General features: G+C 68.1%; 57 protein-coding genes (1 of these 57 cut by a window edge). 15 read left to right on the top strand and 42 right to left on the bottom strand.

Annotation, left to right across the window (positions count from 1 at the left end; all coding sequences use genetic code 11):
• Positions 1-986: the final stretch of a PTS fructose transporter subunit IIABC gene (locus tag GOAMI_RS10465; protein WP_006436466.1), read on the top strand. Its footprint begins 1,078 nt before the window's first position; only the last 986 of its 2,064 coding nucleotides appear in the window; its start codon lies beyond the left edge, outside the window; its stop codon occupies positions 984-986.
• Positions 987-1,057: 71 nt separating this feature from the next.
• On the top strand, positions 1,058-1,318 hold the full coding sequence (locus GOAMI_RS10460; RefSeq protein WP_006436465.1) for an HPr family phosphocarrier protein: 261 nt from the start codon (positions 1,058-1,060) through the stop codon (positions 1,316-1,318).
• A gap of 21 nt (positions 1,319-1,339) precedes the next feature.
• On the opposite strand, the gene hflX is transcribed toward GOAMI_RS10460, so the two are convergent.
• The 4 genes from hflX to GOAMI_RS10440 are packed head-to-tail and all read right to left on the bottom strand — an operon-like array spanning position 1,340 to position 5,451.
• Positions 1,340-2,794, bottom strand: coding sequence for a GTPase HflX (gene hflX / locus GOAMI_RS10455; RefSeq protein WP_006436464.1), 1,455 nt, complete (start codon positions 2,792-2,794; stop codon positions 1,340-1,342).
• A 51-nt stretch (positions 2,795-2,845) separates the two neighbouring features.
• On the bottom strand, positions 2,846-3,748 hold the full coding sequence (dapF, locus tag GOAMI_RS10450; protein ID WP_006436463.1) for a diaminopimelate epimerase: 903 nt from the start codon (positions 3,746-3,748) through the stop codon (positions 2,846-2,848).
• Positions 3,749-3,787: 39 nt separating this feature from the next.
• Positions 3,788-4,705, bottom strand: coding sequence for a tRNA (adenosine(37)-N6)-dimethylallyltransferase MiaA (miaA, locus tag GOAMI_RS10445; protein WP_006436462.1), 918 nt, complete (start codon positions 4,703-4,705; stop codon positions 3,788-3,790).
• Entirely contained in the window at positions 4,702-5,451 is a 750-nt protein-coding gene (locus tag GOAMI_RS10440; protein ID WP_006436461.1) for a class III extradiol ring-cleavage dioxygenase family protein, read from the bottom strand. The genes miaA and GOAMI_RS10440 overlap by 4 nt, the downstream gene beginning before the upstream one ends.
• Before the next feature lie 214 nt (positions 5,452-5,665).
• On the opposite strand from GOAMI_RS10440, the gene GOAMI_RS10435 reads away from it, so the two are divergent.
• Entirely contained in the window at positions 5,666-7,030 is a 1,365-nt protein-coding gene (locus GOAMI_RS10435; protein WP_174324726.1) for a DUF349 domain-containing protein, read from the top strand.
• 55 nt (positions 7,031-7,085) lie between these two features.
• On the opposite strand, the gene GOAMI_RS10430 is transcribed toward GOAMI_RS10435, so the two are convergent.
• Together GOAMI_RS10430 and miaB are read right to left on the bottom strand one after the other, a co-directional pair.
• On the bottom strand, positions 7,086-7,676 hold the full coding sequence (locus tag GOAMI_RS10430) for an Rv2732c family membrane protein (protein WP_006436459.1): 591 nt from the start codon (positions 7,674-7,676) through the stop codon (positions 7,086-7,088).
• A gap of 36 nt (positions 7,677-7,712) precedes the next feature.
• A complete protein-coding gene (gene miaB / locus GOAMI_RS10425) occupies positions 7,713-9,263 on the bottom strand; it encodes a tRNA (N6-isopentenyl adenosine(37)-C2)-methylthiotransferase MiaB (RefSeq protein ID WP_006436458.1) in 1,551 nt (516 codons plus the stop codon).
• A 143-nt stretch (positions 9,264-9,406) separates the two neighbouring features.
• Here miaB and gluA point away from each other — a divergent pair, with 143 nt between their 5' ends.
• Genes gluA through GOAMI_RS10405 form a run of 4 tightly spaced genes read left to right on the top strand, consistent with a single transcriptional unit; the run spans position 9,407 to position 12,753 of the window.
• Positions 9,407-10,135, top strand: a complete 729-nt coding sequence (gluA, locus tag GOAMI_RS10420; protein WP_024498485.1) for a glutamate ABC transporter ATP-binding protein GluA — start codon at positions 9,407-9,409, stop codon at positions 10,133-10,135.
• Between the two features lie 42 nt (positions 10,136-10,177).
• Entirely contained in the window at positions 10,178-11,185 is a 1,008-nt protein-coding gene (locus tag GOAMI_RS10415; RefSeq protein WP_006436456.1) for a glutamate ABC transporter substrate-binding protein, read from the top strand.
• A gap of 12 nt (positions 11,186-11,197) precedes the next feature.
• Positions 11,198-11,875, top strand: coding sequence for an amino acid ABC transporter permease (locus tag GOAMI_RS10410; RefSeq protein WP_006436455.1), 678 nt, complete (start codon positions 11,198-11,200; stop codon positions 11,873-11,875).
• Positions 11,872-12,753, top strand: coding sequence for an amino acid ABC transporter permease (locus GOAMI_RS10405; RefSeq protein ID WP_006436454.1), 882 nt, complete (start codon positions 11,872-11,874; stop codon positions 12,751-12,753). The genes GOAMI_RS10410 and GOAMI_RS10405 overlap by 4 nt, the downstream gene beginning before the upstream one ends.
• 28 nt (positions 12,754-12,781) lie before the next feature.
• On the opposite strand, the gene GOAMI_RS10400 is transcribed toward GOAMI_RS10405, so the two are convergent.
• The 7 genes from GOAMI_RS10400 to pgsA form a co-directional block, all read right to left on the bottom strand.
• Complete coding sequence (locus GOAMI_RS10400) at positions 12,782-13,345, bottom strand: regulatory protein RecX (RefSeq protein ID WP_006436453.1); 564 nt, start codon at positions 13,343-13,345, stop codon at positions 12,782-12,784.
• Between the two features lie 20 nt (positions 13,346-13,365).
• Positions 13,366-14,409, bottom strand: a complete 1,044-nt coding sequence (recA, locus tag GOAMI_RS10395) for a recombinase RecA (protein ID WP_006436452.1) — start codon at positions 14,407-14,409, stop codon at positions 13,366-13,368.
• Between the two features lie 228 nt (positions 14,410-14,637).
• A complete protein-coding gene (locus GOAMI_RS10390) occupies positions 14,638-14,832 on the bottom strand; it encodes a DUF3046 domain-containing protein (protein WP_006436451.1) in 195 nt (64 codons plus the stop codon).
• Positions 14,823-16,037, bottom strand: coding sequence for a glycosyltransferase (locus GOAMI_RS10385; RefSeq protein WP_006436450.1), 1,215 nt, complete (start codon positions 16,035-16,037; stop codon positions 14,823-14,825). Before GOAMI_RS10385 ends, GOAMI_RS10390 begins: the two co-directional genes overlap by 10 nt.
• 10 nt (positions 16,038-16,047) lie before the next feature.
• Positions 16,048-16,869 (bottom strand): phage shock protein PspA, encoded by an 822-nt coding sequence (gene pspA, locus GOAMI_RS10380; RefSeq protein ID WP_006436449.1) that lies wholly within the window; start codon positions 16,867-16,869, stop codon positions 16,048-16,050.
• A gap of 109 nt (positions 16,870-16,978) precedes the next feature.
• Complete coding sequence (locus GOAMI_RS10375) at positions 16,979-17,317, bottom strand: helix-turn-helix domain-containing protein (protein WP_006436448.1); 339 nt, start codon at positions 17,315-17,317, stop codon at positions 16,979-16,981.
• A gap of 88 nt (positions 17,318-17,405) precedes the next feature.
• Complete coding sequence (pgsA, locus tag GOAMI_RS10370) at positions 17,406-18,119, bottom strand: CDP-diacylglycerol--glycerol-3-phosphate 3-phosphatidyltransferase (protein ID WP_040004755.1); 714 nt, start codon at positions 18,117-18,119, stop codon at positions 17,406-17,408.
• A gap of 161 nt (positions 18,120-18,280) precedes the next feature.
• Between pgsA and GOAMI_RS10360 the strand changes: the two genes are divergently transcribed.
• Both GOAMI_RS10360 and GOAMI_RS10355 read left to right on the top strand, forming a co-directional pair.
• On the top strand, positions 18,281-18,856 hold the full coding sequence (locus GOAMI_RS10360) for an amino-acid N-acetyltransferase (RefSeq protein ID WP_006436445.1): 576 nt from the start codon (positions 18,281-18,283) through the stop codon (positions 18,854-18,856).
• 4 nt (positions 18,857-18,860) lie between these two features.
• Positions 18,861-19,139, top strand: a complete 279-nt coding sequence (locus GOAMI_RS10355; protein WP_006436444.1) for a YciI family protein — start codon at positions 18,861-18,863, stop codon at positions 19,137-19,139.
• A 9-nt stretch (positions 19,140-19,148) separates the two neighbouring features.
• On the opposite strand, the gene GOAMI_RS10350 is transcribed toward GOAMI_RS10355, so the two are convergent.
• The 6 genes from GOAMI_RS10350 to thyX form a co-directional block, all read right to left on the bottom strand.
• Complete coding sequence (locus GOAMI_RS10350; protein ID WP_006436443.1) at positions 19,149-20,132, bottom strand: TerC family protein; 984 nt, start codon at positions 20,130-20,132, stop codon at positions 19,149-19,151.
• Between the two features lie 220 nt (positions 20,133-20,352).
• Positions 20,353-23,340 (bottom strand): DNA translocase FtsK, encoded by a 2,988-nt coding sequence (locus GOAMI_RS10345; protein WP_040004746.1) that lies wholly within the window; start codon positions 23,338-23,340, stop codon positions 20,353-20,355.
• A 97-nt stretch (positions 23,341-23,437) separates the two neighbouring features.
• On the bottom strand, positions 23,438-24,070 hold the full coding sequence (locus GOAMI_RS10340; RefSeq protein WP_040004753.1) for a TIGR03085 family metal-binding protein: 633 nt from the start codon (positions 24,068-24,070) through the stop codon (positions 23,438-23,440).
• Positions 24,071-24,111: 41 nt separating this feature from the next.
• Entirely contained in the window at positions 24,112-26,139 is a 2,028-nt protein-coding gene (locus GOAMI_RS10335) for a ribonuclease J (protein WP_006436439.1), read from the bottom strand.
• Positions 26,139-27,044, bottom strand: coding sequence for a 4-hydroxy-tetrahydrodipicolinate synthase (dapA, locus tag GOAMI_RS10330; protein ID WP_040004745.1), 906 nt, complete (start codon positions 27,042-27,044; stop codon positions 26,139-26,141). Before dapA ends, GOAMI_RS10335 begins: the two co-directional genes overlap by 1 nt.
• A gap of 38 nt (positions 27,045-27,082) precedes the next feature.
• On the bottom strand, positions 27,083-27,835 hold the full coding sequence (gene thyX, locus GOAMI_RS10325) for an FAD-dependent thymidylate synthase (protein WP_006436437.1): 753 nt from the start codon (positions 27,833-27,835) through the stop codon (positions 27,083-27,085).
• A gap of 104 nt (positions 27,836-27,939) precedes the next feature.
• Here thyX and GOAMI_RS10320 point away from each other — a divergent pair, with 104 nt between their 5' ends.
• Positions 27,940-29,604 (top strand): alkaline phosphatase D family protein, encoded by a 1,665-nt coding sequence (locus GOAMI_RS10320; protein ID WP_006436436.1) that lies wholly within the window; start codon positions 27,940-27,942, stop codon positions 29,602-29,604.
• A gap of 1 nt (position 29,605) precedes the next feature.
• Here GOAMI_RS10320 and GOAMI_RS10315 read toward each other — a convergent pair whose 3' ends face one another.
• From GOAMI_RS10315 to GOAMI_RS10300, 4 genes are read right to left on the bottom strand one after another with little or no spacing between them, the layout of a single operon-like run.
• On the bottom strand, positions 29,606-30,376 hold the full coding sequence (locus GOAMI_RS10315) for an HAD-IIB family hydrolase (RefSeq protein ID WP_006436435.1): 771 nt from the start codon (positions 30,374-30,376) through the stop codon (positions 29,606-29,608).
• A 54-nt stretch (positions 30,377-30,430) separates the two neighbouring features.
• Entirely contained in the window at positions 30,431-31,657 is a 1,227-nt protein-coding gene (locus tag GOAMI_RS10310) for a winged helix-turn-helix domain-containing protein (RefSeq protein WP_006436434.1), read from the bottom strand.
• A 12-nt stretch (positions 31,658-31,669) separates the two neighbouring features.
• Positions 31,670-32,188, bottom strand: a complete 519-nt coding sequence (locus GOAMI_RS10305) for a dihydrofolate reductase (protein ID WP_006436433.1) — start codon at positions 32,186-32,188, stop codon at positions 31,670-31,672.
• Positions 32,185-33,018 carry a thymidylate synthase gene (locus GOAMI_RS10300; RefSeq protein WP_040004744.1) on the bottom strand — a complete coding sequence of 278 codons (834 nt, stop codon included), beginning with the start codon at positions 33,016-33,018 and terminating at the stop codon, positions 32,185-32,187. The genes GOAMI_RS10305 and GOAMI_RS10300 overlap by 4 nt, the downstream gene beginning before the upstream one ends.
• Before the next feature lie 108 nt (positions 33,019-33,126).
• Between GOAMI_RS10300 and GOAMI_RS10295 the strand changes: the two genes are divergently transcribed.
• Positions 33,127-33,477: an HNH endonuclease gene (locus GOAMI_RS10295; RefSeq protein WP_006436431.1), complete on the top strand. Its 351-nt coding sequence runs from the start codon at positions 33,127-33,129 to the stop codon at positions 33,475-33,477.
• A gap of 91 nt (positions 33,478-33,568) precedes the next feature.
• Positions 33,569-34,018 carry a nitroreductase/quinone reductase family protein gene (locus GOAMI_RS10290; RefSeq protein ID WP_006436430.1) on the top strand — a complete coding sequence of 150 codons (450 nt, stop codon included), beginning with the start codon at positions 33,569-33,571 and terminating at the stop codon, positions 34,016-34,018.
• An 80-nt stretch (positions 34,019-34,098) separates the two neighbouring features.
• On the opposite strand, the gene GOAMI_RS10285 is transcribed toward GOAMI_RS10290, so the two are convergent.
• From GOAMI_RS10285 to GOAMI_RS10260, 6 genes are all read right to left on the bottom strand, one after another.
• Positions 34,099-35,484, bottom strand: a complete 1,386-nt coding sequence (locus tag GOAMI_RS10285; protein WP_006436429.1) for an HNH endonuclease — start codon at positions 35,482-35,484, stop codon at positions 34,099-34,101.
• A gap of 228 nt (positions 35,485-35,712) precedes the next feature.
• Positions 35,713-36,171 carry a flavodoxin family protein gene (locus tag GOAMI_RS10280; RefSeq protein ID WP_006436428.1) on the bottom strand — a complete coding sequence of 153 codons (459 nt, stop codon included), beginning with the start codon at positions 36,169-36,171 and terminating at the stop codon, positions 35,713-35,715.
• Positions 36,171-36,746, bottom strand: coding sequence for a maleylpyruvate isomerase N-terminal domain-containing protein (locus tag GOAMI_RS10275; RefSeq protein WP_006436427.1), 576 nt, complete (start codon positions 36,744-36,746; stop codon positions 36,171-36,173). Before GOAMI_RS10275 ends, GOAMI_RS10280 begins: the two co-directional genes overlap by 1 nt.
• A 31-nt stretch (positions 36,747-36,777) precedes the next feature.
• Positions 36,778-37,317: a hypothetical protein gene (locus GOAMI_RS10270; RefSeq protein ID WP_006436426.1), complete on the bottom strand. Its 540-nt coding sequence runs from the start codon at positions 37,315-37,317 to the stop codon at positions 36,778-36,780.
• A 5-nt stretch (positions 37,318-37,322) separates the two neighbouring features.
• Positions 37,323-38,072, bottom strand: a complete 750-nt coding sequence (gene dapB / locus GOAMI_RS10265) for a 4-hydroxy-tetrahydrodipicolinate reductase (protein ID WP_006436425.1) — start codon at positions 38,070-38,072, stop codon at positions 37,323-37,325.
• 57 nt (positions 38,073-38,129) lie between these two features.
• Entirely contained in the window at positions 38,130-38,612 is a 483-nt protein-coding gene (locus GOAMI_RS10260; protein WP_006436424.1) for an Lrp/AsnC family transcriptional regulator, read from the bottom strand.
• Between the two features lie 137 nt (positions 38,613-38,749).
• Here GOAMI_RS10260 and ald point away from each other — a divergent pair, with 137 nt between their 5' ends.
• Positions 38,750-39,865 (top strand): alanine dehydrogenase, encoded by a 1,116-nt coding sequence (gene ald, locus GOAMI_RS10255; protein ID WP_006436423.1) that lies wholly within the window; start codon positions 38,750-38,752, stop codon positions 39,863-39,865.
• A 19-nt stretch (positions 39,866-39,884) separates the two neighbouring features.
• On the opposite strand, the gene GOAMI_RS10250 is transcribed toward ald, so the two are convergent.
• The 6 genes from GOAMI_RS10250 to GOAMI_RS10225 all read right to left on the bottom strand — a co-directional run bounded on the left by GOAMI_RS10250 (position 39,885) and on the right by GOAMI_RS10225 (position 47,031).
• A complete protein-coding gene (locus GOAMI_RS10250; RefSeq protein ID WP_006436422.1) occupies positions 39,885-40,658 on the bottom strand; it encodes an NRDE family protein in 774 nt (257 codons plus the stop codon).
• A 6-nt stretch (positions 40,659-40,664) separates the two neighbouring features.
• Positions 40,665-42,188 (bottom strand): putative nucleotidyltransferase substrate binding domain-containing protein, encoded by a 1,524-nt coding sequence (locus tag GOAMI_RS10245; protein WP_006436421.1) that lies wholly within the window; start codon positions 42,186-42,188, stop codon positions 40,665-40,667.
• A gap of 100 nt (positions 42,189-42,288) precedes the next feature.
• Positions 42,289-44,577: a polyribonucleotide nucleotidyltransferase gene (locus GOAMI_RS10240; protein ID WP_006436420.1), complete on the bottom strand. Its 2,289-nt coding sequence runs from the start codon at positions 44,575-44,577 to the stop codon at positions 42,289-42,291.
• Positions 44,578-45,043: 466 nt separating this feature from the next.
• The gene (gene rpsO / locus GOAMI_RS10235; protein ID WP_006436419.1) at positions 45,044-45,313 is read right to left on the bottom strand and encodes a 30S ribosomal protein S15; all 270 of its coding nucleotides are present in this window, start codon (positions 45,311-45,313) and stop codon (positions 45,044-45,046) included.
• A 78-nt stretch (positions 45,314-45,391) separates the two neighbouring features.
• Positions 45,392-46,063 (bottom strand): hypothetical protein, encoded by a 672-nt coding sequence (locus GOAMI_RS10230; protein ID WP_006436418.1) that lies wholly within the window; start codon positions 46,061-46,063, stop codon positions 45,392-45,394.
• Positions 46,060-47,031, bottom strand: a complete 972-nt coding sequence (locus GOAMI_RS10225; protein WP_006436417.1) for a bifunctional riboflavin kinase/FAD synthetase — start codon at positions 47,029-47,031, stop codon at positions 46,060-46,062. Before GOAMI_RS10225 ends, GOAMI_RS10230 begins: the two co-directional genes overlap by 4 nt.
• A 117-nt stretch (positions 47,032-47,148) precedes the next feature.
• On the opposite strand from GOAMI_RS10225, the gene GOAMI_RS10220 reads away from it, so the two are divergent.
• Positions 47,149-47,838: a metal-dependent transcriptional regulator gene (locus tag GOAMI_RS10220; protein WP_006436416.1), complete on the top strand. Its 690-nt coding sequence runs from the start codon at positions 47,149-47,151 to the stop codon at positions 47,836-47,838.
• On the opposite strand, the gene truB is transcribed toward GOAMI_RS10220, so the two are convergent.
• From truB to GOAMI_RS10205, 3 genes are read right to left on the bottom strand one after another with little or no spacing between them, the layout of a single operon-like run.
• On the bottom strand, positions 47,835-48,755 hold the full coding sequence (gene truB / locus GOAMI_RS10215; protein ID WP_006436415.1) for a tRNA pseudouridine(55) synthase TruB: 921 nt from the start codon (positions 48,753-48,755) through the stop codon (positions 47,835-47,837). The two genes, GOAMI_RS10220 and truB, sit on opposite strands and share 4 nt — an antisense overlap.
• The gene (locus tag GOAMI_RS10210; RefSeq protein WP_006436414.1) at positions 48,756-49,412 is read right to left on the bottom strand and encodes a 4'-phosphopantetheinyl transferase family protein; all 657 of its coding nucleotides are present in this window, start codon (positions 49,410-49,412) and stop codon (positions 48,756-48,758) included.
• The gene (locus GOAMI_RS10205; RefSeq protein WP_006436413.1) at positions 49,409-50,398 is read right to left on the bottom strand and encodes a metallophosphoesterase family protein; all 990 of its coding nucleotides are present in this window, start codon (positions 50,396-50,398) and stop codon (positions 49,409-49,411) included. The genes GOAMI_RS10210 and GOAMI_RS10205 overlap by 4 nt, the downstream gene beginning before the upstream one ends.
• A 69-nt stretch (positions 50,399-50,467) precedes the next feature.
• Between GOAMI_RS10205 and GOAMI_RS10200 the strand changes: the two genes are divergently transcribed.
• Entirely contained in the window at positions 50,468-51,286 is an 819-nt protein-coding gene (locus GOAMI_RS10200) for a hypothetical protein (protein ID WP_081598226.1), read from the top strand.
• A 17-nt stretch (positions 51,287-51,303) separates the two neighbouring features.
• On the opposite strand, the gene GOAMI_RS10195 is transcribed toward GOAMI_RS10200, so the two are convergent.
• From GOAMI_RS10195 to infB, 4 genes are all read right to left on the bottom strand, one after another.
• Positions 51,304-52,662 carry an MATE family efflux transporter gene (locus GOAMI_RS10195; protein ID WP_182156157.1) on the bottom strand — a complete coding sequence of 453 codons (1,359 nt, stop codon included), beginning with the start codon at positions 52,660-52,662 and terminating at the stop codon, positions 51,304-51,306.
• The gene (locus GOAMI_RS10185) at positions 52,644-53,600 is read right to left on the bottom strand and encodes a DHH family phosphoesterase (RefSeq protein WP_006436410.1); all 957 of its coding nucleotides are present in this window, start codon (positions 53,598-53,600) and stop codon (positions 52,644-52,646) included. The genes GOAMI_RS10195 and GOAMI_RS10185 overlap by 19 nt, the downstream gene beginning before the upstream one ends.
• A complete protein-coding gene (rbfA, locus tag GOAMI_RS10180; protein WP_006436409.1) occupies positions 53,597-54,046 on the bottom strand; it encodes a 30S ribosome-binding factor RbfA in 450 nt (149 codons plus the stop codon). Before rbfA ends, GOAMI_RS10185 begins: the two co-directional genes overlap by 4 nt.
• 107 nt (positions 54,047-54,153) lie before the next feature.
• Positions 54,154-56,248: translation initiation factor IF-2 (infB, locus tag GOAMI_RS10175; protein WP_006436408.1), on the bottom strand; the 2,095-nt coding region annotated here is incomplete at its 5' end.

The following is a 56,248-nucleotide window of genomic DNA, read 5'->3' as shown; positions in this document are numbered from 1 at the left end:
CCGTCTACATCGCGCTCAACAACAGCGTCTGGGATCTGCCGTCCGGCGGGCTCCTGCAGTACCTCGGCGCGGTGAGTTTCGCGATCGGGTCGGGGGTGATGGGACTCGCCGTCCCGGTCCTCGCCGGTTACATCTCCTTCGCCATCGCCGACCGTCCCGGCATCGCCCCCGGTTTCGTCGCGGGCATCGTGTCCCTCTCGGTCGGCGCCAGCTTCATCGGCGCACTCATCGGCGGTCTCATCGCCGGCGCGGCGTGCCTGTGGATCTCGCGGCTCCCGGTCCCGCAGTGGGCTCGCGGACTGATGCCGGTGGTCGTCATCCCACTGTTCGGCAGCATGATCGTCGGCGGACTGCTCTACATGGTGCTCGGCAAGCCGCTCGCCTGGCTGACCGAGCAGATGAACTCCGGCCTGGAGAGCATGTCCGGCGGATCAGCCGTCGTCCTCGGCGTCGTGCTGGGCCTGATGATGTGCTTCGACCTCGGCGGTCCGGTCAACAAGACCGCATACCTGTTCGCCACCGCCGGGATCGCCGACGCGGCGACCGCCGGTCCCGCACAGTTCCAGATCATGGCCGCGGTGATGTGCGCCGGCATGGTCCCGCCGCTCGCCCTGGCCCTCGCCACGGTGCTGCGTCCCGGGCTGTTCACCGAACCCGAACGCGAGAACGGCAAGGCCGCCTGGCTTCTCGGCGCATCGTTCATCTCCGAGGGTGCCATCCCGTTCGCCGCGGTCGACCCGTTCCGCGTCATCCCGTCGATGATGGCCGGCGGCGCACTGTCCGGTGCGCTCATCATGGCGTTCGGTGTGGAGCTCCGCGCCCCACACGGCGGCATCTTCGTCTTCTTCGCCATGAACAACTGGGTGCTGTTCCTCGTGGCCCTCGTCGCCGGCACCGTGCTCAGCGCGGTCGCGGTGACCGCGGCGAAGCAGTTCGGCAGGACCAGGGAGGTGGCAGCGGCCGACCTCGAGGCCGTGGCAGCCTGATCCCAGACCCACTCATACCCGACGTTTCATCCAGCACGACAACCGGATATCCCAGCAACACAGGAGGCACCATGCCCAGCACCACCGCCACCGTCGGATCGGCCGTCGGCCTGCACGCCCGGCCGGCCACGATCATCGCCGAGGCCGTCGCCGACTCCGGCAGCACCGTGACCCTCGAACTCGAGGGCGGCGACCCGGTCGACGCCGGTTCGGCACTGATGATCATGACCCTCGGCGCCGAGAAGGGCGCCAAGGTAGTGGTCACCGCCGAGGATCAGGCTGCGCTCGACAAGATCGTCACCCTCGTCGAGACCGATCTGGATGCCGACTGAACGGACCCCGGCTGAGCAGGTCTACACCGTGAGGTCCGCGATCTCGCCCGCGAAAGCGGCCGGGACGCGGACCTTCATGGTGGTGCCCGACTCGGTGTGCTCGGAGTCGAGGATCTCGCCCTCGCTGTGGATCCGCGAGACGATGTCGCCGCGCGAGAACGGCACCTCGATGGTGAGTTCGACGTCCTCGCGGCCCACGAACTCGCGGACCCGGTCGAACAGTTCGGGCAGTCCCTCACCGGTGCGTGCCGAGACGAAGACCGCGTCGGCACCCACCGCGCCGCGCAGCTCGGTGAGCCGGTTGCCGTCGATCGCGTCGATCTTGTTGATGACCAACAGTTCCGGTGGCGCCTCGACCTTCTCCTCGGCGACGATCTCGCCGATGACCTGACGGACGGCCGAGATCTGTTCCATCGGGAACGGGTCCGACCCGTCGACCACATGCAGGAGGAGATCGGCGTCGACGACCTCTTCGAGCGTCGACCGGAACGCCTCGACGAGCTGGGTCGGCAGGTGGCGGACGAAACCGACGGTGTCGGTGAAGACCACGGCCCGGCCGTCGTCGAGGGTGGCGCGCCGGGTTGTCGGGTCGAGGGTCGCGAACAGCGCGTCCTGGACGAGGACGCCGGCGCCGGTCATGGCGTTGACGAGACTCGACTTGCCGGCGTTGGTGTAGCCGGCGACCGTGATCGACGGGATCGACGAACGATGGCGCGCCGCACGTTTGGTGGTGCGCGCCTTCTTCATGTCGCGGATCTCGCGCCGCAGCTTGGCCATCCGCTCACGGATGCGACGGCGGTCGGTCTCGATCTTGGTCTCACCGGGACCACGCAGGCCCACGCCGCCGTTGCTGCCGGCACGGCCGCCGGCCTGGCGGGACATCGACTCACCCCAACCACGCAGGCGCGGGAGCATGTACTCCATCTGCGCGAGCGAGACCTGCGCCTTGCCCTCCCGGGATGTGGCGTGCTGGGCGAAGATGTCGAGGATCAGCGCGGTACGGTCGATGACCTTGACCTTGACGACCTTCTCCAGCGCGGTGAGCTGCGCCGGGGTGAGCTCACCGTCGCAGATGACGGTGTCGGCGCCGGTCGAGAGGACGATCTCGCGGAGTTCGTCGGCCTTGCCGCTGCCGATGTAGGTGGCCGAGTCCGGTTTGGAGCGACGCTGGATCACCGCGTCGAGGACCTGCGAGCCGGCGGTCTCGGCCAGGGCCGCGAGTTCGGCCATGTTGGCCTTGGCCGAGGCGGCGCTGCCCTCGGTCCAGACACCGACGAGGACCACCTTCTCGAGACGGAGCTGCCGGTACTCGACCTCGGTGACGTCGGTGAGTTCGGTGGAGAGTCCGGCGACGCGCTGCAGTGACGCGCGCTCGGAGAGTTGGAGTTCGCCGACCGTCGGATCGTCGTCCCGGATGTCACCGGTGCGATCGTCGAGGTCCGCTGAGGAAAGGATCTGTGCTGATGATTCGGTCATACGGGATCCATGGTCTCACGTCCGACCCCTGCTCAGCACGTGATTATCGGCTCAGCGATCCCAACCGGGTCGCAGGACACCGTCGGCGACCAGCATGGAGGGCCCGCGCAGGGTGGAGCCGTCGGGCCGGATGGTCACGGTGACCTCGCCGCCCGGGATGCCGATGCGCAGTTCACCGGTGTCCTGACCGCGTGCATCGAGAGCCGCTCGCGTGGCCGCGACCAGGCCCGTTCCGCAACTGCGCGTCTCGCCGACGCCGCGTTCGAAGACCCGCATCCGTGCATACAGGCGCCCGTCGACGTCCTCGACCGGTGGGGTCAGCAACTCGACATTGGCCCCGTTCGGGAAGTCGCCCGGTTCGATGACCACTCCGGCGGTGAAGTCGACGGCCGCGAGGTCGTCGGCGGTGAGATCGGCGACCACGCACGCCAGGTGCGGGTTGCCGACGTCGACCTTGGCACCCGGGTAGACGTCGTCACCGATCCGCACCACCGAGGTGCCGTCGAGGCGCGCGACGCCCATCTCCACGGTGACCTCGGCGTGCACGTCGTCGAAGTGGTGGATGATCACCGGCCGCGCACCGGCGCGCGATCCCACGGTGAAGGCGTCGGTGGCGGTGAGTCCGGTGGCGCGGACGAAGTGGGCGAAGACCCGGACCCCGTTGCCGCACATCTCGGCGATCGAGCCGTCCCCGTTGCGGTAATCCATGAACCAGTCGTCGGCCGCGACCCCGTCGGGAAGGGCGGCGAGGACGCCGCGTTCGACGAGCGCACCCGTGCGCGCCACGCGGAGCAGTCCGTCGGCCCCGATGCCCCGCTGACGATCGCACAGCGCCGCGACCATCTCGGTGTCGAGGGTCAGTTCGGCGGCCGGGTCGGCGAGCACGACGAAATCGTTCTGGGTGCCGTGCCCCTTCACGAAGCGCAGACCGGTCTGGTGAGAACTCACGGGCACCAGACTACTTGTCCCGCAGAGCGTCAGCTGCCGGTGATCTCACACGGCGGCGGCCGCGAGGGCACGGTCGGCGAGATCGGGGGCGGCAGCGTCGAGCCAGACGGCGCGGTGATCGCGCCGGAACCACGACCGCTGCCTGCGCACGTACCGGCGGGTGCCGATGAAGGTGAGTTCCTCGGCCTGCGCCATGTCGTACTCACCGTCGAGTGCCGCGAGGACCTGTTTGTACCCGATCGCCTGCGACGCCGTCCGCCCTTCTCGCAGTCCGGCGGCGCACAGGGCCTCGACCTCGTCGGCCAGACCGGTCTCGAACATCAGCCGGGTACGCCGCGCGATCCGGTCGTCGAGTTCGACGGTCTCCCGGTCGAGCGCGAGAATCGTGGTACCCCAACGGGGTTCACCGATCGTCGGCTGCGATGCCGCGAACGGCTGCCCGGTCAGTTCGACCACCTCGAGCGCACGGACGATGCGCCGACCGTCGGTGTCGAGAATGGTGGCGGCCGCCGCCGGATCGACCGAGGCGAGCAAGCGGTGCATCTCGGCGACACCGCGCTCGGCGAGCATCTCCTCGTAGCGGCCGCGAACCTCGGGATCGGTCGCCGGGAACTGCCAGTTGTCGAGCAGTCCCTGGATGTACATCATCGATCCGCCGACGATCACCGGTATGCGCCCCGCGTGGAGGAGACGCTCCACGTCGGCGGAGGCAGCCTGCTGATACCGGGCGACGGTGGCCACCTCGGTCACGTCGAGGACGTCGATCTGGTGATGCACGATGCCGCGGCGGTTGGCGACGGGCACCTTGGCGGTCCCGATGTCCATGCCGCGGTACTGCTGCATGGCGTCGATGTTGATGATCTCCCCGTCCAGCCGCTCGGCCAGGTCGAGGGCGAGGTCGGATTTCCCGCACGCCGTCGGACCGACGACCATGATCGGCCGCGGTGCCGAGTGATCGCTCATGCCGGATCACCGGTGACGGTCCATGTCGCGACGACGTAGCCGACACCGAACGGCGCGTCGGCGTAGCCCGTCTTCGCGACGAGGGTGGAACCGGAGTTCTCGACTGCGGCCGCGACGACCTGCCACGCCACCCGGCCGCCGACCCCCTCGGTGTCACAGGGTCCGGCTTCGAGTGCGGCCAGGGTTGCCGTGTCGGCGCCGCCGATCGCGGCGACGATCGCCTTGTTGAGGGCGACCGCGGAGTCCCGTCGACCACCGCCCGGCGCCTTGGGCGTCAGCGCGGTCGAGCCGTCGCCGACCACGAGGAGTCCGACGCGCTCGGACGACTCGCCCAGCCGCGCGGCGAGATCCGCACCGATCGCGGCGCACTCACGAGGCGTCGTCTCCCGGCCGACGATGAACGCGGTCATCGGGCCCAGCGACGCCGACTCCCGCAGCCAGGCACCGATCAGCCCCGACAGGCTCATCCGGGGGCCGGTCTCGGCGTCCGGCCCGACACTGCCCAGGCTCACCCGGAGATCGACCCCGAAGCGGGCGAAACTGCCCGATTCCGCCTCGGCGACCGGCCCGGCCACCGGGTCGTCGGTCGCACCGACCACGACCCACCTGTCGATCCCGGTCGCCGCGGCGTCGGCGAGGGCATCACCGACCGCCGATCGCACGGGTTCGGTGTCGAACGCCGACGGACCGGTCAACTCGGGTACCAGCAACGGGGCACTCGGTACGAAGACGACGGCCGCAAGCACACCACGACGCTAGTCGAACCGGGCGCGGCCGCCGACGGCCGAACCCCGACACGGATGTCGGCAAGCCGGCACGCACGCCACATGCACGCGCCTGAACTGCTTGAATGGATCCGTACTGTCGGCTGTCGCCGCGGCGTTACGATGCCCGGCGAGAACCGACCCAGCGACCGGCAGCCGTGACGCGCGGCACCAATGAGCGGCAGGACTTGTGCAGATGACCCACCCGACCGATCCCTCCGCGGCCACCCAGGCACCCCAGACGGGCGCGCCGGGGCCGAAGCCCGGACCCAAACCCGGCCCCCGCCCCAAGCCGGGCCCGCGGCCGGGAGCCCACGAACCTGTCGTTCCGCACATCAGCGCCGGCGACCCGCACCGCTACGGCCGGATCGACTCCTCGGGTGTGGTCTGGCTCAAGACCGCCGACGGTGAGCGCGAGATCGGCCAGTGGCAGGCCGGCACGATCGAAGAGGGTCTCGCCCACTTCGCGCGCCGCTTCGACGATCTCGCCACCGAGGTCGAGATCCTCGAGGAACGCCTCAGCGCACGCTCGGGTGATCCGCGCAAGGCGCAGGCGGCGGCCAAGCACCTGCTCGACGATCTGCCCAACGCCCATGTCATCGGCGACGTCGCCGCGCTGCAGCGGCGGCTGGAGGCGATCGTGGGCAGCGCCGACGAGGTCGCCGAGTCGCTGCGCGCCGAGCGCGAGAAGACCCGCGCCGCCGCCATCGCCCGCAAGGAGACCCTCGCCACCGAGGCCGAACAGATCGGCGCCGAGGCCACCAACTGGAAGAGTGCCGGCGACCGGCTCCGCGAGATCCTCGACGAGTGGAAGGCGATCAAGGGCATCGATCGCAAGACCGACGACGCCCTGTGGAAGCGCTACGCGAAGGCACGCGATGCCTTCAATCGCCGCCGCGGTGCGCACTTCGCCGAACTCGACCGCGAACGAGCGGGCGCCAAGGAACGCAAAGAGGCGCTGATCGCCCGCGCCGAGGAACTGTCCTCGTCGACCGAATGGGGCCCCACCTCGGCGAAGTTCCGCGAACTCCTGGGTGAGTGGAAGGCCGCCGGCCGCGCCCCCCGCGACACCGACGAAGCCCTGTGGCAGCGATTCAAGGCCGCCCAGGACGTCTTCTTCAATGCCCGCAACGCCGCGACCTCCGAACGCGACGCCGAGTTCGCCGCCAATGCGACCGCCAAGATCGCGCTGCTCGACGCCGCCGAGCGCGCCATCAACCCGTCCGCCGACCTGGACGGCGCACGCCGTGAGTTCCGGGCGTTCCGAGACAAGTGGGATGAGATCGGCAAGGTGCCGCGCGATCAGATGCACTCGCTGGAGGCACGCGCGCGTGCTCTCGAGAAGCGCATCCGCGACGCCGAAGACGCGCAATGGCAGCGCACCGACCCCGAGGCCCAGGCCCGTGCCGCCCAGTTCGCGGATCGCGCCGCACAGTTCGAGGAGCAGGCCCGCAAGGCAGCCGAACGCGGCAAGGACCGCGATGCGGCGTCTCTGCGGGAACAGGCTGCACAGTGGCGCGAGTGGGCCGTGGCCGCCCAGAGCGCCGTGACCGACCGCTGACGCCCTCCGCAGGCTCCGGGCCTCCTCAGGGAGCGGAGCTTACGGAGCCGATCGTTCAGGACTGGTCGTCGGGGTCCTTGCGGTAGAGCGCGGAGGCGTAGGCCTCCTGCTCGGCGGCCTGCCTGCGACGCTCGGCCTCCATCGCCAGGTGGTAGGACGAACGCGCCCACACCACGCGCGACCAGTGGAAGGTGAGGACGAAGACCGCGATCCAGCCGAGGATCAGGCCGATGCCCACACCCGACGGGGGTTCGACGCCACCGACGCCGGGGGTGTTGCGCGACCACCACGCGAGCATGCCCGCCACGCAGGCGATCGCACAGCCGCACAACGCGATCCACGCCAGAACCCATCGGCGGGTCAGCAGCGCGAGCATCGACATCGCGATGCCGAAGATCGCCACCAGGTAGACGAAGATCTTCGACACGATGGTGACTCGTTCGGCCGCTGCCTCGGGTGTCAGGGACAGCACCTCGAGACCGGTCACGGAGCCCGTGTGCGGCAGGACCAGCGACACCATGGCGAGCAACACGGCGACGGCCACGACGACCGCGCGGGCTCCGGGGTCGATCTCACCGGCCACACGACGCTCCGCCTTGCGGAGATCGCTCTCATACTCCTTGAACGGGTCCTCGGACATCGTCATCGCCTCACTTTGTTTCGATCTCGAGTTCGTGCACGCTCAGCCACCGCACGCGCTGCCGCATCCGGCGTCGGCGGTCGGCGCGGGCGCGGGTGCGGGGGGACCAACAGTCGGCAGACCGAGGCCCACCCCGACGGGCGCCGTGGTCGGCGTGCGGCTCTGCTCGTAGGCGTCGCCGGCGCGCGTGCGGCGGTGCGAGAGCACCCCGGCGTCGGCGATCAGGTGGTGCGGCGCGGCCGCGGTCACGACGGTGTGGACCACGTCGCCGGGACGGATCCCGGAGGCGACGTCGCCGGGCGCGAAGTGCACCAGGCGTCCGTCACGCGCGCGACCGGTCATGCGCCGGGTCTTGGCGGACTTGCGTCCCTCGTCGGCGACGACGAGCAGCTCCACCTCGGTGCCGGTCAGGGATTCGTTCTCGGACAGGCAGATCCGCTCCTGCAGGGCGATGAGGCGCTGGTAGCGCTCGCCGACGACCTCGGCCGGCACCTGGTCGGGCATCGTCGCGGCCGGCGTCCCGGGACGCGGCGAGTACTGGAAGGTGAAAGCGCTGGAGAACCGCGCACGTTCGACGACGTCGAGGGTCGCCTGGAAGTCCTCCTCGGTCTCTCCCGGGAACCCGACGATGATGTCGGTGGTGATCGCCGCGTGCGGCATCGCCTCACGGACCTTGTCGAGGATGCCGAGGAATCTGGTCTGGCGGTAGCTGCGGCGCATGGCGCGCAGGATGCGATCGGAGCCGGACTGCAGTGGCATGTGCAGCTGCGGGCACACGTTGGGGGTCTGCGCCATCGCCTCGATCACGTCGTCGGTGAACTCGGCCGGATGCGGCGAGGTGAAGCGGACCCGTTCGAGCCCCTCGATGGTCCCGCAGGCCCGCAGCAACTCGGCGAAGGCGCCGCGGTTGCGGGGCTGGTCGGGATCGGCGAAGGACATGCCGTACGCGTTGACGTTCTGACCGAGCAGGGTCACCTCGACGACGCCCTGGTCGACGAGCGCCTGGACCTCGGCGAGTACGTCACCGGGTCGTCGGTCGACCTCCTTGCCGCGCAGCGACGGCACGATGCAGAAGGTGCACGTGTTGTTGCAGCCCACCGACACCGAGACCCAGCCGGAGTAGGCCGAGTCGCGCTTGGCGGGCAGCGTCGAAGGGAATCGTTCGAGGGAGTCGAGGATCTCGACCTGCGCTTCCGCGTTGTGACGGGCACGGTCGAGCAGCGCCGGCAGCGAGCCGATGTTGTGGGTGCCGAACACGACGTCGACCCACGGCGCCTTGGCGACGACGGTGTCCTTGTCCTTCTGCGCGAGGCATCCACCGACGGCGATCTGCATGCCCGGACGGCTGGTCTTCACCGGCGCGAGATGCGAAAGGTTGCCGTAGAGCTTGTTGTCGGCGTTCTCGCGGATCGCGCAGGTGTTGAAGACGACCAGATCGGCGTCGTCGTCCTCGGCCGCACGGACGTATCCCGCGTCCTCGAGAAGACCGGAGATGCGTTCGGAGTCGTGGACGTTCATCTGGCAGCCATAGGTCCGGACCTGATAGCTGCGGGGTGACTGGGCTGATGCAGCCTCGTCAGGCCGATCCGACAACTCGATACTCACTCCTACCAGGGTACGGGGCCGACGCAAATCGCCGATTCGGCGTCACCTGCGCGACTCGATGGCACGGATTTGGTTAGGGTTCACGAATGACCGTTTCGCCGAGCAAGTCCGCGGGCCCAGGGTCCCAGCCGATGATCGCGATGCGCGGGGTGCAGAAGCACTTCGGTTCGCTGCACGTACTCAAGGACATCGACCTCGAGGTTCCCGCCGGACAGGTGGTGGTGGTCCTCGGTCCATCCGGGTCGGGCAAGTCGACGCTGTGCCGGACCATCAACCGGCTCGAGCCGATCGATGAGGGCGAGATCCGGGTCGAGGGTCAGGTCCTGCCGGCCGAGGGCAAGGATCTCGCGCGACTGCGCGCCGATGTCGGCATGGTGTTCCAGTCCTTCAACCTGTTCTCGCACAAGACGATTCTCGAGAATGTGACCCTCGCACCGACGAAGGTGCGCAAGAAGTCCAAGGCCGACGCCGACAAGCGCGCACTCGAACTGCTCGAGCGGGTCGGCATCGCGAGCCAGAAGGACAAGTACCCGGCCCAGCTGTCCGGGGGCCAGCAGCAGCGTGTCGCCATCGCCCGCTCCCTCGCGATGGACCCGAAGATCATGCTGTTCGACGAGCCGACGTCGGCGCTCGACCCGGAGATGGTCAACGAGGTGCTCGACGTGATGGTCTCCCTTGCCAAGGAGGGCATGACGATGCTGGTCGTGACCCATGAGATGGGCTTCGCCCGCAAGGCAGCCGATCGGGTGATCTTCATGGCCGACGGCGCGATCATCGAGGACTCCGAACCCGACACCTTCTTCACCGCCCCCAAGACCGACCGAGCACGCGACTTCCTCGGCAAGATCCTGGGGCACTGAGATGCGGATGAGCCACACCACACCACACACACACATCAACACTTGTCCCGATGGCGTCGTGCCGGACTGCTTCTCGCGGTCGGGGCACTGCTGACCGGACTGCTGTCGGCCTGCGGGAGCACCGAGCCCCGCAGCCTGTTGAACTCGATCCGCGACGGTTCGGTGGTCCTGGGCGTCAAGTTCGACCAGCCGGGGCTCGGGCTCTACGAGCCGAACGGCAACGTCACCGGCTTCGACGCCTCGGTCGCCACGTATGTGGTCAATTCGATCGCCGACGACCTCGGCGTGGACCACCCGGAGATCACCTGGCGGGAGACGCCGTCGGCCCGTCGCGAGGCGATGATCGACAACGGTGAGGTCGATCTCATCGCCGCCACCTATTCGATCAACGCGAGCCGCTCCAAGAAGGTGTCGTTCGGCGGCCCCTACCTGCAGACCTACCAGGGCCTGATGGTGCGCGCCGACGACAACTCGATCAAGCAGCTGGCCGACCTAGACAACGGCAAGAAGCTCTGTTCGGTCACCGGCTCGACATCGGCGCAGAACGTGAAGGCCCAGCTGCCGACGGTCCAGCTGCAGGAGTACGACTCCTACTCGGCGTGTGTCGAGGCGCTGCGCCGCGACAAGGTCGACGCCCTGACGACCGACGAGGCGATCCTCGCCGGTTACGCCAACTTCTGGAAGGACGAGTTCAAGCTCGTCGAGATGACCTACCTCAAGGACGCGTGCGTGAAGGACGCCTTGAAAACGGCCGGCAGTCCGTTCTCGACCGAGCGCTACGGCGTCGGTGTCGCTCTCGGCGACAAAGCCGCCGTGGATGCGATCAACAAGGCCCTCGACGCCATGCTGACCCCGGCCGGGAGCTCTGATGCCGGGCTCGGGGAGTCACCATGGAACGCCGACCTGCGCGAGGCCCTCGGCAACGAGTACGTGGACGAGATCATCGCCCGCGCGGATCGCCCCGGCTCCAAGTTCCCCTACAAACCCGACCCCGGTGACCTCGAGTTCCTCGATTCACCATCCAAGCCGTGCCCGCCCGGACTCGAGTGAGAGGAACCATCGATGAATGACGCCTCTCTGTGGGAGAGCATGGGTCCTCAGCTGTGGCCCGCCTTCTGGGTGACGATCCAGCTGACCTTCTACTCGGCGATCGGTTCGCTGGTGTGGGGCACGGCCCTCGCCGCGATGCGGGTCTTCCCCGTCCCGGTGATCCGCGGTTTCGCCGGGGTCTATGTGAACGTGGTCCGCAACACCCCGCTGACGCTCGTCGTGCTGTTCTGCGCGATCGGTCTCTACCAGAATCTGGGCCTGACCTTCGCGCCGACGATCAAGTCCAACAACTTCTGGCTCGCGGTGCTCGCGTTCGTCCTCTACACGTCGACCTTCGTCTGCGAGACGCTCCGGTCCGGCTTCAACACCGTGCCCCTGGGGCAGGCCGAGGCGGCCCGGTCGCTGGGTCTGTCGTTCACCCAGGTGTTCGGGGTCATCGTGTTGCCGCAGGCGATCCGATCGGTCATCGGCCCGCTGGGCAGCGTCCTGATCGCGCTCACCAAGAACACCACGGTCGCCTCGGTCATCGGTGTCGCCGAGGCCGCGGCTCTCATGAAGACCGAGATCGAGACCTTCTCCGACCAGCTGTTCGTGATCTTCGGCGTCATCGCCGTGGGCTTCATGATCATCACCCTCACCGAGGGGGCCGTCTTCGGCTACCTCGCCAAGCGACTGGCGGTGAAACGATGAGCGCCGAATCGACTGTCCTGTACGACGCACCCGGACCACGCGCACGGGCCCGGAACCGCCTGATGGCGATCCTGTTCATCGCGGTCCTCGCGGCGATCGCGATCTACGTGATCTCCGTACTCGCCGCCAACGAGCAGTTCACCGGCGAGAAGTGGAGCCCGTTCGTCACCTGGTCCACCTGGACCGGCTACATCCTGCCCGGACTGTGGCGCACTCTGGCGGCGGCCGCCGTCTCGATCGTGTTCTCGCTGATCCTCGGCGCCGTCCTCGGCATCGGCCGGCTGTCGGATCATCGCTGGGTACGGGCCGTCTCGGGTGTGTTCGTCGAGGTCTTCCGCGCGATCCCGGTCCTGATCCTGATGGTGTTCACCTGGTTCCTGTTCGCCATCTACGGCATATTCCCGTCGTCGATGCTGGCGTTCGCCGCGGTGGTCACCGGGCTGACGCTCTACAACGGGTCGGTGATGGCCGAGATCCTGCGCTCCGGCATCAACTCGCTGCCCAAGGGCCAGACCGAGGCATCCATGTCGCTCGGTCTGCGCAAGAGCCAGATGATGCGCATCGTGCTGCTCCCCCAGGCGATCACCGCGATGATGCCGGCACTGATCTCGCAGATGGTGGTGGCACTCAAGGACAGTGCGCTGGGCTACATCATCGGCTACTCGGAGGTCGTGCGCAGCGGCCTGCTGTCGGCCTCCCGCTACGGCAACTACATCCCGGCGCTGATCGTGGTGGCGATCATCATGATCGTCATCAACTTCGGGCTCTCGAACCTCGCGACCTACGTCGAACGACGTCTGCGTCAGGGTCGACGGTCGGCCGCCGAGCCGGCCGACCCGGAGAAGACCGAACTGGCCGCGTCGGAGAACCTGCTCTGAGCCAGGCCGTCGGAGTGACGGGGAGGCCTCAGGCGTCTTCCAGTGCGCCGAGCGCCTCCCCCACCACGTCGAACGCCAGCGACTGCGAATAGCCACGCCGGACAAGGAAACCGACCAGACGACGCAGGGTCTTCTCTCGTTCGGCACGGTCGGCGACAACGCGTTCGACGACCGACGGCGTCAGCTTCCGTGCGACGAGTCCGGCCGCGATCTCGCGTTCGTCGTCGGGATCGATCTCGGCGAGGGTCTCGGCGATGATCGACTCGGAGATTCCCTTGGTCCGGAGCTCATGACGCAGCACCACGCGTCCCTTTCCGGAGTTCAGGTGGCGGGAGCGTACCCACTCGGCGGCGAAATCGGTGTCGTCGAGCAACTGGTGCTTGTCGAGTCGGGCCATCACCTCGTCGACGGTGTCCGTGTCGAACCCCTTGCGGGTCAACCGCTCCCGCATCTCGTGCCGTGAACGCGCACGGACCCCGAGCAGTCGCAGTGCAGAGTCCCATGCGCTGGGGCCTCGCCGGTCGGGATTGTCATCCCGACGCGTGCGCGTCCGTTCGGGGTCCGTCGGTTCGGGGCTTGATGCCTCGTTCATATCGGATCAGGCGGAGCCGATCAGAATTCGACCGGTGCCGGGGCGATGTCGTCGGCGTCGACGGTCGCGCCGATGCCGAGCTTCTCCTTGATCTTCTTCTCGATCTCGTCGCGGATGTCGACGTTCTCGAGCAGGAATTTGCGGGCATTCTCCTTGCCCTGGCCCAGCTGATCGCCCTCGTAGGTGAACCACGAGCCCGACTTACGGATGAAGCCCTCGGCCACACCCATGTCGATCAGTGAGCCCTCCTTGCTGATGCCCTGCCCGTAGAGGATGTCGAACTCGGCCTGCTTGAACGGCGGCGCGACCTTGTTCTTGACGACCTTCACGCGGGTACGGTTACCCACCGCATCGGTGCCGTCCTTCAGGGTCTCGATACGGCGGACATCCAGGCGAACCGACGAGTAGAACTTGAGAGCCTTACCGCCCGTCGTGGTCTCGGGGGAACCGAACATCACGCCGATCTTCTCGCGCAACTGGTTGATGAAGATCGCGGTGGTCTTCGACTGGTTCAGCGCGGAGGTCATCTTGCGCAGCGCCTGGCTCATCAGGCGGGCCTGCAGGCCGACGTGGCTGTCGCCCATCTCACCCTCGATCTCGGCCTTGGGCACGAGTGCGGCCACCGAGTCGATGACCAGGATGTCGAGCGCGCCGGAGCGGATCAGCATGTCGGCGATCTCGAGCGCCTGCTCACCGGTGTCGGGCTGCGACACGAGCAGGGCGTCGGTGTCGACGCCGAGCTTCGCGGCGTAATCGGGGTCCAGCGCATGCTCGGCGTCGATGAACGCGGCGATACCGCCCAGGGCCTGGGCGTTCGCGACGGCGTGCAGCGCGACCGTGGTCTTACCCGAGGATTCCGGACCGTAGATCTCGACGACGCGGCCGCGGGGCAGACCACCGATACCGAGGGCGACGTCGAGTGCGATCGAACCGGTCGGGATGATCTCGATCGGCTGGCGGGTCTCCTCGCCCAGGCGCATCACCGAGCCCTTGCCGAAGTTCTTGTCGATCTGGGCGAGGGCCAGATCGAGGGCCTTCTCACGGTCTTGAGGCGCAGGTGCCATGGGAGTTCTCCTCGGTTGTGAGCCGGATTTCCGGCGGGTGGTCGGTGCGGTCCGGGCGTTCATGTCTGAAAGGTATCGCGTGGGTCCGACAAGTCTCGGCGGCCCTCCCGAGCCCGATACTGCTTCCCGATCCACATACCTCAGACGCGGCGGCGGTCCGTACGGTTCCGTCTGATCACCAGGATGAACGAACAGGTGTTCGATGGCAAGTGTGACACGCGGGGCGTGTCACCAACGCCGGCGCGGTACGTCGAAGTCGCGGCAGATGGCGACCCAGACGTCGCGCGGGTCGACCCCGTCGTCGATCGCCTGCGCCCCGGTGCGTCCACCGAATTCGGTGAGCACGTGGTCGACGAGAATCGAATCCGCCCTGGACACACCGAATTCGGTGGTCATCAGTTCGTTGAACTCGGTCAGGCGCACGGCCCCACCCTACGGAACGCGGCACGGTCCAGGACGGCGTGGGCCACCGCCACCGGGTCGACGGTGTCGGCACCGCTCGCCCCGATCCGCCGTGCGCTCCGGGTGCACTCCGGGTCGTCGAGAACGGTGCAAACGGCATCGGCGACGGCCTCGACCGTGAGCGGGCGGACCACTCGGCCGGCACCCGCGCGCCGGAGACGGTTCGCCAGCTCCCACTGGTCGCCGCCGCCGGGTACTGCGACGACCGGAACCCCGGCGCTCATCGCCTTGGCCAGGATCCCGTGACCGGAGCCGCAGATCAGTACCTGCGCGTCGGCCAGCACCTCGTCCTGCCGTCCCAGCCCTGCGGTGATCGGGGCCGAGGAGTCGCCGAAGCGGGCGAGATCCGCGGTGGACGGACGATGCAGCCCGGAGACCACCACCCGGACACGACGGCCCAGAATCCGCTCGGACAGCGCCTCGAGGACCACACCGACCATGTCGGGGGCGCCGGTCTGCGCCGTCGACGGGGCGAGCACCACCAGCGGTGCATCGCCGTCGGGACGGTCGAAGAGGTCGTCGGTGGGTTCCCACAGGAGTGGACCGATGAGATGGGTGTCGGCCGGCCAGTCGGGCCGCGGCACCTCGAGCCCCGGCAGCGTCGCCACGAATCGCGCGCACGGACCACCGTCGTGCGCCGGGAGACCGATCGACAGCCGTGCCGCAGCACGCTGCCGTTCGCCTTTGCGGATGGAGGTCGCGGTCGCGGCACGCATCAGCGTGTCCCGAACGCGACCGCGGATGCCGGTTCCCGGGGCGAGCCCCGAACCGATCGGCGGCAGGCCGCGAGACGGCAGGTACAGCGGGTGCGGCGACAGCTCGATCCACGGAAGGCCCCGGAGCTGCGCGGCCCATCCCCCGCAGACCGTGATGACGTCGGAGACGACGAGGTCGGCACCGGACTCCGCCAGCAGGGGCGCGAGCAGATCGGCCATGCGTGCCGCGCGGGCGCTGAGTTTGTCCCCGGCGTCGGCGTCGTCATCGTCGTCCGTGGCCGCGAGACCCGGGAGCTCGGCGATGTCGATGCCACGGCGACGCGCGGCGGCCGACCAGTTCAGTCCGGTGTGGACAGTGGTCCGATGCCCGGCCGCGGCGAACCGCTCGGCGAGGGCGAACGCCGGAAAGGCATGTCCCGCATCGGAACCCGCGACAAGTGCAACATGCACGTGCCGCGGATCAGTTCTGCGCGGGCGGCTCGGTGGTCGGCGGGGTGGCCTGCGTCGCCGGCTGACCCTTCTGCAACGGTGGTGCGGTGGCGCCCGCGGACGGCAGGGCATCGCCGCGCATGCTGGCGCGGATCTGCTCCAGGCGCGAATGACCGGCCATCTGGATGCCCGCCTGCTCGACCTCCTGCATGCGGCCCTGGACCGAGTTCTTGGCCAGCTCGGCCGAACCGAGGGCGTTGGCGTAGCGGCGCTCGATCTTCTCGCGGACCTGGTCGAGGCTCGGGGTGTTGCCGGGCACCGACAACTCGCTCATCTGGTTGAGCGATGCGCTGACCTGCTCCTGCATCTTGGCCTGCTCGAGCTGGCTGAGCAGCTTGGAACGCTCGGCGAGTTTCTGCTGGAGGATCATCGCGTTGCGCTCGACGGCCTTCTTGGCCTGGTCGGCGGCCTGAAGCGACTGGTCGTGCAGGGACTTGAGGTCCTCGACGCTCTGCTCGGCGGTCACCAGCTGCGCCGCGAACGCCTCGGCGGCGTTCGTGTACTCGGTGGCCTTCTGGGTGTCGCCGGCGGCAGCGGCCTGATCGGCCAGCGTCAGTGCCTGGCGGGTGTTGGCCTGCAGACGCTCGATGTCCTCGAGCTGCCGGTTGAGCTTCATCTCGAGCTGTCGCTGGTTGCCGATGACCGAGGCGGCCTGCTGCGACAACGCCTGGTGCTGACGCTGGGCATCTTCGATCGCCTGCTGGATCTGGACCTTCGGGTCGGCGTGTTCGTCGATCTTCGCGTTGCCGAGTGCCGTCAGGTACCGCCACAACTTCACGAACGGGTTCGCCATGCTCTACGTCACTCCATTCAGGGGTTTGAGAGAACTGTGCAGACCAATTTAGTGGCTGCGGGTTCCCGATAGTGCCGCAGCACTCAAATGGTCATTCGGACGACGTGGATCAGGCGGCCGCGAGCGCCGTCGCGTCCCGGCGTCCGGCGGGTGCGGGGATGACCACCTTGGTCGCGGTGAGACCGGCCTCGGCGACCTCGGGGGTCATGGTCTCGGCCGGACGCATCGCGTTCCCGACGTCGAGGAGGAGGTCGGCGATCTCCACGTCGAGTGCATCGCAGATGGCCGCGAGCAGTTCGCTCGAGGCCTCTTTCTGGCCGCGCTCGACCTCGGAGAGGTAGCCCAGGCTCACGCGTGCACCGGTGGACACCTCACGCAGGGTCCGGCCTTGCTGCGTGCGGACCCGACGCAGGCTGTCGCCGAGCGCCTCACGTAAGAGCATCGCCATCGAGTCTCCTCTCCCTGTCCACTCCTCGGCCAACGCCTCACGCAGCCGGATCGTTCCCCGGCCGCGGTTCCACCGACAGTAGTCGAACTCAGCGCCCTGCGCCGGTTCCTCCCACGGCCCGTCGCGTCTGCGGTGCCGGCTCCGGATCGGGGGTGCCGGTGCGGGAACCGCCGCCGGACCTGACCTTGATCGCCTGCCAGGTGTAGTCGAGGCCGGTGTAGATGGTGACGACCACCGCGAGACCCATCACGATGCCGGCGGCGATGTCCCATCCGCCGCCGAGGGGCGCCAGGTACAGGCCGATGGCGACCGCCTGCAGCAGCGTCTTGAGTTTTCCGCCGCGACTGGCGGGGATGACCTTGTGCCGCAGCACCCAGAAGCGCAGCGCGGTGACCCACAGTTCGCGCGCGATGATGACCGCGGTGACCCACCAGGGCAGGATGCCGAGGATCGAGAGTCCGACGAGCGCACCACCGATCAGGGCCTTGTCCGCGATCGGGTCGGCCATCTTGCCGAAGTCGGTGATCAGTCCGCGCGCGCGGGCGATGCGGCCGTCGTACCGATCGGTCAGGGCCGCGACGGCGAAGACGACCGTCGCCACCGTGCGCCACAGCGTGGATTCTCCGGACTCGAGGAACAGCACCGTCAGGAACACCGGAACCAGGAGGATCCGGAAGACGGTCAGGGCGTTCGCGATGTTGACGACCGGGACCGGGTCGACGGGATCGGTGATGTGGTCCGGCCCGCGGCCCACATTTGCGATACCTTTTTCGTCGACGGCCCGCCGAATGCGATCGGTCATGAGCACACCCCCGAGCGCGGACAGGTTCCGCGATACACGGGAATTCTCGTACTCACACCCCACAGGGTATCGGTCCACGCCCCGCGGAAGGTCACCCGGGCCGCTACGCGCCCCGACATCACCGTGGGGCGCACGCCCTCACAGGACTAAGGTGAGTTCCCATGTCCCCCGTCTCCCCGGAGCCCGCCCAACCCGAGTCCGCGGCGGATCCCGTTGCGCCCGAACCGACTACTCGGGACATCGCCGTCCGGCGCGCGCGTACGTCGGACGTACCGCGCATCAAGGAACTGATCGACAAGTACGCGGGCAGGATCCTCCTGGAGAAGAACCTCGTCACCCTCTACGAGTCGGTCCAGGAGTTCTGGGTCGCCGAACTCGACGGGCTGGTCGTGGGATGTGGTGCGCTCCACGTACTGTGGGCCGATCTCGGCGAGGTTCGCACGGTCGCGGTCGATCCCGTGTTCTCCGGACGTGGCATCGGGCACAAGATCGTCGGCCGGCTGATGGAGATCGCCCGCGAACTCGAACTGGCCCGCGTCTTCGTGCTGACCTTCGAGACGAGCTTCTTCGCCAAGCACGGCTTCCGCGAGATCGAGGGCACCCCGGTCACGCGCGAGGTGTTCGAGGAGATGTGCCGTTCGTACGACACCGGTGTCGCGGAGTTCCTCGACCTGAGTTACGTCAAACCCAACACCCTGGGGAACACCAGGATGCTGGCCACCATCACCCGGGAGTGAACCGATGCCCTATTTCGCCGTCCAGTACACCTACCGTCCGGCCAAGGCCGCGCTCCGCGACCAGCACCGGCCGCTTCATCGGCAGTGGCTCGGCGAGGAGAACAAGGCGGGCAACGTGCTCATCGCGGGACCGTACCCGGACGGGTCGGGCGCGCTGATCATCATCAGCGCGGCCGACCTCGAGGCCGCCGAGGCGTTCTTCGCCAACGACCCGTTCCAGGCGCACGAGGCCGTCGACGCCGTCCGGATCGACGAGTGGACCCAGGTCTTCGGACCGTTCTGACCCCTGCCGCTAACTCTTCGACACAGCTGACCTGCTCCTGACCAGGCTTGCGACGGTGGTGATCACCAGGACACCGACGATCACCGACAACGACACCGGCGTCGAGATCTCCGGGACGCTCACATGCTCACCGCCGTTGACGAACGGCAGGGTGTTCTCGTGCAGCGCGTGCAGGACGAGCTTCGCACCGATGAACGCGAGGATGATCGACAGGCCGATCGACAGGTACACCAGCCGGTCGAGCAGCCCGCCGAGCAGGAAGTACAGCTGACGCAGGCCCATCAGCGCGAAGGCGTTGGCGGTGAACACCAGGTACGGCTCCTGGGTCAGGCCGTAGATCGCCGGGATCGAGTCGAGGGCGAAGAGCACGTCGGTGAACCCGATGACGATGAGGACCATCAGCATCGGCGTCGCGAGACGCTTGCCGTTGACGCGGGTGAACAGCTTGTCGCGGTCGTAGGAGTCGTGCGTGCGCAGGAATCGCTTGACGAACCGCTCGAGACGACTCTCCCGCTGTTCCTCGTGCTCCACGGGGTCGTCGCTCTCGCGGACGAGTTTGACGGCGGTGAAGATCAGGAACGCGCCGAACAGGTAGAACACCCAGCTGTAGGCGTTGATCGCGGCGGCGCCGACGGCGATGAAGATGCCGCGCATGCCCAGCGCCATGACGATGCCGAGCAGCAGCACCTTCTGCTGATACTCACGGGGCACCGCGAATTTCGCCATGATGATGACGAACACGAACAGGTTGTCCACCGAGAGCGCCTTCTCGGTCACGTAGCCGGCGAAGTACTCGCCGCCGAACGTCGATCCCCACTTCCACCAGACGAACAGCCCGAACACGATGGCGAGCGCGATGTACACCGCCGACCAGATGCCCGATTCCTTGAGCGACGGGGCGTGCGGCACGCGCACGTGGGAGAAGAAGTCGAACACGAACAATCCGAGGATCACCACGCAGGTGATCAGCCACACGGATACAGAGACATCCACGGTATTCCTCCAGCAGGCAGCATCAGCTGACGAGCCAGAGGTCTCTCCCGCCGAGATGGCGGCCGACGCTCCGGGCCAGGGTTGCGACGATGATCGGCATCATCGCGGGCCCTGACCGTATTGACGGAGACGCCGCGTCGGGGATACTCCCCTCATGGATCTGCCGTCACTTTAGTACAGGCGGTAGTAGTTCCGCAGAAACCTCAGGTCAGAGAGTTCTTCAGTCGCCCGATCCGTCTGTTTCGTCTCCACCGCCGGTGATCGAGGCGATCACGCCCGCGAGATCGTCGGGCTTGACGAGCACCTCACGCGCCTTGGAACCCTCGCTGGGTCCGACGACGCCGCGGGTCTCCATGAGGTCCATCAGGCGCCCCGCCTTCGCGAAGCCGACCCGCAGCTTGCGCTGCAGCATCGACGTCGACCCGAACTGGCTGGAGACGACGAGTTCGATCGCCTGCAGCAGGTCGTCGAGGTCGTTGCCGATGTCGCTGTCGATGTCCTTCTTCTCGCCGGCCTTCGCCGCGGTGACACCCTCGGTGTACTCCGGCTCGGCCTGCTCCTTGGTGAAGTCGACGACGGCCGCGATCTCCTCGTCGGAGATGTAGGCGCCCTGCATGCGGATCGGCTTGTTGGCACCCATCGGCAGGAACAGGCCGTCACCCATGCCGATGAGCTTCTCGGCGCCCGGCTGATCGAGGATGACGCGCGAGTCGGTCAGCGACGACGTGGCGAACGCCAGGCGCGACGGCACGTTGGTCTTGATCAGACCGGTGACGACGTCGACCGACGGACGCTGCGTCGCGAGGACCAGGTGGATGCCGGCGGCGCGCGCCTTCTGCGTGATGCGGACGATCGCCTCTTCCACGTCGCGCGGCGCGGTCATCATCAGGTCCGCGAGCTCGTCGACGATGGCGAGGATGTACGGGTACGGCTTGTACACCCGCTCGCTGCCGAGCGGAGTGGTGATCTCGCCGGAGCGCACCTTCGCGTTGAAGTCGTCGATGTGACGCACCCGCGACGCCTTCATGTCCTGGTAGCGCTGCTCCATCTCCTCCACCAGCCATGCGAGGGCGGCGGCCGCCTTCTTGGGCTGGGTGATGATGGGGGTGATCAGGTGCGGGATGCCCTCGTAAGGCGTGAGTTCCACCATCTTCGGGTCGATGAGGATCATCCGGACCTGCTCCGGGGTGGCGCGGCTCAGCAGCGACACCAGCATGGAGTTGACGAAGCTCGACTTACCGGAGCCGGTCGAACCGGCGACGAGCAGGTGCGGCATCTTCGCCAGGTTCGCGCTGACGAAGTCGCCCTCGATGTCCTTGCCCAGACCGATCACGAGCGGATGCTTGTCCTTGCGGGTCGACGACGCGCTGAGGACGTCGGCCAGGCGGACCATCTCACGATCGGCGTTGGGTACCTCGATACCGACCGCGGACTTGCCCGGGATCGGCGCGAGCAGGCGGACGTTGTCGGTGGCCGCGGCGTAGGCGATGTTGCGCTGGAGCGCGGTGATCTTCTCGACCTTCACGCCCGGTCCCAGCTCGACCTCGTACCGGGTGACCGTCGGTCCGCGCGTGTAGCCGGTGACCGCGGCATCGATCTTGAACTGTTCGAGGACACCGGTCATCCGGTCGATCATCTCGTCGTTGGCGCTGGTGCCGGCCTTCGGCGGGTCGCCTTCGAGCAGCAGATGCGGGGGCGGCAGCAGGTAGTCGCCCTCGGCAGCCGGGACCGCCGGTGAGAAGGCCTCCTCGTCGTCGAGGTCGGGTTCGGGCTCGGGTGCCGGTTTCGGCGCCGGTTTGGGTGCCGGACGCGCGGCGGGCGCCGTGCGGCGAGCAGCCGGACGGGCCGGGGGGTCGATCACCTCGGTCATCTGCTCGTCGGGGGCGTTGTCCCCGAACGGCTCGGTGAACGCATCGGCGAAGCTCTCGGTGACCGCGTCTTCGATCGGTTCCTCGGCGACCTTGGCCGGCTTGCGCCGCGACCGGCTCGAGGGCCGCGACGGGGTCTCGTCGGGCGGGTAGTTGTCGTACGGGTTCGACGAGTACGAGCGACGGGTCGCCCGGGAGCCGTAGGTGTCCGCGTCATCGTCGTCGGCATCGTCCGCCGCGGGATCCCCGAAATCGGGATCCTCGTAGTTCTCCGCGTCCTCGTCCCAGTCGAGGTCGCCCTCCCACGGCGCGCCGTCGGCACCGGACACCCCCAGGCCGAGGTATCCGGCGGCGGCGTCGACGACTTCGCGCACGGTCCGGCCACTGAGGATCAGCACACCGAAGGCCATGCACAGCAACAGGATCGGGACGGACACCCAGGCGGTGACCCCCGCGGTGAGCGGCGTGCCGATGGCGAAACCGACGAAGCCCGCCGCCGCCGAACGGCCCGGCAGATCCAGCGGCGCACCGGCGATCAGATGCATGATGCCGAGCAGGGGAAGCACGACGAGGGAGCCACCGCCGAGGTAGCGCCCACGGCGTTCGGGTGCGGCCGGACGCCGCATCAGCATGATCGCGACCACGACGAGCGCGACCGGCATCACGACGGCCGCGGACCCGACGATCGCGCGGATCAACGCCTCGAAGAATGCACCGACCGGCCCGGCGGCGCCGAACCACACACTGGCCGCGAACAGGAGCCCCAACCCGAGCAGGCCGAGCGCGACGCCGTCCCGGCGATGACTGTGTCCCTGACCGCGCGGACCCACCACGTCCGCGTCGACATCGTCGTACTCGGCGTCGTCACCGTCGACGGCATCCAGATCGAAATCGTCGTCGTCGAACGGACGCGACTCGGTCCGCGGTCCGCGGCCGACTCCGGAACCCACGCGGGCCGCGCTGCCGACACCACGAGCGAACAGTGACCAGCCGGCTCCGATCCCCTTCCCCACCGCGGAGGCGCCGGCGGCGGCGACCGAACGGCGGTGCAGATCGACCGATTCGGCGGAGGCCGACGTGTTCCGGCGGCGCGGCGTCGCGGTGGCGGACTGCCGTGCGCGGGACTTGCCGCTGCCGGTGGATCGGTTCGACGCGCGCGACGATCCGGCTTTGCCCGCGCCGGAGCGGGTGGAACCGGAGCGTGTCCCGGCCGACTTGCTCGCGCCCGAACGTGCCGCCGAACCCGTCGACCGTCCGGCACTTTTCGCACCCGACCGTGTGCCGGATGCCCGCGACCCAGACGCGGACGTGCGCGTACCCGTGCTTGCCTTCGAAGCCATACCGACAGACTAGTCGGCAGAGTTCACTTCAGTCACATGGGCAACACTGATAACGGCGCCGTGTCGAAGTTGTTACCCGGTCGCATCGGGACACGCCCTAGAGGCCGTGAGAACTCTCACGAACCGCGGCGATCGCGTCCGCATCGCCGTCGAAGCTCACGGCGACGGGTGCCCGTCCGAACGCGAACAGGACGAGTTCACCGATCGACCCGGTGACCACGACGTCCTTCCCGGAGCCGACGGTCAGCAGGTCCTCACCGGCGGTCGTACGGAGGGTGACGCGTGCGGGGATCTTCTTGAGCGTCATCCTGCCCATCGAGGTGGCCGGACCGCGCAGCTCGGCCTCGAGCTCGGGTGACAGCATCCGCGGCGTCCAGCGGCCCTTCGGGTCCGCTCCCCCGCGCAGCACGTCCTCGTGGTGGACGAACATCTCGGCGAGATTGGCGAACCGGTCGACGAGCTTGAACGGTGAGTAGACCGGCGGACCCGAGGCGAGTTCGTCGAGCAACTCGTCGAAGTCCCGTCGGGCGGCCTTGCTCCGCACCTTCTCGGTGTATCCGGCGAACGCCGGGATCAGGATGCCCGGCCCGGTGTCGGGGCGTCGTTCGCGAACGACGAGATGAGCCAACAGATCGCGGGTGGTCCAGCCCTCACAGAGGGTGGGCGCGTCCGGGCCCACCTTCTTCAGGGTCTCGACGAGAGCCGCTCGTTCCTCCTGTGCACCTGTCACCCCGTCCACAGTAGCGAGCGTTTCCGATACGGTCGTACCGTTCAGTCGGCTCCCACCGCGAGAACCGTCGGCACGATCATCGGGCGGCGGCGGTAGGCCTCGGAGACCCACCGGCCCACGGCGCGCCGAATCCCCTGCGCGATGCGATGCGCGTCGCTCACCCCCTCGGCGGCCAGGGAGTCGAGAACCTGGTTGACCAGGTCGGCGGCCGCCTTCAGCGCATCCGGGTCGTCGGAGAAGCCACGGCCGGAGACCTCCGGCGAGCTGACCGCGCGCCCCGTCGTCGCATCGATCGCGACGGTGATCGCGATGAAACCGCCCTCGCCGAGCACGAGACGCTCCGACAGGGTCGACTCGCCGACGTCACCGACCGACAGTCCGTCGACGTAGACGTGTCCGACCGGCACGCGACCGACGATCTCGGCCCGGCCGTCGACGAGGTCGACCACGACGCCGTCCTCGGCCAGCACGACCTGATCCTCGGACACACCGGTCGCGACCGCGAGCGCGGCGTTCGCACGCAGGTGGCGCCATTCACCGTGCACCGGCATCACATTCGACGGCCGCACCGCGTTGTACAGGTAGAGCAGCTCACCCGCCGAGGCGTGGCCGGACACGTGGACCTTGGCGCTCTGCTGGGTGATGACGGTGGCACCGCGCTTGGCCAGGCCGTTGACGACGGCGAAGACCGAGTTCTCGTTGCCCGGGATCAGCGACGAGGCCAGCACGACCAGGTCATCGGCGCGGATGTTGATCTGGCGGTGCTCGCCCCGCGCCATCCGCGACAACGCCGACAGCGGCTCACCCTGCGAACCGGTCGAGATCAGCACGATGCGATGGTCGGGAAGCGTTGCGGCGGTGTCGAGGTCGACGACCACCCCGTCCGGCACCGACAGGTAGCCGAGGTCCTGCGCGATCTGCATGTTGCGCACCATCGACCGGCCGACGAAGCAGACGCGCCGGTTGTGGGTGTGCGCGACGTCGATGATCTGCTGGATGCGGTGCACGTGGCTGGCGAAGGACGCGACGATGACGCGTTGCCTGGCCTTGCCGATGACCTGGTCGAGCACACCACCGATCTCACGTTCGGGGGTGACGAAGCCGGGGACCTCGGCATTGGTCGAGTCGACGAGGAACAGGTCGACGCCCTCGTCACCGAGACGGCTGAACCCGGCGAGGTCGGTGAGACGACCGTCGAGGGGCAGCTGGTCGAGCTTGATGTCGCCGGTGTGCAGGGCGAGACCTGCCGGCGTGCGGATCGCGAGCGCGATGGCGTCCGGGATCGAGTGGTTGACCGCGAAGTACTCGCAGTCGAACGGACCGTGGGTGGTCCGCTCCCCCTCGGTGACCTGAACGAGCTTGGGCCGCAGGCGATGTTCCCGACACTTGGCCTCGACGAGGGCGAGGGTGAACTTCGACCCGACGACGGGGATGTCGCTGCGCAGCCGCAGCAGGAACGGGATCGCGCCGATGTGGTCCTCGTGCCCGTGGGTGAGGATCACCGCGTCGACGTCGTCCATGCGGTCCTCGATGTAGCGGAAGTCCGGCAGGATCAGGTCGACGCCGGGCTGCTGGTCCTCGGGGAACAGCACGCCGCAGTCGACGATCAGGAGGCGGCCGTCGTACTCGAAGACGGTCATGTTGCGGCCGATCTCGCCGATGCCGCCGAGTGCGACGATCCGGAGTCCGCCCTTGGGCAGGCGCCGCGGGGTGCCGAGACGATCGACCGGTGCCGGGGTCGCCGGCTCGTTCCGACGACCACGCGCGTCGCCGCCGCGTTCGTGGCGACCGCGCCGGGCACCGGACGACGAACCGGACCGCTGCCGGGAGGCATGCTTCGGTGCAGACTCGGACTTTGGGGCGGACTCGGACTTCGGGGCGCGAGCCGGTGCCGGGTCGGGCGCGGTCGTGGCCGGGACGGAGTCCACCGGGACGGCTTCCACGGGGGTCGGCTCCGCGGACACCGGCGGAGTGGCGGGCGGTCCGGCCTTGCGGGAGGCGGCGCGGCGACGGGTGCGCGCCGGCCGCGCTTCGGGCCCGCCGTTGTCGCTGCCGGTGTTGTCGGTCATCAGGCGAGAACACCTGCCGCACGAAGATCCACGATCAGCTCCTCGATCTGGGGCCCGGTGGCGGGCACCTGGGGCAGACGCGGATCGCCCACCTCGAGTCCGAGAATGCGCAGCGCCGCCTTCACCATCGTGACACCTCCGAGGCGTCCCATCGCGTTGACGAGCGGAAGCATCGACGTGTTGAGCGTCCTCGCCGTCGCGAGATCACCCTTCTCGACCGCGATCTGCATCTCGCGCAAGCGATCCGGCACCAGGTGCCCGATGACGCTGACAAATCCGGTGGCGCCGATCGACAGCCACGGGAGGTTCAGTGCGTCCTCACCCGAGAGGTATTCGAGCTTGGTGGTGGCGATGAGGCCGGCGGCCGAGTGCAGGTCGCCCTTGGCGTCCTTGACGCCGCGGATGTTCGGGTGTTCGGCGAGCGCGAGCATCGTCTCGTTGGCGATGGGCACGATCGAGCGCGGCGGGATGTCGTAGAGCAGCACGGGAAGTGCGGTGGCGTCGGCGACCGTCCGGAAGTGCGCGAGGATGCCGGACTGCGGCGGCTTGGAGTAGTACGGGGTCACCACGAGCAGGCCGTGGGCACCGACCTTCTCCGACTCGATCGCGAACCGCACACTCTCGGCGGTGTCGTAGCTACCCGCCCCCTGGGTGATCCGGGCGCGGTCGCCGACGGCGTCCAGCACGACGCGCAACAGATCGAGCTTCTCGGGCACGGTGGTGGTCGGCGATTCGCCGGTGGTGCCGGACACGACGAGTCCGTCGCACCCCTTCGACACGAGGTGGTCGGCCAGGACGGCGGCCTTGTCCAGATCGAGACTTCCGTCGGGACGGAAGGGGGTCACCATCGCCACCACGTTCGTCCCGAAGGGATGCTCGTGCAGCGGTTCCTGGACTGCGTTCATGGTGCTCAAGGCTACCGCCTCCGTATCCGTGACGGGCCTCACCCTTCCAGCACGAACGGTGAGGTCGCGACCTCGGTGCCGTCGGCGAGCGTGCCGATCTCGAAATCGCCGAAGACGGTGGGAGCCACCTGCATCAATTGCCGCAGGCACTCGACCGCGAGCTGGCGGATCTCGACGTCGGCGTGCTCGGTGGCGCGCATGCCGACGAAGTGCCGCCACGCACGGTAGTTGCCGGTCACGACGATCTTGGTCTCGGTGGCGTTGGGCAGCACCGACCGTGCCGCCTGACGTGCCTGCTTGCGACGCAGGATCGCGTTGGGCACGTCGGCGAACTTCGCCTCCAGCGCGGCGAGGAGTTCGGTGTACGCCTCACGACTCGCATCGGTGGCGGCCGTGAAGAGTTCCTCGAGGTGTTCGTCGCCGACGATCGCGGGCGGCGCGACGACGTTGGAGTCGTGTTCGGGCACGAACCGCTGCGACAGCTGCGAATAGGAGAAGTGCCGGTGCCGGATCAGCTCATGGGTGCAGGAGCGCGAGATCCCGCTGATGTAGAAGGTGACCGACGCGTGTTCGAGCAGCGACAGGTGCCCCACCTCGAGGATGTGCCGGAGGTATCCGGCATTGGTGGCGGTGCGCGGGTTCGGCTTGTCCCAGCTCTGGTAGCAGGCGCGGCCGGCGAACTCGACGAGCGCCTCACCGCCCTCGGCGTCCGTGCTCCACGGCACGTCCTCCGGTGGGGTGAACTGGGTCATGGCGACCATCTGCACCTTCAGCGGCACCAATTCGGACACGCAGTCCCCTCCATTCGACGTTTGTGTGCCCCGATTGTCCCCCACCGCCCCGAAGGGCTCGGATTCGGCCTGACGTCGCGGGCCACGGTGGGTAAGGTCCCTGTGTGTCCACCCGACATGAGTCCACCCGACGGACTTTCCTGCGGACCGGTGCAGTCGTCACCGGGGCCGCACTCACCCTGCCCGCCGTCTCCGACCCCGGCCCCGCTGAGGCTGCTCCGCCGCGGGCCTTCGCCCACGGCGTGGCGTCCGGCGACCCGCTGCCCGACGCGGTCATCCTGTGGACCCGGATCACCCAGTCCGCCGCCTCGACGCCGGGTTCCGGTGTGGGACAACCATGTTCGGTGCGATGGGAGATCGCGCGCGACGCGGGCTTCGGTGCGGTCGTCGGATCGGGTGTCGTGCAGACCTCGGCCGAGCGGGACTTCACCGTCAAGGTCGACGCCACCGGGCTGAGTCCGCGGACGACGTACCACTACCGGTTCACCGTGACGTCCGGACCGGTCGCCGGGGCGACGTCGCCGATCGGTACGGCCCGCACCGCACCCGCCACCGGCGCCGACGTGGCACGAATCCGCTTCGGCGTCGTGTCCTGCGCCAACTGGGAGGCCGGGTATTTCGCCGCCTACCGGCACCTGAACAACCAGCCGGACCTCGACGCCGTGGTGCACCTGGGCGATTACTACTACGAGTACCAAACCGGCCGGTACACCGGTAAGACCGGCGCGGTCCGGATCCACGACCCGCGTCACGAGATCCGAACGCTGCGTGACTACCGGACCCGTCACGGTCAGTACAAGACCGATCCCGACCTCGCCGCGCTGCACCGGTCGACGCCGTTCATCTGCATCTGGGACGACCACGAGTCGTCGAACGACAGCTGGCGCGAGGGTGCCGAGAATCACCAGCCCGGCGAAGGGTCGTGGCAGGTTCGACGCGCCGCCGCCCTGCGCGCCTACTCCGAGTGGATGCCGATCCGCCCCGGCGTCGACCCGCAAGGCCGACATCTGTTCCGCCGCTTGCGGTTCGGGAAACTTCTCGAGCTGTCGATGCTGGATCTGCGCTCCTACCGCGACCTCCAGGTGAGCGCGGTGTCGTCACGGATCGACGCGCCGTCCCGCACGATGCTGGGTCGGGCTCAGATGTCCTGGCTGACCAACGGCCTCACATCGTCGGAGACGCGGTGGAAGATCGTCGGCAACCCGGTCATGATCTCCCCGGTACTGATCCCGCCACTCGATCCGCAGACCACCGGGGCGGTCACCGAACTGCTCGGGATACCGGAGGAGGGCATCCCCTACAACGCGGATCAATGGGACGGCTACGCCGCCGACCGTCGGCGCCTCCTCGACTCGATCAGGAACAACGGCGTCGACAACGTCGTGTTCATCACCGGGGACATCCACTCGTCGTGGGCATGCGACATCCCGGTGGACGTCGCGAACTATCCCGGTGCCGGGACCGTCGCGACGGAACTGGTCGGGACGTCGGTGACGTCGACCAACATCGACGAGATGTTCAACGTGCCGGAGAACACCGCCGGTCCGACGATCGCGGCCGCGTTCAGTGCGGCCAATCACCACATCCGCTACTGCGAGCTGGACTCGCACGGATACTCGGTGCTGACCGTCACGCCGTCCGCCACCCAGATGGACTGGTATTTCCTGAACGACAAGACCGATCCGCGGTCGGGCCAGTTCTACGCGAAGTCCTTTCGGGTGCGCAGCGGGACGCAGCGGGTCCAACCCGTCGGGCGCCCCGCCGTGTGACCTACGTGCTCTGATCCAGGATCGCCGACAGTTTGGCGTGGGTGTCGGGCCAGCCGTGGACGGCGATCGAGGTGATGCCGAGTGCCTTGACGGGGTAGTCGTTGCCGCCCTCGTCGAGACGGTCGCCGAAGAACAGGATGTCGGAGGTGGTCAGGCCGAGGATGTCCATCAGCTTCAGCGCGCCGTACGCCTTGTCGATGCCCTTCTTGGTGACGTCGACCGACGTCGAACCACCGCTGCGCACCTCGAGGTCGGGCAGCCGCTCGGCGGCATATGCCCGCAGCGACTCCTTCTTCGCGCCGTCGGGATCCCAGGCGGCCTTGGCGTCGACCGGGGCCTTCTGCCCGAGCGCGCTGAAGGTGATCTGGCTGCCGCGGTCCTCGAGGATGTCGCCCCAGGTCTCGCTCTCCCACAGTCCCAGTTCCTTGGCGCCGGTCTCGAGGACGTCGAGCGTGCGCTTCTTCTCGTCGTCGCTGAGGTACTCCGCGTAGACGGTCTCCCACTCGCCGCCGTCCCAGCGGACGTACTGGGTGCCGCAGGTGGGCATCAGGTGGAGGTTGCCCACCGAGTCGAAGCTGCCGAGGCGCGCGAGAACCTGCTTCTCGAACTGGGTGAAGTTGCCGCCGGAGATGATGCAACCGAGGCTGACCTCGAGCATCCGGTGCAGCAGGTCCACCATCTGGTCGTCGAGCGGGCTCTTCGACGCTGCGAGGGTGTCGTCGAGGTCGAACATCACCAAGCGGTAGTCGTTGCCTTCATACGACACGGTCATCGTCGCATCTCTCCTTCAGGTCGTCCCCGTCATGTTTCTTCGATCTCCCGGTGCTCAGCATCCCATCACCGCTCGCAGATCGCGCGCGAGGTCACCCTTCACGCCGACCGTCACGTCGTCCAGGTCGAGCCAGCCCGCGAATCTCCGCAGGTCGGCGGCCAATCGCTCGGCGACGACGCGGCGATCGTGGCCGGGCTCACCGAAGGCGGCGAGTACCAACAGGGTTCGGGATCTCCGGTCGGCCTTGAGGTCGACGCGTGCGGCGAGGTCGGTGCCCAACAGGTAGGGCAACACGTAGTAGCCGTGCACGCGTTTGTGTTCGGGGACGTAGATCTCGATGCGGTAGTGGAAGTCGAAGAGTCGCTGCGCACGTGGGCGGAAGAACACGAGGGGGTCGAACGGCGACAGGATCGCCGAGGTGTCGATGCGTCGCGGCATGGACGCGCCGTCGGCGAGGTAGGCGGGGTCACGCCACCCGTCGACCGTGACCTCGTGCAGCACACCCGCTTCGACGAGGTCGGCGACGGCGGGCCGGGCATCCGCCGGTTTGATGCGGTAGTAGTCGGCGAGGTCGGTGACGGTCGCGACCCCGAGCGAGCGTGCGGCTCGGGCGATGAGCTCGCGTTGCGCCTGCGCACGATCAGGTCGCACCGCGGCGACGTCGGCGCCGACGACACGGTCGGTGAGATCGTAGTGACGTACGAAGTTGCCGTTCCGCACGGCCGACAGGTCGCCGGCGGCGAACATCGCCTCGCACAGGTGCTTGACCTCGCCGCGCTGCCACCAGCTTCCGGCCGTTCCGGGTTCACGCTCGATGCCGAGTTCCGCCTCGATGGTGCGCGGCGTCGCGGCACCGATCTCTTCGATCACACCCCGTACGTCGTCGGCGAGACTCCGGTTGCGACGCATGATCTCGCGGGTGTGCCGATAGCGGCCATCGGCGAATTCGTCCATGCGCCAACGGAACAGCGGCCAGTCCTCGACCGGGATGAGCGCGGCCTCGTGCGCCCAGGACTCGACCAGACGGCGTCGGCCCCGCACCGGCTGCCAGGCAGCGCGATGCAGGAGGTCGGGGTCGTAGGGACCCAGCCGGCTGTAGATCGGCATGAAGTGCGCCCGCGCGACGATGTTGACGGAGTCCATCTGGAGCAGACCGGTCCGTCCGACAACCCTCTTGAGGTGCGCCATGGTCGGGGTGCCCGACGGTGAGCGGTCGGTGAATCCCTGTGCGGCCAGCGCGGTTCGACGCGCCTGGGCCGCGGACAACCGTTCCGTCGCCATCAGCCCCGTGCCTCAGACTCCGCCGTCGCGTGTGTAGTCGATGAAGCGGTAGCGAAGGCCGGTCGAGGACGTCTGCCACTCCCCCTTGTCGGCGACCGTCCACTCCGGTCCGATCTCCGGCGCGAATGCATCGGCACCCGGAACATCGACGTCGATCTCGGTGACGCACAGATCCGTCGCGAATGACAGTGCGGCCCGGTAGATCTCACCACCGCCGATGACCCCGACGGTGTCTCCGTCGGCCAGCATCAACGCCTCGTCGACGGATCGGGCCACCACCGCGCCGTCGGCGGACCAGTTCGGGTTCCGCGTCACCACGATGTTGGTGCGACCGGGCAGGGGCCGGAACTTCGGCGGCAGTGAATCCCAGGTCTTGCGACCCATGATGACCGGGTTGCCCAGGGTCTTCTCCTTGAAGCGCGCCATGTCCTCGGGGACGCGCCACGGGATGGTGTTGTCCCGCCCGATCGCGGCCCCGGCACCCGCGACCTCGTGCCCCTGCGCCCAGACGAGCCGGACACGGGGCCTCACACCGCCACCGGCGCCTTGATCCCCGGATGCGACTGGTAGCCGACGATCTCGATGTCCTCGTACTCGTAGTCGAAGATCGAATCACGCTTGCGCAGTTCGAGTTTCGGATACGGATAGGGCTCGCGCGAGAGCTGCAGGTTCACCTGGTCGACGTGATTGTCGTAGATGTGGCAGTCGCCACCCGTCCACACGAACTCGCCGACCTCGAGGCCAGCCTGCTGCGCCATCATGTGGGTCAGCAGCGCGTACGACGCGATGTTGAACGGCACCCCGAGGAACAGGTCGGCGGACCGCTGATAGAGCTGGCAGGAGAGCTTGCCGTCGGCGACGTAGAACTGGAAGAACGCGTGGCACGGCGGCAGCGCCATCTGCGGGATCTCGCCCACGTTCCATGCGGACACGATGTTGCGTCGCGAATCGGGATTGGTCTTGAGCGTCTCGAGGGCCGCGGAGATCTGGTCGATCTGCTCCCCCGACGGCGTCGGCCAGCTGCGCCACTGGACGCCGTAGATCGGTCCGAGGTCACCGTTCTCGTCGGCCCACTCGTCCCAGATGGTGACGCCGCGTTCCTGGAGCCAGCGGACGTTGGAGTCGCCGCGCAGGAACCAGAGCAGTTCGTAGATGATCGACTTGAGGTGGACCTTCTTGGTGGTGATCAGCGGGAACCCCTCGGCCAGGTCGTAGCGCAGCTGATGACCGAAGAGGCTCTTTGTGCCTGTGCCGGTGCGATCCGCCTTCGGGGTACCCGTCTCGAGCACGAGGCGCAGGAGGTCCTCGTACGGAGTGGGGATCGTCCCGGTCGATGAGATGTCGCGGATGGCCGTGCTCACGGGTGTCAGTGTAGGCAAAGGTGCCGACACGTCGCCGGGCGCACGACACGCGCACTCCACCTACTGTGGCTGCTGTGACGGATGTGACCTCGCGGGTATTCTCCTCCCGTGGCCACTCGCAGCACGACCCGCGCCAATCGCTATGCGAAGCGACGCCGCAAGCGTGTTGCCGCCCGCGACAACGACCTCACCGACACCCAGTGGCTCGCACTCCAGGAGGCTTGGGGCGGGTGTGCGTACTGCGGCGCGGCCGGGGTGGCTCTCCAGCGCGACTGCATGCTCGCGATCTCCCGCGGCGGGCGCTACACCGTCGCCAACGTCGTGCCGTGTTGCGGCTCGTGCAACGCGAGCAAGTGCAATTCCGAGGTCACCACCTGGATGCGCCGCAAGAAGCTCGACGAGAAGGCGTTCCTGGTCCGGCAGTATGAGGTGAGCCGGCTCCTCGCCGACGTCGAATAGCCGAAGAATCGTCACCGGCCGGACCGCGAAGTGTTCCGCGGAACACTCTGATGGCGCACACTGGGACCATCGCGGCAAAGGAGAGACGACGATGAGCTTCGAGACCTCGGTGGGTACACGCGGCGGCCGGTCGCCGAAGGGACCGTTCGTTCGCGTCGTGAACAAGATTGTCGCCCCGATGATCCGCCGGAAGGGGCAGTTCGGCGGCATGAACGCCCTCGTGCTGACGACCGTCGGCCGCAAGAGTGGACAGGAGCGGGCCAACCCGCTCGCCTGGTTCCCCGGACCCGACGGCAGCTGGCTGATCGTGGCCTCGGCGAACGGTGCCGCCAACAACCCCGGCTGGTATCACAACCTCAAGGCGCATCCCGACAAGGCGCGGATCGAGGTGGACGGCAAGACCGTCCAGGTCCGCGCCGAGCAACTCCACGGCGACGAACGCGCACAGGCCTGGAAGCAGATCAGCAAGAACGAGCGGTTCGCCGGCTATCAGGAGAAGACCGACCGGCAGCTGCCGGTCATCAAGCTGACCGCCAAATAGCCGCAGAACCACCCGTTTTCAGCAAACCCAGCACCCCCGAGGGTGGTGATTCTGCCGAAAAGTGGTGGGTCTGCCGGACGTCAGGCCGCGGCGGACACCTGGCTTGCGTTACGTTCCTTCCACTCCCACACCGCGTAGATCACCTCGGTCGCATACCCGAGGTCGAGCTTGCCGCCACCCACAGGCACCGTCGCGTCAGCCGCGATTCGCCCATCGGGCAACCACTCTCCTAGCGCACGCGTCGGTGGGCTCACCTCGATCACCGAACCACCCGGCCCGTGGAACGAAAACCGTTGCGACCCATGACCGGTGATACTGAACTCACCACGATGCAACGCACGGTGACAGCTTCCACACAACAAAATCAGGTTGTCCAACTCGGTCTCCCCACCGGCCGACCAGAACACCACATGATGCGCGTGCAGATGCCGTGTGCGTTCACACCCCGGCGTCTGACAGCACCGATCCCGCAGGAACAACGCCCTGATCAGAGCCTTGTTCGGAGTTCGCCGCTTGCGACCCAACCCCAACAACGCCAACTTCCCCGGACCACCAGGAACCCTGGCAGACAACGCCTCCCGCGTCACCGCCCCACACCGAGCCTCCTCGAGCTCGGCCTCCGACACCGCCGGACCGTCATCGAGATGCGCGTGTTCCACCCCATCACCGGCATGGATCAAGATCTCCGCACCCGGCGCAAGATCGGGCATCGCGATCCCGTCATGCACCATGTCCGCCATCGCCACCACCGCCGGCGCCAGATTCGACGGCACCTGCCGCCAAAGATCCCGACGATTCGTCGGCTTTCCCTCCGAATCTCGTTCACCGGACTCTGTCTCCAGCTCACCCGAAGTGTTCCGCGGAACACTCGGCAGGTCCGAATCTTCAGCCGTGCGGGTCCGTTCGTACTCAGCACGCACCGCCCCGGCGAGGAAACGTGCGCCGTCCAGAGGCGACAGGGTCATCGACACCGACAACGAACCGTCGAGATTCCACTTCCACCGACCCCACGACTCCGTCGGCGCCACGAGTTCCCCGTCCTCGTTGTGCCCGCGATCGATCTGACGCATCGCCCGCACCGCCTTCTCCACCTGCGACGCCGTGCACGACAACGCCAGATTCACCAACTCCTGCTCCCGCAACGGAGTCGCCACCCGCGTCAACGCCCGCACCTTCGAATACGTCAACCGCCCCTCACCGAACGCTTGCCGGACTACCGGCAACTCCCGCAACGATTTGGCCACCCGTACCTGCTCATGCGCCGTCCGCTGCGAAATCCCCGCCTTCCACGACAACCAGTGCGCCAATGAATGAATCCCCGGCCCTCGCCACGACTCCCGCTCATCCAACTCGGCTACCAGATCGAGGAACTCCGCAGTCAACGCCGTGATCTGCGCGGCGTAACCCAGCACCCGAACCTCGAGCACCCCATCCGGCAATGACGACGGATCCGCCCCATCGAACATCGACGCGACACCTTCAGAACGCAACACAGCAACAGACACCGAGACCCCCCAGCCAGTTCGAACAGATATACGAACAAGCTACCGCCGACCACCGACAATTCCGCAGGTCAACGCTTCATGAGCGTTCCGCGGAACACTGTCGCCATCGGCGCATGACCCGGCGGGAGATTTCGTAGCCCACTGACTCCGACAATGTCGCCGTGCCTGCCGCCGACCGAAGTACCACGGTCAACCCATCAACCCAGCCGCGACCGTCGCACCCAGTTCCCAGCACGCCTCGCGGTCGCCTTTGGTCGGTTTCTCCGAGACCACCACGTACTCAGCCGATTTCACCCACCCGAGCCCGGTGGTGATGGCGTCGACTGCCTTCTCGGCCCCCTCGGTCCCCTGGTTCCCGTGGAAGTACGCACCGAACGGGCGTCCCTGCGTCGAGTCGAGGATCTGGTAGTAACTGACGTCGAACGCATGTTTCAGTGCGCCGCTGATGTATCCGAGGTTGGCGGGGGTGCCGAGGATGTAGCCGTCGGCCTCGAGGAAGTCGCTCGCGGTTACCGCGAGAGCGGCTCGACGTACCACCTCGACGCCCTCGATCTCCGGGTCGGTGGCACCCGACACCACAGCCTCGAACATCTCCTGGCAGTGGGGCGACGGCGTGTGGTGAACGATCAGTAGCCTCTTGTCCGCCATCAGGACCTCCCTGCAAACGCGAGCAACCGGTCTGCGGCACTCTCCGACGCCGGCTCGATCGGCGCCTCGAACAGTCCGGCCGCACGTAGCTCCTCGATGACGGGCGCGGCGTCGGTGAGCAGGAAGCCGACGAGCCCGTCCGACGGTTCCCACTCCGCATCGATGCCGACGCACAGATCGTGGGAATGCAACGCCAGCTCCATGATCCGCATCACCAGGAGCTGACGGCCCGGTCGGCGCCCGGCGCGATGATCGACATCGACGTCGAGGTCGGCGGAGCCGACGGCGGCACGGAAGGCGTTCTCACTACGCCAGAATTCAGCGATCGGATCACCGGCCTCGAGGTAGTCGACGTCGCGCGTCGAGAGAGTGTCGGCGGTGCTCGCACCCTCGAGCAGCATCGAGTAGCGGTAGCCGCCGCCGATGAGGTGGTTGATCAGGTCCCTATTGGTCCATCCCGCGCAACCACTTGCGTCGCGCAGCCTCTCGGGTCCGGCGTTCGCCAGATGATCGGCCCACAGCCGGGCGGCCTCGTCGAGCCAGGGTCCCGGGTCGTTCATCTGGCGATCGTTCATCTGTCCTCCCACACTGTCGGATAAGACTCCGCTACTGCTCACGCCCGTGGAACTGTGCGACCGCGCGTTTCATCATCGCGCGGGCGCGGGGGCGGTCGCCGGCGTAGTCGTAGGCGCGGGCGATGCGGTAGGTGTTGCGCCAGTCGTTCGGGTCGGCTTCCCACTCGGCCTTGACCTGCGCGAACAATTCGTCGGCGGCGTCGCGTTCCATGCGGCCCGACGCGCGGTGCGGCCGGTTCGAGATGTCGAGTTCGCGGCCTTCCTCGGCCATGATCGCCGCGAGCTTCTGGTGTTCCAGACCCGCCCGCAGCGTCGCGTAGATCAGCCAGGCGCCGATGAGCGGCAGTGCGATGACACCGAGCCCCAGCCCGATTCCCGCGGCGGTCCCCGTGGCGATCAGCTGGAACCCGCGCCAGCCGAGAAGCACGAAGTAGACGACCAGCGCCACGACGAGGAAGCCGATCATCCAGACGATCGGCCGGGCGTCCTTCTTCTTCGGACCCAGCTGCGGCGCGCCACCCTCGGTGTCGCCGGTGTGGGTGCCCTCGTCGTGCGTGCCGTCATCGACCATGGGGATCAGAGGTCCATCAGTTCTTCGAGCCCGATGGTCAGACCCGGACGGTCGGCGATGCTGCGCACCCCGAGGAGCACACCGGGCGCGAACGACGACCGGTCGAGGGAGTCGTGGCGGATGGTGAGGGTCTCGCCCTCTGTGCCCAGCAGCACTTCCTGGTGGGCGACGAGGCCGGCCAGGCGCACCGAGTGGACGTGCACACCGTCGACCACCGCCCCACGCGCGCCGTCGAGTTCTTCGGTGGTGGCGTCGGGACTCGGTCCCACGCCGGCCTCGGCGCGTGCGCGGCCGATCAGTGCGGCGGTGCGGTAGGCGGTGCCCGACGGTGCGTCGGCCTTGTGCGGATGGTGGAGTTCGACGACCTCCACCGAGTCGTAGTACTTGGCGGCCTGCGCGGCGAACCGCATCGACAGCACCGCGCCGATGGCGAAGTTCGGGGCGATCAGCACGCCGACCTTCGGGTTCTCGGCGAGCCAGCCGCGGATGGTCTCGAGACGTTCCTCGGTGAAGCCGGTGGTGCCGACGACAGCATGAATCCCGTTGGCGATGAGGAACTTCAGGTTGTCCATGACGACGTCGGGGTGGGTGAAGTCGACGACCACCTCGGTGTCGGTGTTGGAGAAGAACTCCAGCGAGTCGCCCTTGTCGACGCCCACGGTGTAGGTGAGGTCGTCGGCCTTTTCGACCGCCGTGACGATCGCCTGCCCGACCTTGCCCTGGCTACCCAGGACGCCCACCTTGATACCGCTCATGTCCACCCTCTTCGATCTCGACGTGCCAACGGGCCCAGTCTAGTGGCGACCACCTGCTCAGTAGATCGGCGCATCGCCGCGACGATGCTCGAAGACCAGCGACGTGGTGGTACCCGCGACCTCGCGTCGACCGTTGAGCCGCTCGACGAACTGGCGCAGCGCCTCGGTGTCGGCGGTGGCCACGTGGAGCATGTAGTCGTCGGCACCGGCGAGGAAGAACACGTCGATCACCTCGTCGTAGGCGGCGATCTCACCGACGAATCGTCGGATCTGACCACGCGCATCGGATTGGAGACTGACCGCGACCATCGCGCGCAACGGGCGGCCGACGGCGGCCGGGTCGACGTCGGCGAAGAATCCACGGATGACACCGAGGTCGACGAGCCTGCGCATGCGGCCGTGACACGTCGACGCAGCGATCCCGACGCGTTGGGCCAGCTCACTGTTGGGCATGCGGGCGTCGGACTGCAGGAGCTTCAGCAGTTCGCGGTCGGTTGCGTCGAGGTCGCCGGGCTGAACATCCTTCGGAGTGGCGGGCATCTCAGCCTCCTGATCTGAACCATCTTCACGATTTTCGGTCCGCCGAGAATCTTCCTCGCGCACATTGTGACACGTCCGAAGTTCCTTCACCCTGAAAGCAGGTTATCAGTACAAACTTCGAGACGAGAGTGAGCATCATGCGCGTCGGCGTCCCCACCGAGATCAAGAACCACGAGTACCGCGTCGCCATCACCCCGGCCGGCGTCGCCGAACTGCACCATCGCGGGCACGACGTGATCATCCAGGCGGGCGCCGGAGAGGGTTCGGCGATCACCGACAACGATTACAAGGCCGCCGGCGCGCAGATCCTCGGTACTGCCGCCGAGGTCTGGGAGCAGGCCGACCTGCTGCTCAAGGTCAAGGAACCGATCGCCTCGGAGTTCGGCCTGCTGCGGGCGGGCCAGACGATCTTCACCTACCTCCATCTGGCAGCGGGCGAGGAGTGCACCTCGGCCCTGCTCGCCTCCGGCACCACGTCCATCGCCTACGAGATGGTCCGCACCGCCGACGGCGCACTTCCCCTTCTCGCCCCGATGAGTGAGGTCGCCGGATGTCTCGCACCACAGGTCGGTGCCTATCACCTGATGAAGTCCGAGGGCGGTCGCGGCGCCCTCATGGGCGGTGTCCCCGGCACCGAGCCCGCCGAGGTCGTCATCCTCGGCGGTGGGGTCAGCGGTGTCAATGCCGCGACCATCGCGGTGGGCATGGGCGCGCAGGTCAGCGTCTTCGACCTCGACATCGCCAAACTCCGCGCGATCGACGCCCGCTTCGGCGGCCGCGTCCACACGCGCTACAGCACCCGGCTCGCGCTCGACGAGGCGGTGAAGAACGCCGACCTCGTCATCGGCGCCGTCCTCGTCCCCGGCGCGAAGGCACCGGTCCTGGTGTCCAACAGCCTTGTCGCAGAGATGAAGCCCGGCACGGTCCTCGTCGACATCGCCATCGACCAGGGCGGCTGCTTCGAGGACTCGCACCCGACGACGCACGCCGAACCGACCTTCGCCGTGCACGACACCACCTTCTACTGCGTGGCCAACATGCCGGGCACGGTCGCGCGCACGTCGACACAGGCGCTGACCGGCGCGACCCTCCCCTACGTCTTGCGTCTGGCAGATCAGGGTTGGGAGACGGCCTGCGCGGTTGATCCAGCTCTCGCGTCCGGGTTGAGCACCCATGACGGCGAGCTGTTCACCGCCGAGGTCGGCGAGGCCCTCGGCCTACCGGTCGCGGCTATGCCGTTCGCACACAACTAGTTCAGAACCGGAGCGCAGTTCAAAACCGGAGCGTGGTGGTCCCTCGCCGCTTCCCGCGCCACCCGTAGCGGCGTTCGGTGATCTCGCCGTGGCCGTCGTAGCCGATGCGCAGCACGGTCGACGCCCTGGTGCCGTACCCCGGGATGTTGATGAACTTCGACGACAGGGCCGCCTCGAACTCGGGTCCGACACCGGTGTCGGGCAGACGCACCGGATCGGGCCGGTCCTGGTCGGCCAGCATCGCGAAGTAGTCCTCGTCGGAGGCACCGCCGGCGATCAGGTCGCGCAGCGCAGCAGTGCCGTCGACGACCTTCGGCCAGTCGTTGTCGAGCGCACCGTTGGACACGCCGTGCACACCGTCGGCGACCCGTTCGGCGTGCGGGTGCGGTCGGTTCGTCACCCACCAGAGGTCATCGGCGTCCCCGTTGGTCCCGGTGTCACCGACGAGCAGGTTCACCGGGTCGTAGTCGGCGGACTGTTCGACGACGCGGTCGGCGAACACCTTCGGGTCGTCGCCACCGCCGAGAAAGTCCACCGGCAGCTGCCCACGTGAACGGACGCCCGCGCGTTCCGGTGGACCGACCCGCACGTTCGTCACCATCGCCACACGGCCGGGCACCTCCGCGGAGACACCCAACCAGGTGCCGCCGGCCAGCGCGCGTCCGGCCATGATCGGCAGGTCATCCCATCGGGACAGCGCATACGTGCGTCGCCGGTGATACTCGTCGCGGTTGGCCGCGACGATCAGACGATGCTCGGGATGCGCATTCCACGCGAAGAGGATCAGGCACATGGCATCTCAGTTCACCTGGTAGTGGCTCATACCGGCCATTCTGCGCTGGACGCCGGCGATCTCCCGCACCGCCTGGGCCACCAGGCTCCGGTCGAGCGGAGACAGCCTCTTCATCTCAAGGACGTCGGTCGGCGTCTCACCCTGATCGAACTGCGCCACCTGGTACCGCAACCGCACCCGCTGCAGGACGTCGAACACCTCCATCAGGGTCGCCGCATCGCCGGTCGGCAACAATGCACTGCCCGCGGCGGCCTGCAGCCGTGCCCGCGTGTTCACCTCGGTGGATTCGACGCTCAGTGCCGCCCACCGGGCGATGTTGATCAGCGGAGTCAGCGCATGGGTCTTGAGGTCGAGGGTCCCGCCGCGCCGCGTCAGGACATCGCGCATCGACCGCAGCCGCGCCTTGGTCGACAACGACTCCGCCAGCAGTAGACGCATGGTGCGCGGATCGGCACGCAGTGCGCCGATCATCTCGACTCCCGGTGTCGGCGTGGGCGATTCCCGACGTGAACCGGACAGTTCCCGACGCGACGCAGACAGGGGCCGGCCGTCGAGGATCAGCGAGGTGAAGATCATCCCCTTGTTCGCCAGCGGCTCCTCGATCCAGCCGCGCGCCGCCGCCTGCCACTGGCCGCGGGTCCGCGAGAACAGCGGCTTCGATGCGACGGCCCCATTGGTGTCGACGGTCAGCCCGGCACCGCGGAGCAGGTCGTCCAGCTTCTCGAACGCCGTGCGATGGGCGTCGAGGTCGGAACTGCCGAGAGCGTCGTCGAACACCACCGCCGAGTCGACATCGGAACTCAGCACCGGTTCCCGGCGCGCGTTGCTGCCGAGCGACAACCACGTGTAGGCAGTGGGATCGACGCCGGGATGCGGATCGACGACCAATGCCAGGCCCCGCACCACGATGGCGTCGACGATGAGCGATGCGACCCGGGTGACCTCGTGTGCCGGCCGGTCCCGTCGCACGAGATCGGCGACCAGCTGCGGTAGCCGACGGGCGTGCTCCTGAAGTTCCCCGACCGTCTGCGACCGCGAGATCTGTTCGCGCAGCGGCATACTCGCGCCTGCAGGGTCGGCGACGAAGTCCCCGGCGCCGACGACACCGAGCACCGCCCCGGCGGCATCGCAGACCGGGATGACCGTGAGGTCGCGGTCGACGAGTTCGGTGAGGGCGTCGACCGGCGCCGTCCGGGAGTCGACGACGAACGCCGGACCGTCGATGACCTCACCCACCGGGGTGTCGATGCTTCGTCCGGCCCCGACGACCCGCGCCCGGATGTCGGCGTCGGTGAGCAGCCCGTGGCTCCCCGGCCCGTGTCCGCCCGGTCCTTGTCCGGCGTCGGACAACGGGATCACCACGTAATCCTGACCGCGTTCGGTCATCAGCACCGCGGCCTGCCGCACGGTCATGTCGGCCCGCCCGATCACCGGTGCGGTCCGCAGCAGATCCGCGACGGTTCGCGCGGAAGGTGTGCGCTGCGCGTCGCGGCGGTGTGCGACGGTCAACTGGTCGGACGGACCGTTCATCCCTGAAGATGATAGGCGGGTGCGGCCGAGAGTCGAAGACGACACCGGGCCCGCCGTCCGTGATGGACGACGGGCCCGGTGTGGGTTCGATCAGAACAGCTCAGGCGTCGGCGGTGGCCGCTTCGGCAGCCGCGGCCTCGGCCTTGTCGGCGTCGTCGTCGACCGGGACGAGGCTGATCTTGCCGCGCTCGTCGATGTCGGCGATCTCCACGCGGAGCTTGGAGCCCACGTTCACGACGTCCTCGACCTTGTTGACGCGCTTGCCCTTACCGAGCTTCGAGATGTGCACCAGGCCGTCGCGACCCGGCAGCAGCGACACGAACGCACCGAACGCGGTGGTCTTGACGACAGTGCCGAGGAAACGCTCGCCGACCTTGGGCAGCTGCGGGTTGGCGATCGCGTTGATGCGGTCGATCGCCGCCTGCGCCTTGACGCCATCCGAGGCGCCGACGAACACGGTGCCGTCGTCCTCGATGGAGATGTTGGCGCCGGTCTCCTCGGTGATGCCGTTGATCGTCTTGCCCTTGGGGCCGATCAGTTCGCCGATCTTGTCCATCGGGATCTTGATGGTGGTGATCCGCGGCGCGAACGGGCTCATCTCGTCGGGCTCGTCGATGGCCTCGGCCATGACGTCGAGGATGGTCAGCCGGGCGTCCTTGGCCTGGCTGAGCGCACCCGCGAGCACCGGCGAGGGGATGCCGTCGAGCTTGGTGTCGAGCTGCAGGGCGGTCACGAAGTCCTTGGTGCCCGCGACCTTGAAGTCCATGTCGCCGAAGGCGTCTTCGGCGCCGAGGATGTCGGTCAGTGCGACGTAACGGGTTTCGCCGTCGACGGTGTCGGACACGAGGCCCATCGCGATGCCGGCGACCGGGGCGCGCAGCGGCACACCGGCATTCAGCAGCGACATGGTCGAGGCGCAGACCGAACCCATCGAGGTGGAACCGTTGGAGCCCAACGCCTCCGAGACCTGACGGATCGCGTACGGGAAGTCCTCGACGCTCGGGAGCACCGGCATCAGGGCACGCTCGGCGAGCGCTCCGTGGCCGATCTCGCGACGCTTGGGCGAACCGACGCGGCCGGTCTCACCGGTCGAGTACGGCGGGAAGTTGTAGTGGTGCATGTACCGCTTGGACGTCTCGGGTCCGAGCGAGTCGACCTGCTGCGCCATCTTGACCATGTCGAGGGTGGTGACGCCCATGATCTGGGTCTCGCCACGCTCGAACAGCGCACTGCCGTGGGCGCGCGGGATCACGCCGACCTCGGCGGAGAGTGCACGGATGTCGGTGATGCCGCGACCGTCGATGCGGAAGTGGTCGGTCAGGATGCGCTGGCGCACCAGCTTCTTGGTCAGCGAACGGTAGGCGCCGCCGATCTCCTTCTCACGACCCTCGAACTGCTCGCCGAGCTGGGCGAGGATGTCGGCCTTGAGCTCGTCGGTCTTGTCGTCGCGCTCCTGCTTGCCCGCGATCGTCAGGATCTCCGCGAGGCGCTCGGTGCCGGCGGCGGCGACGGCCTCGTAGACGTCGTCCTGGTACGGCGGGTACAGCGGGAACTCGCCGGTGTCCTTGGCAGCGGCCGCGGCCAGCGACTTCTGCGCCTCGCACAGACGGGCGATGAACGGCTTGGCGGCCTCGAGGCCCTCGGCGACGATGGCCTCGGTCGGGGCCTGCGCGCCACCGGCGATCAGGTCGATGACGTTGTCGGTCGCCTCGGCCTCGACCATCATGATCGCGACGTCGGCGGTGTCGCCTTCACCGCTCACGATGCGGCCCGCGACGACCATGTCGAACACGGCGCCTTCGAGCTGCTCGACGGTCGGGAACGCGACCCACTGACCGGCCTTGTTCTCCTCGGTCGGGATGAGCGCAACGCGCACGCCACCCACCGGGCCGGAGAACGGCAGACCCGCGAGCTGGGTCGACGCCGACGCGGCGTTGATGGCCACGACGTCGTAGAGGTCGTCCGGGTTGAGCGACAGCACGGTCACGACGACCTGGATCTCGTTGCGGAGACCGTCGACGAAGGACGGGCGCAGCGGGCGGTCGATCAGGCGGCAGGTCAGGATCGCGTCGGTCGACGGACGACCCTCGCGACGGAAGAACGACCCGGGGATGCGGCCGGCGGCGTACATCCGCTCCTCGACGTCCACGGTCAGCGGGAAGAAGTCGAAGTGCTCCTTCGGGTGCTTCGACGCCGTGGTGGTCGAGAGCAGCATGTTCTCGTCGTCGAGGTAGGCGGTCACCGAACCGGCGGCCTGCAGGGCAAGACGTCCGGTCTCGAACCGGATCGTGCGGGTGCCGAAGCTCCCGTTGTCGATGATCGCGGTGGCCTCGGTGATCGCGTCGTCGTACTCGTCGGTGAAGTCTTCGGTGGTGGTCACATCTGTCATGTGGGGTGGAATCCCTTCGTAGCGGCTGCCGTAAGCGGCCGTCATGATGCGCGGCCACGCAGACATGGCCGCTTGTGCGGTTGAGGGTGGTCATCGCGAGGTGCGCAGCGTGCACCGATGCCGGTGCAGTCGTGCTGTCGAACTCATCGCACGCGCGGATCGGACCGACCCAGAACGCGCCGAGAAAACACGGCAGCGGGTGAATGGCGCGACGTGTTCGCGCCCGGTTGAGTGCTCAGACGGCCTTCGATCGAAGCGGCCGGAACCTTTGCTCCGGCGGCCACTACCGAGGACCGATCTGGCTCGTCGTCACGCACTGCCATCAGTTCACGGCAACGATCCGTCTGTCAGCCTATCACCGCGTGCTGTCAATACCTCAATATGACGAGCCCGCAGACAGACGAAACCGGCCACCTCCCCGATGGGAGGTGGCCGGTCGGCAAGTCTGTTCCGCGCGGGTCCGCGATCAGCGACGCAGGCCGAGACGCTCGATGAGCGAGCGGTAGCGGTTGATGTCGACCTTGGCGACGTACTTCAGCAGGCGACGACGACGGCCGACGAGCAGCAGCAGACCGCGGCGGCTGTGGTGGTCGTGCTTGTGCTGCTTGAGGTGCTCGGTCAGGTCGACGATACGCTTGGTCAGCAGCGCGACCTGGGCCTCGGGCGAACCGGTGTCGGTCTCGTGCAGACCGTATTCGGTGAGGATTTCCTTCTTCTGCTCGGCAGTCAATGCCATGGAGATACTCCTGTTTCTCAGTGCCGCGTCTGGAAGAACTACTGGTGTGCCACCGCGGACTGCAGCAACACCGACTGATCAGGCTACCTGTAGCCCCGGTGCGGACCCAAATCCGTGGATGCTCAGGGCCGCATCGCGGCCGAGCCACCACCACACCAGCGCGACCGCGATGACGCCGATGAGGGCGCCGACGACGATCGTGATCGCGAGGAGGCGACGGGCCACTCCGGCGGATTCGCGACCGGTGAGCGACACACCGACCAGGCCGAGGACGACCGAGGTCAGAGCGGCGGCGAGCATCAGGAACAACCCGGCGGTCGGTTCACCGACGTCGGCGGCCGCCGACGTCGCCCCGATCTGGCCCAGCGGCAGCGTCAGACCGAGAGGCCGCACGGGTACCGCACCGGCCAGGACGACGACGCCCACACCGGCCCCGGCGACCAGGGCGAAACCCGGATGAGGCGCCCCCACCCGACGCACGACGGCGAACAGGGCCAGGAGACCACCGACGATGATGAGAAGGCCGAGTGCGGTGGTGAACCACCCCAGCGTCAGCTGCGTTCCGAGTGCCTGCGCGTAGTGCCCGTTGTGAATCCCGAAACCGTTCGGGTTGAGCGGTGCGAGCCCCACCGAACCGAGGTCGACCCACTCCATGAAGGTGGCGGCCACGACCACCAGGCCCAGCACGACCGACGCGAGGGCCGCGGCGACCGCCGAGGTCTGCGCGCCACCTGTGCGCGGTGCACTCACGGCGTCTCGGCCGCCGCCAGGATCTCCCTGGTCTTCGTCACGTCGTCGCCCATGGCGGTGACGAGGTCGTCGATCCCGTCGAACTGGACCATGCCGCGGATGCGGTGCACGAAGTCCACGGCCACGTGCTGGCCGTAGAGGTCGGCGTTCTTGTCCAGGACGAAGGCCTCGACGGTGCGGGTGCGCCCGGAGAAGGTCGGGTTGGTGCCCACCGACACCGCCGCCTGGTACCGCTCCCCCGGCAGCACCTCACCGACGGCCGGTCCCACGCCCAGGATCGTGAACCACGCGGCATACACGCCGTCGGCGGGGATCGCGGCGTACATCGGCGGCGCGACATTCGCGGTCGGGTACCCGAGATCACGTCCCCGGCCGTCCCCACGCACCACGACACCCTCCACCCGGTGCGGGCGGCCGAGCGCCTCGGCGGCGCGGTCCATGTCACCGGCCGCGACGCAGGAACGGATGTAGGTCGACGAGTAGGTCACCGCTTGTTCGCCGAACAGTGAGATGGCCTGCACCTCGAAGCCGAACTTGGCACCCAGCTCGGTCAGTTTCGCGACGTCGCCGGCGGCCTTGCGCCCGAAGGTGAAGTTGTCCCCCACCACGACGTCGGCGGCATGCAGTGTCTCCACGAGGATGTCGTGGGCGAAGTCCTTGGGCGAGCGCGCGGCGAGTTCCGGCGTGAACGGCATGACGCAGAAGACGTCGATCCCCAGTTCCTCGGCCAGCTCCGCCCGTCGCGTCAGCGTGGTCAGTTGCGGCGGATGGGATCCCGGCCGCACGACCTCCGACGGATGCGGGTCGAAGGTCATCAGCACGGACGGCACCCCGTGCTCTTCGGCCGCCTTGGTGGCGGCATGGATCAGTTCGGCATGCCCACGGTGCACACCGTCGAAGACACCGATGGTGACCACGCACCGTCCCCAGTCCGCGGGGATGTCATCAAGACCTCGCCATCGCAACACGCGACCAGCCTACGGGGAGCACCAGTTCCAAACCACCACCGCCACACGCCTACGAACGGACGGGGTGTCGACGACGAGATGTCGGCGAGCAGACAAGGTGACGCTAAGCTCATACCCATGCCCAGGGGATCAGACCGTCCGGTGACCGAACTGTCACAGGTCACCCAGGACTATCTGAAGGTCATCTGGACCAGCCAGGAGTGGGAAGACGTCAAGGTCACGACCAAGCTGCTGGCCCAGTCCCTCGGAGTGTCCCCGTCGACGGCCTCGGAGGCCATCCGCAAACTCGCCGATCAGGGCCTGGTCTCCCATGAGCCCTACGGCGCGGTGACGCTGACCGACGAGGGCCGCGAGGCGGCGATCCTGATGGTGCGGCGCCACCGTCTCCTCGAGACCTTCCTCGTCCGCGAACTCGGATACCGCTGGGACGAGGTGCACGACGAGGCCGAGATCCTCGAGCACGCCGTCTCGGATCGGCTGATGGCCCGGCTCGACGCGAAACTCGGCTTCCCCGACCGGGATCCGCACGGCGACCCGATCCCCGCACTCGACGGTTCGATCCCCACGCCCGCCGCGGCACTGCTCGCCGACCTCGAGGTCGGGGCGTCGGGATGCATCGCCCGCATCTCCGACACCGACCCGGAGATGCTCCGCTACTTCGACGAGGTCGGCGTGGCCCTCGACCGTGTCGTCACCGTCGCCGAGAAGCGGCCCTTCGCCGGCACCATCTCGGTGTCCCTCGACGACGCGACGCCGATCGACCTCGGCGACATCGCCGCGCGCGCGATCTTCGTCGTCCCGCGCTAGCGCAGGGTGGCCGGACGCACCACCATCACCGAACTCGCCCGGCGGCCCTTCTCCTGGATGAGCGCGATGGCCTGCTCGTGCGGGTCGACGACGACGTAGACGCCCTTCATGCCGATCGGCTCGAGCCATCGTCCCTGGCTGATGGATTCGGCCTCGTCGTCGCTGATGTCGCGGCGGGGAAAGGACAGCTTCACCGCCTCGTCGATGTCGAGGCTGACGCGGCCGTCCTCGCGGACCTCGTCGAGCGTGCGGGCGTGTTCGAGGGTGAAGGGCCCCACGGCGGTACGGCGCAACGCGGTCAGGTGCCCACCGACGCCGAGGGCGGCACCGAGATCGCGTGCGAGCGACCGGATGTAGGTGCCCGACGAACAGTCCACCGCGACATCGAGATCCACGACGCCCGCGGTGTCGTTGTCGGTGTCCCCCGCACGCCGCGTGGCCAGGACGTCGAATCGTGACACGGTGACCGGCCGGGCCTGCAGGTCGAACTCGGCGCCGGTGCGGACGAGCGCATGCGCGCGCCGGCCGTCGACCTTGATCGCCGAGACCTTCGCCGGAACCTGCTGGATGTCGCCGGTGAGATCGGCGACGGCCGAGGCGATCTCGTCGTCGCTGACACCGGAGGCGTCCGCGGTGGTGAGGATCTCGCCCTCGCGGTCGTCCGTGGTGGTCGAGGCACCGAGGCGGATGGTCGCGGTGTAGGACTTGGTGGTCAGCGACAGCAGACCGAGAAGCTTTGTCGCCCTCTCGATCCCGACGACGAGGACGCCGGTGGCCATCGGGTCGAGGGTGCCGGCGTGGCCGACCCGGCGGGTGTCGAAGATCTTGCGGCACCGCGAGACGACGTCGTGGCTGGTGATCCCGGCCTGCTTGTCCACGATGAGCAGACCGGCCTTCTCGATGGTTGCGTCGGCCATTCAGACCATCGCGATCGTCGTGGTGATGATGCCCCGCTCGACGAGCCAACGGCCGTGGAACTCGAGCACCGGCGCGCCGCCGTCGGCCGCGGCCGGGTCGATGAGGATGCGGGAGATGAACGTCCCGGACGTCTCCGCGGTCTGTTCGAAGGTGATCAGGGCGTCCTCGAAACCCAACCACCGCTTGGTGATCGGGAACCACGCCTTGTAGGTGGCCTCCTTGGCGCAGAACAGCAGCCGGTCCCAGTGCAGGCCGGACGGACGGGTCGCCAGGACCTCACGTTCGGCGGGCAGGCTGGTGTGCTCGAGCACGCCGTCGGGCAACGCGTCGTGCGGTTCGGCGTCCATGCCGAGGGATCGCACCCCCATCGAGTGGGCGACGATCGCCGCGCGGTAGCCGTCGCAGTGCGTGAGACTGCCCACGATCCCGGCCGGCCAGATCGGAGCGCCTTTGTCCCCCTTGAGGATCGGCACCGGCTCGTAACCCAGCTCCGCCAGCGCCTGCCGCGCACAGTGACGGACGGTGGTGAACTCGCGGCGACGCTTCTCGACGGCCTTGCCGATGAGCGCCTGCTCGGCGGGCATCGGGGTCAGCCCGGGCGGATCGTCGAACGCCTCCGCCGAGGCGACCCCGGATGGAAGGAGTTGTTCGATCACCGGTCGTCCTTTCGTGCTTGCCGTTCCACCTGCCGGGTCCGGCGCTCTGCCTGCCGCTGCTCCACACGCGCCCGGAATTCCGCGGCCCGCTCGGCATAGTCGGGCGGCAGGTCGAAGCGCACCCCGTGCTCGGGCAGATCGGTCTCGCCGAGACCGTCACCGGGCACGATGTTGCGCATCAACGGATTCGGCAGGCCGCGTCGCTTCCACTCACGCGGATAGCCGACGGACACCTCCTCGAACCGGATGCCGTCATACCAGGTGGTCCGCGGGATGTGCAGGTGCCCGTACACGCAGCACGCGGCGTTGAACTCGGTGTGCCATTCGGCGGTCAGCTCGCTGCCGCACCACAGCGCGAACTCCGGGTAGATGAGCGCATCACACGGTTCGCGGCGCAACGGCCAGTGGTTGATCAGGACCGTCTTCTCCGACGGGTCGAGCGCCTGCAACCGGCGGCGGGTGATCTCGATGCGTGCCCGGCCCCATGCGTCGCGGGTCGGGAACGGCTCGGGCGAGAGCAGGAACTCGTCGGTCGCCACCACGTTGCGTTCGCGCGCCAGCGCCAGCGCGGTGAGCTTGTTGGCCGTGCCCTCCGGCCGGAACGTGTAGTCGTACAGCAGGAACATCGGGACGACGCGGACCGGGTCGCCGCCGTCACCGGGATCGAACAGCGGATAGATGTCCTCGGGGGTCACCACGCCGATGTCGCGGCACGCCTGCACCAGATAGTCGTACCGGGCGACACCGAACACCTGCAGCGGGTCCTTGGCCGTGGTGTACAGCTCGTGATTGCCCGGGACCCAGATGACGGTGTGGAAACGGGTCCGCAGGCGGCGGAGGGTGTCGACGATGTCGTCGGTGCGTTCGGCGACGTCACCGGCCACGATGAGCCAGTCCTCCGGCGATGTCGGCCGGATGTCGTCGATGATGTGCTCGTTGCCCCGATGGGCGACGTGCAGATCGCTGATCGCCCACAAAGTTGCCACGAGGATCCATCGTGCCAGAGGTCGTGATCACCCCGTGCCGGGGGCGGTCTCACGTGGGACGATCGAACGGTGATAGGCAATCGAGGACCCTGGTGGGTGCAGGCGCTGGTGAGTACCGCGATCCTCGTCGCGTTCACCGTCGCCCTCGTGATGTCGCTCTACGCCCTGGATTCGGCGGGCACCGACTCCTGGGCTCGATTCGGCGCGTCGGCAGTCGTGCCGCTCGTGTTCCTGCTGATCACCGCGGCGTGGACGCGCAGCGGTCTGCGCCTTGCGCTCGTGCTGTCCGTGGGACTGCTCCTCCTGGCCCTGGAACGAGTCGCGATCCTCCCCTTCTATCTCGACTCGTCCGTGATCGCCGACTGGAATACACGGGTACTCGACGCGGCGGCGATGGCGAACATCGCCCTGTTCGACAGCGGCGTCGTCATCGTCTGGTCCATCGCCCGGCGACAGTCGGCAGCCACCTGGCTGGGCGTGATCCCGGCGGCCGGGGTGCTCTCCCTGGGGACGTGGGCGATCTACTTCCATCAGCCCGACTTCGGCGCGGACCTCACGAGCGGGGGCACTCTACCCCTCGGTTACCACGTGGGCGTGGTGACGTTCGAGATCGCGTTCGTGCTCGCGGCGATCCTGATCCTGTGGGCATGCGACGGCATCGGCCTCGCCACGCGGAGACCCCGGGCGGCAGGCGCACCCGCGGCCGCGGCGAGCGTCGAGGACCACCGCGCCACCCAGCTGTACCGGACCCAGGCCCATCAGATCGACCAGCGGGAGACCGAACGGTATCCCGTGTCACCGCCACCGCTCGCTCAGCCCCCACGGCGTCCCGACGACCCGTCGTTCCGCACCACCCAGATCGGGCGTCCCGGCGACGATCAGCGCTGACCGGGGACGAGGCCAGGTCAGGCGGGTACGACCCCCGCCTGCCGCCACCGGCCGGAACGGATACGCCACACGACGGTCGCGAGCCGGATGACCGTGAAGACCACCAGGCCGGACCACACGCCGGCCAGGCCCCAGTCGAAGATCAGCGACAGCCAGATCAACGGCAGGAACCCGACGAGCGCACCGGTCAGTGTCGCGGTGCGCAGGAAGGCGGCGTCGCCACTGCCGAGGAGCACGCCGTCGAGCGCGAAGACCACCCCGGCGATCGGCAGCATGCCGACGAAGAACCACCAGGGCACCCCGATGGCGTCGAGCACGGCGTCGTCGGTGGTGAAGATGCGCGGGATGAGCGACGCACCGGCGGCGAAAACGGCGGCCATCGCGGTCGCGGCGACCACCGACACCCCGGTCACGCGGCGGGCCACGGCGTCGGCGATCGTCAGGCGACCACCGCCGAGCGCGGCACCGACGAGTGCCTGGGCGGCGATCGCGACCGAGTCGAGGAACAGCGCCATGAACTCCCAGAGCTGCAGCACGAGCTGATGGGCCGCGACCTGTGCGACGCCGAACCGGGCGGCCACCGCGGCGGCCGAGACGAAACAGATCTGGAACGAGAGACTGCGCACGATCAGATCGCGTGCCATCGCGAACTGGGCGACGATGATCGGACGGTCCGGTCGGAATCCCTGCGACTCCCCGGACGCCTCGGGGATCACCCGCACCGCGAACAGCATGCCCGTGACCCCTTGCCCGATCACGTTCGCGACGGCGCTACCGGGAAGGCCGAGACGCGGAAACGGTCCGATGCCGTGCACGAGGCCGGCGACCAGTACCGCCGCGAGCGACAGCCCGATGACCACGTAGAAGACCGGCCGGCGCGTGTCCTGCACGCCGCGCATCCAGCCGTTGCCGGCCATCGACAGCAGGATCAGCGGCACCCCGAACATCGCGATCCGCAACCAGTGGGCGGCGTCGGCGGCCACCGCGGCCGAATCCGGCGACGACGCACCGACGAGCAACCTCATGACCACGGGCGCGAGCGGATAGGCGACCGCGACGATCACCACACCGACGGCGACCGCGATCCAGCTGGCCTGGACGCCCTCGTGCACCGCACCGGCCCGATCACCCGCGCCGAACCTGCGCGCCGCACGGGCCGTGGTGCCGTACGACAGGAAGGTGAGCTGGGTGCTGACGATCGAGAGGACCAGCGTTCCGACGCCGAGTGCGGCGAGCTGCTCGCCGCCGAGACGACCGACGACCGCGAGGTCGAGAAGCAGGTAGAGCGGTGGTGCGATCAGGACCGCGAGCGCCGAGACGGTCAGCGTCGCGATCCGCGCGACACCCGCATCATCGCTCAGAGCGACTCCAACAATCTCGCGACCACCTCGTCGGCGGTGCCGGTGTCGCTGTAACCGGACGCCTGCCGGTGCCCGCCGCCGCCATGGGCGCGGGCGATCGGGACGAGGTCGACGACGTCCTTGGACCGCAGCGACACCGTCCAGACGCCGGGCGCGCTCTCTTTGAACACCGCGGCCACCTCGGCGTCACGGGCGGTCCGGATGGTGTCCACGACGCTCTCGGACTCTTCCCAGCTCATTCCGGCGAGGGCCCGCTGGTCGACGATCGCGTAGACGAGTCCCTCGCCGTTGCACGCCGACGGGACCAGCTTCGCCGACGCCAGCACGTCCGACATCATGGCGAACCACTCGAACGGGTGCGAATCGAAGAGGATGCGGCTCCACTTGCGTGCGTCGACGCCGGTCTCCAACAGGCGCGCCGCGATCCGGAAGGACTGCGGTCGGGCCCAGCGGAACGACCCGGTGTCGGTGGTCAGCCCGGCGTAGATACAGGTGGCGATGTCGGCGTCGAGTTCGACCCCGAGTTCGTCGAGGACGTCGAGCACGAGGACCGACGTGCAGTCGGCGGCCGGGTCTATGAGATCGAGGTCGCCGAAACCGGGATTCGATGCGTGATGGTCGATGGTGATCGAGGTGTCGGCCGCACTGAAGACGGCGCCCAGCGAGTCGAGGCGTTCGAGGTTCGCAGCGTCGACCGACACCACCACCGGGTGCCCGATCACCTGGTTCGGTGAACACAGGAGTTTGCTGCCGGGCAGACCGCCGAGCGATGCCGGTAGCTGTTCGGCACCGGGATAGGACACCTCGACGTCGACGCCACGCCGGTCGAGGGCCAGTCCCAGTGCGAGACCGCTGCCGATCGTGTCCGCATCCGGGCGGACGTGACAGCAGATGGTCACCGCCGACGCGGTCGCCAGCTCCGCGGCGATCGCGGCACTCGCCGAAGCGTTCACTCGTCGTCGCCGGCGTCGTCTGCCGAACGGTAGGGATCGGCGTCACCGGCCGGTGACGCCTCTGCCCGACGCCGTGCGACGAGTTCGTCGTTGGCGCGGGCGCGTGCGACGAGCTCCTCCATCTGACGAGCCGCGTCGGGCACCGTGTCGAGGACGAAACGCAGGGTCGGGGTGAAGCGGACGCCGGTTCCGGCACCGACCTTGGACCGCAGCACGCCGGTCGCCTTGGCCAGTCCGGCCGCGGCGGCGTCGTAGTCGGGTTCGGCGTCGATGGATTCGCCCATCACCGTGTAGTAGACGGTCGCGTCGTGCAGATCATTGGTCACGCGGGTGTCGGTGACCGTCACGTAGGCCAGGCGTGGGTCCTTGATCTCGGAGGCGATCGCCGAGGCGACGATCGTCGAGATCCGCTTGGCCAGGCGCTGTGCCCGTGCTGGATCAGCCATCGGGAGTCCTTCCGTAAGCGGTGCCGTGCGCGCCGTCCCCTCGTCGGGGACGACGCGCACGGCAGCGGGTCGAGAGTTGTCTTACGAGAGCTCGGAGCCCACGCGCATCAGTCGCGCGGCTTCTCCTGCAGCTCGTAGGTCTCGATCACGTCGTCCACCTTGATGTCCGAGTAGGTCAGCGTGAGACCACATTCGTAACCTTCGCGAACCTCGGTGGCATCGTCCTTCTCGCGCTTGAGCGACGACACGGTGAGGTTCTCGGCGACCACGACATTGTCACGCAGCAGGCGCGCCTTCGCGTTGCGGCGCATGATGCCCGACTGGACGAGGCAACCGGCGATGTTGCCGACCTTCGACGACTTGAAGATGGCGCGGATCTCGGCGCGGCCGAGCTCCACCTCTTCGTAGATCGGCTTGAGCATGCCCTTGAGCGCGCTCTCGATCTCGTCGATGGCCTGGTAGATCACCGAGTAGTACCGGATGTCGACGCCCTCGCGGTTGGCCAGCTCGGTGGCCTTGCCCTCCGCGCGGACGTTGAAGCCGATGATGATCGCATCCGATGCCGCCGCCAGGTTGACGTTGGTCTCGGTGACACCACCGACACCGCGGTCGATGATGCGCAGCGACACCTCGTCGCCCATCTCGATGCCCAGCAGGGCCTCTTCGAGGGCCTCGACCGTACCCGAGTTGTCACCCTTGAGGATGAGGTTGAGCTGGCTGGTCTCCTTGAGAGCCGAATCCAGGTCTTCCAGACTGATCCGCTTGCGGCTGCGCGCGGCCAGCGCGTTGCGCTTGCGCGCATTGCGACGGTCGGCGATCTGCCGGGCGATGCGGTCCTCCTCGACCACGAGCAGGTTGTCACCTGCACCGGGGACCGAGGTGAAACCGATGACCTGGACCGGACGCGACGGCAGTGCCTCGGGGACGTCCTCGCCGTGCTCGTCGACCATGCGACGGACACGACCGTAGGCGTCACCGGCGACGATCGAGTCGCCGACGCGGAGCGTGCCGCGCTGGACCAGCACGGTCGCCACCGGGCCACGGCCGCGGTCGAGGTGCGCCTCGATGGCGACACCCTGGGCGTCCATGTCCGGGTTGGCACGCAGGTCGAGCGATGCGTCCGCGGTGAGCAACACGGCCTCGAGCAGTGCGTCGATGTTCTCGCCCTGCTTGGCCGAGATGTCGACGAACATGGCGTCGCCGCCGTACTCCTCGGGGATCAGGCCGTACTCGGTCAGCTGTCCGCGGATCTTCTGCGGATCGGCGCCTTCCTTGTCGATCTTGTTCACCGCGACCACGATCGGGACGTCGGCCGCCTGGGCGTGGTTGACCGCTTCCACCGTCTGCGGCATGACGCCGTCGTCGGCCGCGACCACGAGGATCGCGATGTCGGTCGCCTTGGCGCCACGGGCACGCATGGCGGTGAACGCCTCGTGACCCGGGGTGTCGATGAAGGTGATCAGGCGATCCTCACCGTTGAGGTGGGTGTTCACCTGGTAGGCACCGATGTGCTGCGTGATACCGCCGGCCTCGCCCTCGCGGACGTTGGCCTTACGGATCGTGTCGAGCAGTCGGGTCTTACCGTGATCGACGTGGCCCATGACGGTGACCACCGGCGGGCGCTGTTCGAGATCTTCCTCGCCGCCCTCGTTCTCGCCATAGGTGAGGTCGAAGCTGCCGAGCAGCTCGCGGTCCTCGTCCTCCGGGCTGACGACCTGGACGCGGTAGTTCATCTCCGAGCCCAGCAGCTCGAGCGTCTCGTCGTTGACCGACTCGGTCGCCGTCACCATCTCGCCGAGGTTGAACAGCGCCTGGACCAGCGATGCCGGGTTGGCGTCGATCTTGTCGGCGAAGTCGGAGAGCGAGGCACCACGTGCGAGACGGATGATCTCGCCGTTGCCGCGCGGCAGCCGGACGCCACCGACGGCCGGTGCTTGCATGCTCTCGTACTCGGCGCGTTTTGCGCGCTTCGACTTGCGACCCTTGCGGGGGGCGCCGCCGGGACGACCGAACGCACCGGCTGCACCACCGCGGCCACGACCGCCGCCGCCACCGGGACGACCGCGGAAGCCACCACCTGCGGGTGCGCCGGGCGCGCCGCCGCCACCGGGTCCGCCGCGGTAACCGCCGCCGCCGGCGCCTCCGCCACGGCCGCCGCCGGCACCGCCGCGACCACCCGGACGGGCGTCAGGACGCGCCGCG

The organism is Gordonia amicalis NBRC 100051 = JCM 11271 (genome assembly GCF_000332995.1).
Classification (GTDB): Bacteria; Actinomycetota; Actinomycetes; order Mycobacteriales; family Mycobacteriaceae; genus Gordonia; species Gordonia amicalis.
The sequence above is the reverse complement of the archived record's forward strand: the minus strand, read 5'-3'. Positions and strand labels throughout refer to the sequence as shown.

What these genes read in the sequence shown, in the direction of transcription:
- GOAMI_RS10240 (WP_006436420.1), bottom strand. Translation starts at nt 44,577, where the DNA reads ATGACAGATGTGACCACCACCGAAGACTTCACCGACGAGTACGACGAC.
- pspA (WP_006436449.1), bottom strand. Translation starts at nt 16,869, where the DNA reads ATGGCGAACCCGTTCGTGAAGTTGTGGCGGTACCTGACGGCACTCGGC.
- GOAMI_RS10375 (WP_006436448.1), bottom strand. Translation starts at nt 17,317, where the DNA reads ATGGCGATGCTCTTACGTGAGGCGCTCGGCGACAGCCTGCGTCGGGTC.
- GOAMI_RS10220 (WP_006436416.1), top strand. Translation starts at nt 47,149, where the DNA reads ATGCCCAGGGGATCAGACCGTCCGGTGACCGAACTGTCACAGGTCACC.
- GOAMI_RS10250 (WP_006436422.1), bottom strand. Translation starts at nt 40,658, where the DNA reads ATGTGCCTGATCCTCTTCGCGTGGAATGCGCATCCCGAGCATCGTCTG.
- gluA (WP_024498485.1), top strand. Translation starts at nt 9,407, where the DNA reads ATGATCGCGATGCGCGGGGTGCAGAAGCACTTCGGTTCGCTGCACGTA.
- rbfA (WP_006436409.1), bottom strand. Translation starts at nt 54,046, where the DNA reads ATGGCTGATCCAGCACGGGCACAGCGCCTGGCCAAGCGGATCTCGACG.
- GOAMI_RS10270 (WP_006436426.1), bottom strand. Translation starts at nt 37,317, where the DNA reads ATGGTCGATGACGGCACGCACGACGAGGGCACCCACACCGGCGACACC.
- GOAMI_RS10400 (WP_006436453.1), bottom strand. Translation starts at nt 13,345, where the DNA reads ATGAACGAGGCATCAAGCCCCGAACCGACGGACCCCGAACGGACGCGC.
- GOAMI_RS10410 (WP_006436455.1), top strand. Translation starts at nt 11,198, where the DNA reads ATGAATGACGCCTCTCTGTGGGAGAGCATGGGTCCTCAGCTGTGGCCC.
- GOAMI_RS10360 (WP_006436445.1), top strand. Translation starts at nt 18,281, where the DNA reads ATGTCCCCCGTCTCCCCGGAGCCCGCCCAACCCGAGTCCGCGGCGGAT.
- recA (WP_006436452.1), bottom strand. Translation starts at nt 14,409, where the DNA reads ATGGCACCTGCGCCTCAAGACCGTGAGAAGGCCCTCGATCTGGCCCTC.
- GOAMI_RS10355 (WP_006436444.1), top strand. Translation starts at nt 18,861, where the DNA reads ATGCCCTATTTCGCCGTCCAGTACACCTACCGTCCGGCCAAGGCCGCG.
- miaA (WP_006436462.1), bottom strand. Translation starts at nt 4,705, where the DNA reads ATGAGCGATCACTCGGCACCGCGGCCGATCATGGTCGTCGGTCCGACG.
- ald (WP_006436423.1), top strand. Translation starts at nt 38,750, where the DNA reads ATGCGCGTCGGCGTCCCCACCGAGATCAAGAACCACGAGTACCGCGTC.
- GOAMI_RS10245 (WP_006436421.1), bottom strand. Translation starts at nt 42,188, where the DNA reads ATGAACGGTCCGTCCGACCAGTTGACCGTCGCACACCGCCGCGACGCG.
- GOAMI_RS10290 (WP_006436430.1), top strand. Translation starts at nt 33,569, where the DNA reads ATGAGCTTCGAGACCTCGGTGGGTACACGCGGCGGCCGGTCGCCGAAG.
- GOAMI_RS10335 (WP_006436439.1), bottom strand. Translation starts at nt 26,139, where the DNA reads ATGACCGACAACACCGGCAGCGACAACGGCGGGCCCGAAGCGCGGCCG.
- GOAMI_RS10285 (WP_006436429.1), bottom strand. Translation starts at nt 35,484, where the DNA reads ATGTTCGATGGGGCGGATCCGTCGTCATTGCCGGATGGGGTGCTCGAG.
- dapB (WP_006436425.1), bottom strand. Translation starts at nt 38,072, where the DNA reads ATGAGCGGTATCAAGGTGGGCGTCCTGGGTAGCCAGGGCAAGGTCGGG.
- rpsO (WP_006436419.1), bottom strand. Translation starts at nt 45,313, where the DNA reads ATGGCATTGACTGCCGAGCAGAAGAAGGAAATCCTCACCGAATACGGT.
- GOAMI_RS10310 (WP_006436434.1), bottom strand. Translation starts at nt 31,657, where the DNA reads ATGGCGACGGAACGGTTGTCCGCGGCCCAGGCGCGTCGAACCGCGCTG.
- GOAMI_RS10260 (WP_006436424.1), bottom strand. Translation starts at nt 38,612, where the DNA reads ATGCCCGCCACTCCGAAGGATGTTCAGCCCGGCGACCTCGACGCAACC.
- GOAMI_RS10275 (WP_006436427.1), bottom strand. Translation starts at nt 36,746, where the DNA reads ATGAACGATCGCCAGATGAACGACCCGGGACCCTGGCTCGACGAGGCC.
- dapA (WP_040004745.1), bottom strand. Translation starts at nt 27,044, where the DNA reads ATGAACGCAGTCCAGGAACCGCTGCACGAGCATCCCTTCGGGACGAAC.
- GOAMI_RS10435 (WP_174324726.1), top strand. Translation starts at nt 5,666, where the DNA reads ATGACCCACCCGACCGATCCCTCCGCGGCCACCCAGGCACCCCAGACG.
- pgsA (WP_040004755.1), bottom strand. Translation starts at nt 18,119, where the DNA reads ATGACCGATCGCATTCGGCGGGCCGTCGACGAAAAAGGTATCGCAAAT.
- hflX (WP_006436464.1), bottom strand. Translation starts at nt 2,794, where the DNA reads ATGACCGAATCATCAGCACAGATCCTTTCCTCAGCGGACCTCGACGAT.
- GOAMI_RS10280 (WP_006436428.1), bottom strand. Translation starts at nt 36,171, where the DNA reads ATGGCGGACAAGAGGCTACTGATCGTTCACCACACGCCGTCGCCCCAC.
- GOAMI_RS10315 (WP_006436435.1), bottom strand. Translation starts at nt 30,376, where the DNA reads ATGACCGTGTCGTATGAAGGCAACGACTACCGCTTGGTGATGTTCGAC.
- GOAMI_RS10460 (WP_006436465.1), top strand. Translation starts at nt 1,058, where the DNA reads ATGCCCAGCACCACCGCCACCGTCGGATCGGCCGTCGGCCTGCACGCC.
- GOAMI_RS10405 (WP_006436454.1), top strand. Translation starts at nt 11,872, where the DNA reads ATGAGCGCCGAATCGACTGTCCTGTACGACGCACCCGGACCACGCGCA.
- GOAMI_RS10345 (WP_040004746.1), bottom strand. Translation starts at nt 23,340, where the DNA reads ATGGCTTCGAAGGCAAGCACGGGTACGCGCACGTCCGCGTCTGGGTCG.
- GOAMI_RS10430 (WP_006436459.1), bottom strand. Translation starts at nt 7,676, where the DNA reads ATGACGATGTCCGAGGACCCGTTCAAGGAGTATGAGAGCGATCTCCGC.
- truB (WP_006436415.1), bottom strand. Translation starts at nt 48,755, where the DNA reads ATGGCCGACGCAACCATCGAGAAGGCCGGTCTGCTCATCGTGGACAAG.